General features: G+C 71.2%; 43 protein-coding genes and 2 pseudogenes. 22 read left to right on the top strand and 23 right to left on the bottom strand.

Going from position 1 to position 54,705, the window contains the following annotated elements:
- A partial coding sequence (locus FVS66_RS34525; RefSeq protein WP_149185172.1) for a non-ribosomal peptide synthetase occupies positions 1 to 15,761 on the bottom strand: 15,761 nt, incomplete at its 3' end.
- Between the two features lie 194 nt (positions 15,762 to 15,955).
- Between FVS66_RS34525 and FVS66_RS34520 the strand changes: the two genes are divergently transcribed.
- The gene (locus tag FVS66_RS34520; RefSeq protein ID WP_149185171.1) at positions 15,956 to 16,882 is read left to right on the top strand and encodes an ornithine carbamoyltransferase; all 927 of its coding nucleotides are present in this window, start codon (positions 15,956 to 15,958) and stop codon (positions 16,880 to 16,882) included.
- 520 nt (positions 16,883 to 17,402) lie between these two features.
- On the opposite strand, the gene FVS66_RS35380 is transcribed toward FVS66_RS34520, so the two are convergent.
- Entirely contained in the window at positions 17,403 to 17,552 is a 150-nt protein-coding gene (locus FVS66_RS35380) for a hypothetical protein (protein ID WP_187645830.1), read from the bottom strand.
- 325 nt (positions 17,553 to 17,877) lie between these two features.
- Here FVS66_RS35380 and FVS66_RS34510 point away from each other — a divergent pair, with 325 nt between their 5' ends.
- The gene (locus FVS66_RS34510; protein WP_149185170.1) at positions 17,878 to 19,122 is read left to right on the top strand and encodes an IS110 family transposase; all 1,245 of its coding nucleotides are present in this window, start codon (positions 17,878 to 17,880) and stop codon (positions 19,120 to 19,122) included.
- A gap of 342 nt (positions 19,123 to 19,464) precedes the next feature.
- Here the strand turns inward: FVS66_RS34510 and FVS66_RS34505 are convergent, their stop codons facing one another.
- From FVS66_RS34505 to FVS66_RS34490, 4 genes and pseudogenes are all read right to left on the bottom strand, one after another.
- On the bottom strand, positions 19,465 to 20,031 hold the full coding sequence (locus FVS66_RS34505) for a Uma2 family endonuclease (RefSeq protein WP_262387366.1): 567 nt from the start codon (positions 20,029 to 20,031) through the stop codon (positions 19,465 to 19,467).
- A 219-nt stretch (positions 20,032 to 20,250) separates the two neighbouring features.
- Positions 20,251 to 20,409: pseudogene (locus tag FVS66_RS34500) on the bottom strand (DUF255 domain-containing protein); the annotation flags it as partial.
- A 129-nt stretch (positions 20,410 to 20,538) separates the two neighbouring features.
- Entirely contained in the window at positions 20,539 to 20,904 is a 366-nt protein-coding gene (locus FVS66_RS34495) for a type II toxin-antitoxin system RelE/ParE family toxin (RefSeq protein ID WP_316248252.1), read from the bottom strand.
- A gap of 283 nt (positions 20,905 to 21,187) precedes the next feature.
- Complete coding sequence (locus tag FVS66_RS34490) at positions 21,188 to 22,294, bottom strand: hypothetical protein (protein ID WP_149185168.1); 1,107 nt, start codon at positions 22,292 to 22,294, stop codon at positions 21,188 to 21,190.
- 191 nt (positions 22,295 to 22,485) lie between these two features.
- Here FVS66_RS34490 and FVS66_RS34485 point away from each other — a divergent pair, with 191 nt between their 5' ends.
- Positions 22,486 to 23,718 carry a PQQ-binding-like beta-propeller repeat protein gene (locus FVS66_RS34485; protein WP_149185167.1) on the top strand — a complete coding sequence of 411 codons (1,233 nt, stop codon included), beginning with the start codon at positions 22,486 to 22,488 and terminating at the stop codon, positions 23,716 to 23,718.
- A gap of 110 nt (positions 23,719 to 23,828) precedes the next feature.
- On the opposite strand, the pseudogene FVS66_RS34480 reads toward FVS66_RS34485, so the two are convergent.
- From FVS66_RS34480 to mca, 3 genes and pseudogenes are all read right to left on the bottom strand, one after another.
- Positions 23,829 to 23,987 (bottom strand): annotated as a pseudogene (locus tag FVS66_RS34480) (DUF255 domain-containing protein); the annotation flags it as partial.
- 539 nt (positions 23,988 to 24,526) lie between these two features.
- Positions 24,527 to 24,751, bottom strand: a complete 225-nt coding sequence (locus FVS66_RS34475; protein ID WP_149185165.1) for a hypothetical protein — start codon at positions 24,749 to 24,751, stop codon at positions 24,527 to 24,529.
- Position 24,752: 1 nt separating this feature from the next.
- A complete protein-coding gene (gene mca / locus FVS66_RS34470; protein ID WP_149185164.1) occupies positions 24,753 to 25,634 on the bottom strand; it encodes a mycothiol conjugate amidase Mca in 882 nt (293 codons plus the stop codon).
- 97 nt (positions 25,635 to 25,731) lie between these two features.
- On the opposite strand from mca, the gene FVS66_RS34465 reads away from it, so the two are divergent.
- Positions 25,732 to 26,133, top strand: a complete 402-nt coding sequence (locus tag FVS66_RS34465; RefSeq protein ID WP_149185163.1) for a DUF4307 domain-containing protein — start codon at positions 25,732 to 25,734, stop codon at positions 26,131 to 26,133.
- 224 nt (positions 26,134 to 26,357) lie between these two features.
- Positions 26,358 to 26,855: a transcription elongation factor GreA gene (greA, locus tag FVS66_RS34460; RefSeq protein WP_149185162.1), complete on the top strand. Its 498-nt coding sequence runs from the start codon at positions 26,358 to 26,360 to the stop codon at positions 26,853 to 26,855.
- Between the two features lie 127 nt (positions 26,856 to 26,982).
- Here the strand turns inward: greA and FVS66_RS34455 are convergent, their stop codons facing one another.
- From FVS66_RS34455 to ilvA, 3 genes are all read right to left on the bottom strand, one after another.
- Positions 26,983 to 27,834, bottom strand: a complete 852-nt coding sequence (locus FVS66_RS34455; RefSeq protein WP_149185161.1) for an ABC transporter permease — start codon at positions 27,832 to 27,834, stop codon at positions 26,983 to 26,985.
- Positions 27,831 to 28,853, bottom strand: a complete 1,023-nt coding sequence (locus FVS66_RS34450) for an ATP-binding cassette domain-containing protein (RefSeq protein WP_149185160.1) — start codon at positions 28,851 to 28,853, stop codon at positions 27,831 to 27,833. Before FVS66_RS34450 ends, FVS66_RS34455 begins: the two co-directional genes overlap by 4 nt.
- Positions 28,854 to 29,028: 175 nt before the next feature.
- Entirely contained in the window at positions 29,029 to 30,258 is a 1,230-nt protein-coding gene (gene ilvA / locus FVS66_RS34445) for a threonine ammonia-lyase (protein ID WP_149185159.1), read from the bottom strand.
- 124 nt (positions 30,259 to 30,382) lie between these two features.
- On the opposite strand from ilvA, the gene FVS66_RS34440 reads away from it, so the two are divergent.
- Genes FVS66_RS34440 through FVS66_RS36675 form a run of 3 tightly spaced genes read left to right on the top strand, consistent with a single transcriptional unit; the run spans position 30,383 to position 31,754 of the window.
- On the top strand, positions 30,383 to 30,895 hold the full coding sequence (locus FVS66_RS34440; RefSeq protein WP_187645828.1) for a MarR family transcriptional regulator: 513 nt from the start codon (positions 30,383 to 30,385) through the stop codon (positions 30,893 to 30,895).
- Positions 30,896 to 30,954: 59 nt separating this feature from the next.
- On the top strand, positions 30,955 to 31,395 hold the full coding sequence (locus FVS66_RS34435) for a sigma factor-like helix-turn-helix DNA-binding protein (RefSeq protein WP_262387365.1): 441 nt from the start codon (positions 30,955 to 30,957) through the stop codon (positions 31,393 to 31,395).
- A complete protein-coding gene (locus tag FVS66_RS36675) occupies positions 31,392 to 31,754 on the top strand; it encodes a hypothetical protein (protein ID WP_316248251.1) in 363 nt (120 codons plus the stop codon). The genes FVS66_RS34435 and FVS66_RS36675 overlap by 4 nt, the downstream gene beginning before the upstream one ends.
- Positions 31,755 to 31,773: 19 nt before the next feature.
- Here FVS66_RS36675 and FVS66_RS34425 read toward each other — a convergent pair whose 3' ends face one another.
- Positions 31,774 to 32,928: a cystathionine gamma-synthase gene (locus FVS66_RS34425; RefSeq protein WP_149185156.1), complete on the bottom strand. Its 1,155-nt coding sequence runs from the start codon at positions 32,926 to 32,928 to the stop codon at positions 31,774 to 31,776.
- Positions 32,929 to 33,064: 136 nt separating this feature from the next.
- On the opposite strand from FVS66_RS34425, the gene FVS66_RS34420 reads away from it, so the two are divergent.
- From FVS66_RS34420 to msrA, 5 genes are all read left to right on the top strand, one after another.
- On the top strand, positions 33,065 to 34,168 hold the full coding sequence (locus FVS66_RS34420) for a hypothetical protein (RefSeq protein WP_149185155.1): 1,104 nt from the start codon (positions 33,065 to 33,067) through the stop codon (positions 34,166 to 34,168).
- Between the two features lie 194 nt (positions 34,169 to 34,362).
- Positions 34,363 to 35,961, top strand: a complete 1,599-nt coding sequence (locus FVS66_RS34415; RefSeq protein WP_149185154.1) for a M48 family metallopeptidase — start codon at positions 34,363 to 34,365, stop codon at positions 35,959 to 35,961.
- Positions 35,962 to 35,968: 7 nt separating this feature from the next.
- The gene (locus FVS66_RS34410; protein WP_187645827.1) at positions 35,969 to 37,084 is read left to right on the top strand and encodes a hypothetical protein; all 1,116 of its coding nucleotides are present in this window, start codon (positions 35,969 to 35,971) and stop codon (positions 37,082 to 37,084) included.
- A gap of 2 nt (positions 37,085 to 37,086) precedes the next feature.
- A complete protein-coding gene (locus FVS66_RS34405; RefSeq protein ID WP_316248250.1) occupies positions 37,087 to 38,148 on the top strand; it encodes a hypothetical protein in 1,062 nt (353 codons plus the stop codon).
- 69 nt (positions 38,149 to 38,217) lie between these two features.
- Complete coding sequence (msrA, locus tag FVS66_RS34400) at positions 38,218 to 38,883, top strand: peptide-methionine (S)-S-oxide reductase MsrA (RefSeq protein ID WP_149185153.1); 666 nt, start codon at positions 38,218 to 38,220, stop codon at positions 38,881 to 38,883.
- 7 nt (positions 38,884 to 38,890) lie between these two features.
- Here the strand turns inward: msrA and FVS66_RS34395 are convergent, their stop codons facing one another.
- Positions 38,891 to 39,238: a DUF1330 domain-containing protein gene (locus tag FVS66_RS34395; protein ID WP_149185152.1), complete on the bottom strand. Its 348-nt coding sequence runs from the start codon at positions 39,236 to 39,238 to the stop codon at positions 38,891 to 38,893.
- A 195-nt stretch (positions 39,239 to 39,433) separates the two neighbouring features.
- Here FVS66_RS34395 and FVS66_RS34390 point away from each other — a divergent pair, with 195 nt between their 5' ends.
- Positions 39,434 to 39,964 (top strand): hypothetical protein, encoded by a 531-nt coding sequence (locus FVS66_RS34390; RefSeq protein ID WP_149185151.1) that lies wholly within the window; start codon positions 39,434 to 39,436, stop codon positions 39,962 to 39,964.
- A 73-nt stretch (positions 39,965 to 40,037) separates the two neighbouring features.
- Here the strand turns inward: FVS66_RS34390 and FVS66_RS34385 are convergent, their stop codons facing one another.
- Positions 40,038 to 41,081, bottom strand: a complete 1,044-nt coding sequence (locus FVS66_RS34385) for an NAD(P)-dependent alcohol dehydrogenase (RefSeq protein WP_149185150.1) — start codon at positions 41,079 to 41,081, stop codon at positions 40,038 to 40,040.
- Positions 41,082 to 41,209: 128 nt separating this feature from the next.
- Between FVS66_RS34385 and FVS66_RS34380 the strand changes: the two genes are divergently transcribed.
- Together FVS66_RS34380 and FVS66_RS34375 are read left to right on the top strand one after the other, a co-directional pair.
- Positions 41,210 to 42,088 (top strand): helix-turn-helix transcriptional regulator, encoded by an 879-nt coding sequence (locus FVS66_RS34380; protein ID WP_149185149.1) that lies wholly within the window; start codon positions 41,210 to 41,212, stop codon positions 42,086 to 42,088.
- A 95-nt stretch (positions 42,089 to 42,183) separates the two neighbouring features.
- Positions 42,184 to 42,567, top strand: coding sequence for a hypothetical protein (locus tag FVS66_RS34375; protein ID WP_149185148.1), 384 nt, complete (start codon positions 42,184 to 42,186; stop codon positions 42,565 to 42,567).
- 96 nt (positions 42,568 to 42,663) lie between these two features.
- On the opposite strand, the gene FVS66_RS34370 is transcribed toward FVS66_RS34375, so the two are convergent.
- Complete coding sequence (locus FVS66_RS34370; protein WP_149185147.1) at positions 42,664 to 43,935, bottom strand: Ig-like domain-containing protein; 1,272 nt, start codon at positions 43,933 to 43,935, stop codon at positions 42,664 to 42,666.
- A 190-nt stretch (positions 43,936 to 44,125) separates the two neighbouring features.
- A complete protein-coding gene (locus FVS66_RS34365; protein WP_262387364.1) occupies positions 44,126 to 44,485 on the bottom strand; it encodes a hypothetical protein in 360 nt (119 codons plus the stop codon).
- Between the two features lie 106 nt (positions 44,486 to 44,591).
- Between FVS66_RS34365 and FVS66_RS34360 the strand changes: the two genes are divergently transcribed.
- Entirely contained in the window at positions 44,592 to 44,912 is a 321-nt protein-coding gene (locus FVS66_RS34360) for a hypothetical protein (RefSeq protein ID WP_149185146.1), read from the top strand.
- A gap of 36 nt (positions 44,913 to 44,948) precedes the next feature.
- On the opposite strand, the gene hutH is transcribed toward FVS66_RS34360, so the two are convergent.
- The 5 genes from hutH to FVS66_RS34335 all read right to left on the bottom strand — a co-directional run bounded on the left by hutH (position 44,949) and on the right by FVS66_RS34335 (position 50,956).
- Positions 44,949 to 46,529 (bottom strand): histidine ammonia-lyase, encoded by a 1,581-nt coding sequence (gene hutH / locus FVS66_RS34355; protein WP_149185206.1) that lies wholly within the window; start codon positions 46,527 to 46,529, stop codon positions 44,949 to 44,951.
- A 112-nt stretch (positions 46,530 to 46,641) separates the two neighbouring features.
- A complete protein-coding gene (locus tag FVS66_RS34350; protein WP_149185145.1) occupies positions 46,642 to 47,823 on the bottom strand; it encodes a GGDEF domain-containing protein in 1,182 nt (393 codons plus the stop codon).
- A gap of 104 nt (positions 47,824 to 47,927) precedes the next feature.
- The gene (locus tag FVS66_RS34345; RefSeq protein ID WP_149185144.1) at positions 47,928 to 48,743 is read right to left on the bottom strand and encodes an enoyl-CoA hydratase/isomerase family protein; all 816 of its coding nucleotides are present in this window, start codon (positions 48,741 to 48,743) and stop codon (positions 47,928 to 47,930) included.
- Between the two features lie 35 nt (positions 48,744 to 48,778).
- Positions 48,779 to 49,918, bottom strand: a complete 1,140-nt coding sequence (locus FVS66_RS34340) for an adenylate/guanylate cyclase domain-containing protein (RefSeq protein ID WP_149185143.1) — start codon at positions 49,916 to 49,918, stop codon at positions 48,779 to 48,781.
- Between the two features lie 174 nt (positions 49,919 to 50,092).
- Positions 50,093 to 50,956 carry a biotin--[acetyl-CoA-carboxylase] ligase gene (locus FVS66_RS34335; RefSeq protein ID WP_149185142.1) on the bottom strand — a complete coding sequence of 288 codons (864 nt, stop codon included), beginning with the start codon at positions 50,954 to 50,956 and terminating at the stop codon, positions 50,093 to 50,095.
- A 119-nt stretch (positions 50,957 to 51,075) separates the two neighbouring features.
- Here FVS66_RS34335 and FVS66_RS34330 point away from each other — a divergent pair, with 119 nt between their 5' ends.
- From FVS66_RS34330 to FVS66_RS34320, 4 genes are all read left to right on the top strand, one after another.
- Complete coding sequence (locus tag FVS66_RS34330) at positions 51,076 to 52,665, top strand: acyl-CoA carboxylase subunit beta (RefSeq protein WP_149185141.1); 1,590 nt, start codon at positions 51,076 to 51,078, stop codon at positions 52,663 to 52,665.
- Between the two features lie 9 nt (positions 52,666 to 52,674).
- A complete protein-coding gene (locus FVS66_RS34325) occupies positions 52,675 to 52,884 on the top strand; it encodes an acyl-CoA carboxylase epsilon subunit (RefSeq protein WP_149185140.1) in 210 nt (69 codons plus the stop codon).
- Positions 52,885 to 53,107: 223 nt separating this feature from the next.
- Positions 53,108 to 53,236, top strand: a complete 129-nt coding sequence (gene mmpB / locus FVS66_RS36475; protein WP_262387363.1) for a morphogenic membrane protein MmpB — start codon at positions 53,108 to 53,110, stop codon at positions 53,234 to 53,236.
- Positions 53,237 to 53,255: 19 nt separating this feature from the next.
- A complete protein-coding gene (locus FVS66_RS34320) occupies positions 53,256 to 53,858 on the top strand; it encodes a nucleoside triphosphate pyrophosphatase (RefSeq protein WP_149185139.1) in 603 nt (200 codons plus the stop codon).
- On the opposite strand, the gene FVS66_RS34315 is transcribed toward FVS66_RS34320, so the two are convergent.
- Positions 53,793 to 54,281: a hypothetical protein gene (locus tag FVS66_RS34315; RefSeq protein ID WP_262387362.1), complete on the bottom strand. Its 489-nt coding sequence runs from the start codon at positions 54,279 to 54,281 to the stop codon at positions 53,793 to 53,795. The genes FVS66_RS34320 and FVS66_RS34315 overlap by 66 nt on opposite strands.
- Before the next feature lie 353 nt (positions 54,282 to 54,634).
- Between FVS66_RS34315 and FVS66_RS35375 the strand changes: the two genes are divergently transcribed.
- Positions 54,635 to 54,705: biotin carboxylase N-terminal domain-containing protein (locus FVS66_RS35375; RefSeq protein ID WP_308314144.1), on the top strand; the 71-nt coding region annotated here is incomplete at its 3' end.

Raw genomic sequence — 54,705 nt, 5'->3', positions numbered from 1 at the left:
TGCGGGCTGACGACCTCGACCAGGCGCTCGAAGGGCACGTCCTGGTGCGCGTACGCGGCCAGGTCCGTCTCGCGGACCCGGGCCAGCAGCTCCCGGACCGAGGGGTCGCCCGACACGTCCGTGCGCAGCACCAACGTGTTCACGAAGAACCCGATCAGACCGTCCAACGCCTGATCGGAACGGCCCGCCACAACCGTGCCCAACGGCACATCCGTGCCCGCACCCAACCGCGACAGCAGCACCGCGACAGCGGCCTGCACCACCATGAACGGCGTCACCCCGCACTCACGAGCCACCGCCAGCAGACGACCGTGCAACTCCGCATCCAGAGCCAGATCAACCGCACCACCGCGATAAGAGGCCACCGCCGGACGCGGCCGGTCCGCCGGCAACTCGATCAGCTCAGGCGCACCAGCGAGCGCACTGCGCCAGTACTCGATCTGCCGACCCGCAGCACTCGACGCATCACCCTCGTCACCCAGAACCTCCGCCTGCCACAACGCGTAATCCGCGTACTGCACCGGCAACGGAACCCAACCCGGCGCCCCACCACCGACCCGCGCCGCATACGCAGCCGACAGATCATCCGCCAGCGGAGCCAGCGACCAACCATCACTCACGATGTGATGCATCAACACCACCAGCACCGACGACCGCTCACCCACCCGCAGCAACGTCACCCGCAACGGCAACTCCACGGACAGGTCGAACGCATACCCCGCGGCACCATCCACAGCAGCGGCCAGCCCCTCCTCCGAGACCCCCACCACCTCCAGCACCACACCGGCATCCACCACCGGCAGCACCCGCTGATACGGCACACCATCCACATCCGCGAACACCGTCCGCAGACTCTCGTGCCGGCCCACCACATCACCCAGGGCCAGCTCCAGCGCAGCCGCGTCCAGCTCACCCTCAAGCCTCAGCACCAGCGGAACGTTGTACGTCGCCGACGGCCCCTCCAGCTCATGCAGGAACCACAACCGACGCTGCGCCGCCGACAACGGCACCCGCGCAGGCCGCTCCCCCGCCACCAACGCCCTCCGCGCCACATCAGCACCCACCAGACGCAACGCCAACCCCGCCACCGTCGGCGACTCGAACACCGCACGGATACCGAGCTCCCGCCCGAAGGCGGAGCGGATCCGGCTCACGAGGCGGGTGGCGAGCAGCGAATGCCCCCCGAGTTCGAAGAATCCGTCGTCGATGCCGACATGCTCGACACCGAGAACCTCGGCGAACAGTCCGCGGAGGATCTCCTCCGCAGGAGTGCTGGGGGCGGCGCGATCCGCCCCGGCGCCGGCGCGGCCGGGCGACGGCAGCGCGTCGCTGTCCACCCGGCCGTCCGCGGTCAGCGGCAGCCGGTCCAGGACCACCAAGGAGGCCGGGACCAAATGATCGGGCAGAGCGGCCCGTGCGAAGGCCACAACGGTACCGGGCGTGACGGTGGAGCCGGGGGCCGGGACCAGGTACGCGACGAGAGATCCGTCCCGTACCGCCACGGCGGCTCGGGCGATGTCGTCGTGTTCGGCCAGGACCGCTTCGAGCTGCGTCGGGTAGGCGGTGAAGCCCGGGATCGGCAGCGGCGAACCCACGAACTCGAGCTCGCCGTCGGCGGTCCAGCGAACCAGGTCTCCGGTACGGACCATCCGCGAGCCCGGGGCGCCGAACGGGTCGGCGACCACCGTCGGCGCGGAGCCGAGCAGCGGCCCGCCGACGTAGAGCCGGCCGACGACGCCCGGCGGAACCGGGCACAGGCCGGCGTCGAGCGCGTAAAGGACGGTGCCGGGCAGCGGGGTGCCGAGGGGCACCACGGTGTCCCAGTCGTCCGGGTCGCAGGCACGCTCCGTGACAAGGCCGGCAGCCTCGGTCAGCGAGTAGCCGTGCCACAGCGGCACGTCCACGGTGGCGAACCAGGCTCGCTGCAGCGGCTCGGCCAATGCCTCGCCGGAGCAGAACACCCGCCGCAGACCGGCCTCCGGCAACGCCGGGTCGCCGAGGAGCACGGCCAGCTCGGAGGGCGTGACGTGCAGCGTCGTGGCACCGAGCAGGGAGTCGTGCGGGGCGGCCGTGCGGTCGGCGCGTACGACGGTCGCACCGGCAGTGAGGGGCCAGAGCACCTCGTCGATCTCGCCCATCGTCCCGAGTGCGGCCGCCGATCGGACGCGGTCCGTGCCGTCCAGGCCGTGGACGCTCTGGCGGGCCGCGATGCGGGCCGCGACGACGTCCTGCGGGACGACGACGGGCGTACCGGTGCGGGTGCGCAGGACGAACGGTTCGCCGCTGACGACCGCGGCCAGGATTCCGGCCGGCGGCTGGGCCAGCAGTTGCCCATACGTCGTCTCGACGTCGCCGTCGACGATCGCGACGGCGTCCGCCGGCTGCGCGCCGATCAGTTCGAGCAGGGTGGGCGTGTCCGCCGGAGCCTCCGCGGCGCGGCCGTGCACGGCCTGCGGCAGTGCGAGCCGGTCCACGACGACGTCCGCGTCGGCGCTCACCGTCTCCAGCAGGTGGACGAACTGCGCGGCCATCCGCTGCGCCGTGGCGGCGTCGAAGAGGTCCTCGGCGTACTCCAGGTCGATGCCGATGCCCTCGGCCGCGCCGTCCGCACCGACCGCTTCCTGCACGTGCAGGGTCAGGTCGAAGCGGGCCGCTCCCATGTCGACGTCCTCGTCGAACGCGGCGGTCAGGCCGGCCAGGGCGAAGTCGTCCTCGTCGTCGTTCTCGAGGACGAGCATCACCTGGAACAGCGGGTGGTGGCCCAGCGAGCGCCCGGGGCGTACCACGTCCACCAGTCGTTCGAACGGCACGTCCTGGTGGGCGAACGCGGCCAGGTCCGCCTCGCGGACCCTGCCCAGCAGGTCGCGGAAGGACGGGGATCCGGACACGTCGGTGCGCAGCACGAGTGTGTTGACGAAGAAGCCGACGAGGTCCTGGAGGCTGTCGTCCGTCCGTCCCGCGACCGGGGTGCCGATCGGGATGTCGGTTCCCGCGCCCAGCTTGGACAGCATGAGGGCGAGGGCCGACTGCAGCACCATGAACAGGGTCGTGTTGGTCTCCCGCGCCACCGCCTGGAGGCGGCCGTGCAGCTCGGCGGGGATGCGGATGCCGACCTCGGCGCCGCGGTGGGTCGCCTCGGCGGGCCGCAGCCGGTCGGTCGGCAGGGGCAGCAGCTCGGGCATGCCCTCCAGGGCGCCCTTCCACCACGTCAGCTGCCGGCTGACGAGGCTGTCCGGATCGTCCTCGGCACCGAGCAGCTCGGACTGCCACAGGGTGTAGTCGGCATACTGCACCGGCAGTCCGGGCCAGCGCGGTGCCCGGCCGGCCCGCCGGGCGGCGTACGCGGTCGACAGGTCACGTGCGAGCGCCCCGGTCGACCAGCCGTCACTGGCGATGTGGTGCACGAGCAGGAGCAGCCGGTACTCGTCCGGCCCGTCGTGGAACAGCGTGGCGCGCAGCGGGGGTTCGGTTTCGAGGTCGAAGGTGTGCCGGGCCACCTCTGCGGGGTCCGCGACGCCGGTGGCCAGTACGGGCCTGGCCTCGTCGACTCCGAGCACCCGCTGGTAGGGGGTTCCGTCGGCATCGGACGGGAACACCGTGCGCAGCGCCTCGTGCCGTGCCACGACGTCGCCCAGCGACGCTTCGAGGGCCGCCACGTCGAGCTCGCCGCTGAGCTTGATCAGCATCGGCACGTTGTACGTGGTGCTCGGCCCTTCGAGCCGGTGCAGGAACCACAGGCGCTGCTGGGCGAAGGAGAGCGGCACGTGTGCCGGACGCTCCCTGCGGCCCAGGGCGGGCCGGTCGGCGGACGCGCCGTCGATCCGGGTGGCGAGCCCCGCCACCGTGGGCTCGGCGAACAGCGACCGCACCGACAGCTCCGCCCCGAGCTGCGACCTGATGCGGCTGAGCAGCCGGATCGCGGACAGCGAGTGGCCGCCGAGGTCGAAGAAGTTGTCGTCGATGCCGACCGCGGCGACGCCCAGCGTCTCGGCGAAGAGACCGGCGATGATCTCCTCGGCGAGTGTGCGCGGGCTGCGCCGGACGGCGGCGGTGACGAGGTCCTCGGTCGGAAGTTCGGCGGGGATCTCCGTGACGACGACGAACTTGGCGGGCACGAGGTAGTCGGGCAGCACGGACTCGGCGAGGCGCCGTGCGGCCGTCGCGTCGCCGTCGTGGACGACGTAGGCGACGACCCGGGCGGAGCCGGCGACGACGGCGGCGTCCGCGAAGACCTCGCGCAGCCGGGCCGCGACCTCGGCGGGGTTTACGCGGAAACCGCGCACCAGGCGCACGTCCTCGGGGCGCCCGAGGAGCTCGGTGATGCCGTCGGGGTTGCGGCGTGCCAGCTCTCCTGAGGGGAGCGTGGCCACCACGCCCGGGGGCACGAGGCGTCCTTCGGCGTCCACGAGGGCGGTGTCCCGCTCGTCGTCGGACAGCAGGTCGAGTGCGGCGACCGGCGCGGTCGGGTCGGCGGCGGCCGCGGTGAGCAGCCGGATCAGGCGGTCGCCGAACGCGTTCATCGTCGCCCGGTCGAACAGGTCGGTGGCGTATTCGATCTCGCCGACGATCCCGGCGGGCTCGCCGTCCGGTCCGTACCTCTCCTGCAGACGGACGTCCATGTCGAACTTGGAGGCGTCGCCGACCACGTCTTCGAGCCGGGTTTCGAGGCCGGGTACGGTCAGCTTGACCTCGTCGAAGTTCTCGAACGTCAGCATGACCTGGTAGAGCGGGTGCCGGGCGAGCGACCTCACCGGGTTGACCACTTCGACGAGGCGCTCGAACGGCACGTCCTGGTGGGCGAACGCGGCCAGGTCGGTCTCGCGTACGCGCTCCAGCAGCTCGGTGAACGTGGGGTCGCCCGAGGCATCGGTGCGCAGCACGAGCGTGTTGACGAAGTAGCCGAACAGGTCTTCCAGAGCCTCGTCGGTACGCCCGGCGACCGGGGTTCCGATGGCGATGTCGGTGTCGCCGCTGAGCCTGCTCACGAGGGCGACCAAGCCGGCCTGGATCGTCATGAAGAGGGTGGTGTTGCCCTGTCGGGCGAGACGCAGCAGAGCGTCGTGCAGGGCGGCGTCCAGACGCAGCGGCGCCTCGGCGCCTCCGTACGTGGCCACCGGCGGCCGGGGCCGGTCGGTGGGCAGGTTCACGAGCTCCGGCAGGCCGCGCAGGTTCTCGGTCCAGTAGGCGAGCTGCCGGGAGATCGCGCTGTCGGGGTCGTCCTCGCGTCCGAGCAGGTCACGCTGCCACAGGGTGTAGTCCGCGTAGTGCACCGGAAGCGGCGCCCAGCCGGGGGCACGCCCCTCGGCCCGTGCCGCGTAGGCGACGGAGAGGTCGTCGCCGAGCAGTGTCTCCGACCAGCCGTCGCTGGCGATGTGGTGCATGAGCGGCAGCAGGGCGTGTTCCTCGTCGCTGAGCCGGAACAGGGTGCAGCGGATGGGTAGTTCGGTGACGAGGTCGAAGTGGTACTGCGCGGCCTCGGCGAGAGCCGCCTCCAAGTGCTGCTCGTCGTCGACGTCGGCGATGATCAGGCCCACCACCGCTTCGTCCGCGGGCACGATGTGCTGGTACGGCGTGCCGTCGGCCTCGCGGAACAGGGTGCGCAACCCCTCGTGCCGGGCGACCACGTCGTGCAGGGCGGTCCGCAGCGCCGGAACGTCGAGCGGCCCCGAGAAGCGCATGACGAGCGGCACGTTGTACGTCGAGCTGGGGCCTTCGAGCCGGTTGAGGAACCACAGCCCGCGCTGGCCGAAGGAGAGCGGCACCCGCTCGGGACGTTCCGTGGGCTCCAGGGCGCGCCTGGCCTCGCCCGCCTGGTCCGTCCAGCCGGCGAGCCCGGCGACGGTCGGCGTCTCGAACAGTGCCCGGACGGGAACCTCCACCCCCATCGCGGACCGGATGCGGCTGATCAGCCGGGTGGCGAGCAGCGAGTGCCCGCCCAGCTCGAAGAAGTTGTCGTCGATCCCGACCCGGTCCACGTTCAGCACGTCGGCGAAGAGGACCGCGAGGAGTTCCTCGCGCGGGTCGCGCGGTCGCCGGCCCTCCGCGGCACCGGACAGCGTGGGCGCGGGCAGGGCCTTGCGGTCGAGCTTGCCGTTCGGGGTGAGCGGCAGCCGGTCGAGCGTGACGAAGGAGGCGGGGACCATGTGGGCGGGCAGCACGTCCGCGATGTGCTTGCGGACACGGGCGGTGTCGCCGCCGACCACGTACGCGGTGAGCCGCGGATCGCCCGGCTGGTCCTCACGCACGATCACGGCGGCCTGCGCGACATCCGGCGCGTCGAGGACCGCGGACTCGATCTCGCCCAGCTCGATCCGGAAGCCGCGGATCTTCACCTGATCGTCGGCCCGGCCGAAGTAGGACAGCCTGCCGTCCGCGGCCCGGCGGGCCAGGTCTCCGGTGCGGTACATGCGGGTCCCGGGCGGGCCGTACGGGTCGGCGACGAAGCGCTGTGCGCTGAGGCCGGGGCGGCCGAGGTAGCCGCGGGCCAGGCCGGCGCCGGCGACGTACAGCTCGCCGGTGGTGCCCGCCGGGACGGGCTGCAGGCCCTGATCGAGGACGTACACGTGCAGGTCGGGGATGCCTACGCCGACGACGCTGTTGGCGGTGGCGGCCGCCGAGACGCGGTCGAGCGCCTGGTGGGTGACGTGCACCGTGGTCTCGGTGATGCCGTACATGTTGACCAGTACGGGAGAGTCGTCGGCGTGCCGGTCGTACCAGGACGAGAGCCGTCCCAGGTCGAGCGCCTCACCGCCGAAGACCACGTACCTCAGTGCCAGCTCCGTGCCGGGGTTCTCCTCGTCGGCCTGCATGAGCTGGTAGAAGGCGGACGGGGTCTGGTTGAGCACGGTGACGCGCTCGTCCCCGAGCAGCCGCAGGAAGTCGAGCGGAGAGCGGCTCACGTCCTGGGGAACCACGACGAGCGTGCCGCCGTGCAGCAGCGGTCCCCACAGCTCCCAGACGGAGAAGTCGAACGCGTAGGAGTGGAACAGCGTCCACACGTCGGACTCGTCGAAGCCGAACCACTGGTCCGTCCGCGTGAAGAGCCGCACGACGTTCTGGTGGGGGATCAGGACGCCCTTGGGCCGCCCCGTGGAGCCGGACGTGTAGATGATGTACGCGCCGTTGTCGGGGCGCAGCGTCCGGCGTGCCGGGTCGGTGACGGGACCGTCGGCCAGCTCCTCCATGACGACGCGGGTGCTGCCGTCGGGCAGGGCCACGTCCGCGCGGAGGCTGGTCACGACGACGGCCGGGCGAGCGTCCTCCACGACGAAGGCGATGCGCTCGGCCGGGTAGTTCGGATCCAGCGGCAGGTAGACGCCGCCGGCCTTGAGGACGCCGAGGACGCCCACCACGAGGTCCACGCTGCGCGGCAGGGCGAGCGCGACCACGGACTCCGGGCCCACGCCCTGGGCGATGAGGGTGTGGGCGAGTCGGTTCGCCCGGGCGTTCAGCTGCGCGTAGGTCAGGCGCTCCGTGCCCTCGGCGACGGCGATCGCCTCGGGGTGCACGGCGGCGGCGGCCTCGAACAGCGCGGGGACGGTCGTCCGCTCGGACGGCGGAGCCGGTGCGGTCCACTGCTCCAGCAGTTCCCGGCGTTCCGCCGGGGCCAGGATGTCCGTCTGCCACAGCCTCTGGTCCGGGTCCGCCACGACCGCCCTCAGCAGCCGGGCGAGCCGGTCGACGATGTCCTGCACGGTGGACCGGTCGAACAGGTCGGTGGCGTACTCGACCAGGCCCGACAGGCCGGCGGGCTCGCCGTCGGGGCCGTGGTTCTCCTGCATGTCGAAGTCGAGGTCGAACTTGGCGACCCCGGAACCGACATCCTCCAGACCGGCCCGCAGACCGGGCAGGCTCAGGTCCGCCTCGGCGTTGTTCTGGAACAGGATCATGACTTGGAACAGCGGGTGGTGCGCGAGGGAGCGGGTCGGGTTGAGCACCTCGACCAGGCGCTCGAACGGCACCTCCTGGTGCGCGTACGCGGCCAGGTCCGTCTCGCGGACCCGGGCGAGGAGTTCCCGGAAGGTCGGGTTCCCGGAGGTGTCGGTGCGCAGCACCAGGGTGTTGACGAAGAAGCCGATCAGTTCGTCGAGCGCCTCGTCGGTCCGTCCGGCGATGACGCCGCCGAGCGGGATGTCGTCGCCGGCTCCGAGCCGGGTGAGCAATCCGGCCACTGCCGCCTGGAACACCATGAAGAGGGTGGTGTTCGTGTGGCGGGCGAGTTCGAGCAGCCCGGCGTGCAGGTCGGCGTCGAGCTCGAAGTGGACCTCGTCGCCGCGGAAGCTCGCGGCGGAGGGCCGCGGCCGGTCGGTGGGCAGCTCCAACTGCTCCGGGAGCCCGGCGAGGGTCTTCTGCCAGTAGGCGAGTTGCTGCGACAGCAGGCTCTGCGGGTCGCTCTCGGAACCGAGCAGTTCGCGCTGCCAGAGCGTGTAGTCGGCATATTGGACGGGCAGCGCGGGCCAGGCCGGCGCCCGCCCCTCGGTCCGGGCTGCGTACGCGACGGAGAGGTCCCGCGCGAACGGTGCGTCCGACCAGCCGTCACTGGCGATGTGATGAAGCAGGAAGAGGAGGACGTGCTCGGTCTCCGAAAGCCGGAACAGGGTGATCCGCAGCGGCAGTTCGGTGGCGAGATCGAAACCGTAGCGGGTGGCGACGGCGAGTTGCTCGGCGAGCCCGGCCTCGTCGGTCTCGACCAGGGTGACCTCCGGCTGCTCGGCGTCGATGATCGGCTGGTAGGGCTGCCCGTCCACCTCCGGGAAGCGGGTGCGCAGGCTCTCGTGCCGCGCCACCATGTCGCCGAGAGCGGCTTCGAGGGCCGCCCGGTCGAGGGGTCCAGACATGCGCAGCAGCAGCGGCACGGTGTAGGTGGCGCTGCGGCCTTCGAGCCGATACAGGAACCACAGGCGCCACTGCGCCGCCGAGACGGGAATGTGCTCCGGCCGTGTCATCGGGCCGAGGGCGAGCCTGGACTGCTCGGCGCCCGTCATCCGTTCGGCGAGTTCGGCGACGGTGGGGGCCTCGAAGAGGTGCCGGATGGCGAGTTCCACGTTGAACATCGAGCGGATGCGGCTGAGCAGCCGGATCGCGGTGAGCGAGTGCCCGCCGAGGTCGAAGAAGCTGTCGTCGATGCCGACGGTCGGCACTCCGAGCACGGCGGCGAAGAGACCGCAGAGGATCTCCTGCTCCGGGGTCCGCGGTGCGCGGAAGGAGAGGGGCACGGTGACGCCGCCCTCGTCGGCCGTACCGCTGGTCCGCGCCTCGGCCGGTTCGACGGCCGGTGCGGTGCCCGGTGCGGTCGCGGCCACGGCCGTCCCCGTCCCGACGAGTTCGCCGACGGGCACGGAGGCGTCGTCCACGAGAGCGGTGAACAGGCGGACGAGGTCGGCCGCGAGCGCGTCGATCTGCGAACCGTCCAGCAGGTCCGGCCGGTACTCCAGGCGCAGCTTCAGCCGCGACCCGGGAAGCACCGAGAGGGTCAGCGGGTAGTGGGTGGCGTCGTGGTCCTCCAGCACGCTCGCGCGCAGGCCGGGTGCGGGCTCCCATACGTCGTCGTCATCGTGCGGGTAGTTCTCGACGATGGTCAGCGTGTCGAACAGGTCGCCCAGTCCACGGAGCCGCTGTACGTCGTTGAGTCCGAGGTACTGGTGCGCGATCAGCCGGGACTGCTCGTCCTGTACGCGCTCCAGCAGCTGCAGCAGGGACTCCGTCGCGTCGAGCCGGACGCGGACGGGCAGCGTGTTGATGAACATACCGACCATCGCCTCGCTGCCGGCCAGCTCCGCGGAGCGTCCGGAGTACGTGGAGCCGAACACCACGTCCTCCTGTCCGGTGCGGGCGCGGAGCAGCAGGCTCCACAGGCCCTGGACGGCGGTGTTGAGGGTGATCCCGTACTCGCGCAGCCGCTCCTGGAGCCGCCCGGACACCGTGTCGGGCAGGTCGCAGTAGACCTGGAGGGGGCGGGCGGGCGCCTCCGTGCCCGGCTTGGCGAGGAGGGTCGGTGCGGCGAGCCCGTCGAGCGCGGTCCGCCAGGCGTCGTGCGCCGCCGTACGGTCCTGCCGCGCCATCCAGGCCAGGTGGTCGCGGAACGCGGCCGGCTCAGGCAGGGTCTCGCCCCGGTAGAGCGCGAACAACTCGTCCAGCACCAGCTGCATGGACCAGCCGTCGAAGAGGATGTGGTGGTTGACGAGGACGAGCCGGTGCTCGTCCTCGGCGAGCCTGACCAGGGTGAAACGCAGCAGCGGCGGTCGGCCCAGGTCGAAGCGCTCGGCGCGCGCCTCGGCCACGATCCGGCCGAGGGCGGGCTCGCGCTCGGCCTCGGTGAGTGCCGAGAGGTCGACTTCCCGCCACGGCAGTTCGAGGCCGTCGACAACCACCTGGACGGGCCGGGACAGGCCCTCGTGGTGGAAGCCCGCCCGCAGGTTCGGGTAGCGATCGAGAAGGGAAGCCGCGGCGGTACGCAGGGCGCCCGAGTCCAGCGGGCCGCTCAGCGCGAAGACCTCTTGGACGGCGTAGAGGTCGGCGCCGGAGTCGTACAGAGCGTGGAAGAGCAGGCCCTCCTGGAGCGGGGCGAGCGGCAGCACGTCGGCCAGGTCCGGCAGCGCCCCTTCCAACTCCTCGATGTCGCCTTGCGAGAGGTCCACGAGGGGCAGGTCGGACGGGGTCAGTCCGCCGCCTTCGACGCCCGCGAGATCGGTGAGTGAGGCGAACCAGCCGTGCGCCAGTTCCCGTACGTCGTCCTCGGCCAGCAGGGCCTTCGACCAGGTCCAGGTCGCAACGAGCTGCGCCCCGTGGGCGTGGTCGACGGTCACGGCGTCGAGCTCGATGCCCAGGCCGAGCGGCGCGGCGTCGTCGAAGCCCGCGCCAAGCGCGGGAGCCTCGGGCGCGGGCGCCCAGTCGGCGAGTTCGGGGGCGGCGTAACGGCCCAGGTAGTTGAATCCCAGCTGCGGGCGGTCGTAGGCGGCGAGTTCCTCGTTGGAGCGCGGATTGCGGTGCCGCAACAGCCCGTATCCGATGCCGTTGCCGGGCACCGCGCGCAGCTGTTCCTTGACGAGCTTCAGGGCGCGGACACCGTCGGCGCCTCCCGGGTCGACACGGACGGGGAACGCGCTGGTGAACCAGCCGACAGTACGGCTGAGGTCCAGTCCGGGCACGATGTCCTCACGGCCGTGCCCCTCCAGTTCGAGAAGCAGCGCGGAGGAGTCGACTCCGCGCCGGCCGCGCCACGCGGCGACGGCCAGCGAAAGGCCCGTGACCAGCACGTCCCGCACACCTGCATGCACGGCGACGGGGACCGAGGTGAGCAACGCTTCGGTGACGTCGGTCGGCAGAGTGAGCGTCAACGTCCCGGCACCGGCCCGGACATCGATCGCGGGGTCCAGCGGCCGGTCGCCGAGGAGCGGGTCGGGCGTTTCCAGCACCGAGCGCCAGAAGGTCAGTTCACCGATGCGGCTGTTAGCCTCTTCGCCGAGAAGTGCGCTCCACCGCCGCAACGATGTCCCGACCGGTTCGAGAGCCTCTCCCTCCCAGGCTGCCCGAAGGTCGCCGAGGAGAGGCTGCCACGAAACGCCGTCCACGGCCAGATGATGCACGAGCAGCAGCAGCCGCCCGGGCTCCGCGCCGGCGTCGAACCACACCGCACGCACCATGTCGCCCTTGTAGGGGTCCAGTTCTGCCTGCGCAGCCCTGCTGTGCTCTTCGATCGCCTCCCGCAGCGCGTCGGCGTCGGCAGCGGCGGCGTCCACGCGGCGGACGGTCGCTGTGACGGCGCCCGGTGCGGGGATGGTGAGTCCCCACTCCTCGTCCAGGGTCAGCCGAAGCGCGTCATGCCGGTCGAGGACCGCCTGGAGTGCGGCGGTCAGACGCTCGGCGCCGAGACCGGCCGGCACGACGAGCAGCATCGACTGGTGGTAGCCGTCGACGGGACCGCCGAGGTCGCGCAGGTCCGCCATGACCGGTGTGGGGAGCAGCGGGCCTGTGGCGATGTCCTGGGCGATCGGGGCGGTGGGAGCCGCCATGCGGGCAGCGGCAGCGATGCGGGCGACGGTCTTGTGCTCGAAGACGTCCCGCGGAGTGATTCGCAGTCCTGCCTTGCGGGCGCGGCTGACCAGCTTGATGGAGACGATGCTGTCGCCGCCGAGGTCGAAGAAGCCCTGGCTCGGGCCCACCTCGGGCAGGCCGAGCACCTCGGCGAAGAGTGAGGCCAGCAGTTCTTCCTCGGGAGAGCCCGCCGATTCGAGGTCCCCGACGGCGGGAGTGGGCAGTGCGCCGACGTCGAAGCGGCCGTCCTCGGTGCGCGGCAGCTTGGCGACGGTGACGTACGTCTCCGGCACGAGGAAGTCGGGCAGTACACGGACGAGGTGATCACGAAGGTCGACGGAGCGTACGGAGAGGCCGGGGGCGGTCACGACATAGGCGACGAGACCGTCCGTCACCGTCGCGTCGACGAGTGCGGGGTGTGCGAGCAGAGTCTCGACGGTGCGGGAGGCGTCGACCGGGGCTCCGTCGACGAGGATCGGCATGCACAGACGTTCGAGGCGACCGTCGAGGGTGTACCTGGCCGGGGCGCCGTCGAGGATGCCGACCACGCCGTCGGGCACCGGCTCGCCGTGCTCGTCGACAACCCGGTCGGAACGGCCATGGATCACAGCGCGTTCGTCGTCGGTGAGCAGGTCGATCGTGGAGATCCGGCGTTCCGGGTCGGCCACCGCTGCACGCAGCAGCCGGGCGAGCCGGGCGATGAGTGTGTCGACCGAGGAGCCGTCGAAGAGGTCGGTGGAGTACTCGGCGACCACGTCCACTCCGGCCGGGGTGCCGGTGTCGGAGAAGCGCTCCTGCAGGCGCAGGTCGAGATCGAACTTGGCGACGCCGGTGGAGGCTTCGTCCACCTCGACGGTGAGACCGGGCATGGCGGGTGCGGCCATGCCGAGGTTCTCGAAGGTGAGCATCACCTGGAAGAGAGGGTGGTGCGAGAGGGACCGGGCCGGATTGAGTGCTTCGACCAGCCGGTCGAACGGTACATCCTGGTGCGGGTAGGCGGCTGCGGCCGTGCTGTGCACCCGGTCCAGGAGTTCCCGGAAGGTCGGGTCGCCCGAGGTGTCGGTGCGCAGCACGAGCGTGTTGACGAAATAGCCGACGAGACCGTCGAGTTGCTCGTCGGGGCGCCCTGCGGTCGGGGTGCCGAGAGGGATGTCGGTGCCGGCGCCGAGCCGGGTCATGAGCGCTGCGAGGGCGGCCTGCACCACCATGAAGACGGTGCGGCCGGTGGAGCGGGCGAGCGCGGTCGCCTCCCGGTGCAGCTCGGCGTCGAGGTGCGTGCGCACCTCGTCACCGCGGAAGCTCGCAGCCGGAGGCCGGGGGCGGTCGGTGGGAAGTTCGACGCGCTGCGGCAGCCCGGCGAGCGCGGTCCGCCAGAAGTCGACACCGTCTGCCTCGCCCTGCCAGAGGGTGTAGTCGGCGTAGGTCACCGGCAGTTCGTCCCACGCCGGTTCGTGTCCGATGCAACGGGCGGCGTAGGCCAGGGACAGATCTTCGATCAGCGGGCGCTCGGACCAGCCGTCGCTCGCTATGTGATGCATCAGGAGCAGGAGGGTGTGCTCGTCCGCGCCGGGTCGCGAGAACAGGGTGGCTCGCAGCGGCGCTTCGCTACAAAGGTCGAACGGGTGACGGGCCGCTGCGGACACCGCGCCGTCGATGTCAGGGGTACTGACGACGGTGAGCGTGGCGAGCGTGTCGAGTACGTCCTGGCAGGCGACACCGTCTGTCTCCGGGAACACCGTCCGCAGCGTCTCGTGCCGCCGGGAGACGTCGCGGACGGCGGCACGGAGCGCCTCGGGGTCCACCTCTCCGGTCAGCCGCAGGACGAGGGGGATGTTGTAGGTGGCGCTCGCGCCTTCGAGCTGGTGCAGGAACCACAGCCCACGCTGGGCGTGCGACAGCGGCATGGGGTCGGGGCGCTCAATGCGGGTCAGCGGCGGCCGTGCCACTCCCGCCTCGTCGAGACGGGCGGCCAGGCCGGCGACGGTGGGCGCCTCGAAGAGGGCGCGAACCGACACCTCACGGTCGAGCGCGGTGCGGATGCGGCTGATCAGCCGGGCTGCGAGGAGTGAATCGCCGCCGAGATCGAAGAAGCCGTCGTCCGCACCGACTCGGTCGATGCCCAGGACATCGGCGAAGAGTCCGGCAAGAACCTCTTCGGCGGCCGTTCGGGGCGCGCGACCGGCGCCGACCGTGAGTTCCGGGGCGGGCAGCGCGGCGCGGTCCAGCTTGCCGTTCGGGGCGAGCGGAAGCTCGTCGAGCATCATGTACACCGACGGCACCATGTGCTCGGGCAGCCGGGCGGCCAGCCGGTCCTGCACCGTGGCGGCCTCCACCGCGCCCACGACGTAGGCGACGAGGCGCTGCTGTCCCGGGCGGCCCTCGTGCACGGTCACGGCCGCCTGGGATACCTCGGCCAGTTGGGTGATCGCCGCTTCGATCTCGCCCAGCTCGATCCGGAAGCCGCGGATCTTCACCTGGTCGTCGGCTCGACCTGCGAACTCGATGAGGCCATCGGCATTCCACCTGGCCAGGTCCCCGGTTCTGTACATCCGCTCGCCCTCGGCGAAGGGGGAGGCGACGAACCGCTGTGCGGTCAGGCCGGCCCGGCCCAGGTAGCCGCGGGCGAGCTGGACGCCCGCCACGTAGAGCTCGCCCTCTTCACCGGGTCCCACCGGGCGCAGGGCGCTGTCGAGGATGTGCACCTGGGTGTTGGCGACCGGGGACCCGATGGGCACGTTCCGGTAGCTCTCGCCGGGCCGCACTTCGAACGCTGTCACATCGATCGAGGCTTCGGTCGGGCCGTAGTGGTGGCCGAGTCGCAGGTCCAACTTGGTGACGACCTCGTCCGCCAGGGAGGGCGGCAGCACTTCTCCCGCGACAAAGAGGAGTCGCAGGGCGAGACCGGAGGTGTCCCGGATCGCGGGCAGCGCGACCGCCAGCAGCGACGGCACGAACTGAGCGACTGTGACACCGTGTTCGGCGGCGTACTCGATCAGCAGGTGCGGCAGGCCCACCACGTCGTCGGGCGCCATGCAGATCGTCGCACCGGCGATCAGCGGCAGCCAGATCTCCGAGCCGGACGCGTCGAAGCTGAAGGCGGTCCGGGCGAGCACCACGTCCGACGCGTCGACATCCCACTGACCGGCCTGCCACAGCATGTGGTTCGAGACGCCCAGGTGCGGTACGACCACGCCCTTGGGCAGTCCCGTGGAACCGGACGTGTAGATGACGTAGGCCGCGTTCTCCGCACGGACCGTGATGCCGGGGGCGGTGTCGTCACCCGTCGTCAGGTCGATGTCGTCGAGAAGTACGACAGGGGTCGTGGTGTCGGGCAGCGTGGCACGGGTGGCGCTGGTCGTGAGCACGACTGACGGCCGGGCGTCGGTCAGCATGAACGCGATCCGCTGAGCGGGGTAGCGCGGGTCGATCGGCAGGTATGCCGCCCCGGTCCTCAGTACGGCCAGCATGGCGACCACCGCGTCCGCCGACCTCGGCACGGCCAGTGCCACGACCTGCTCGGGGCCCGTTCCGATACCGATGAGCCGTCGGGCCAGCCTGTTGGCCCTACGGTCGAGTTCGGCATAGCTGAGCACGGTCGAACCGAAGACCACGGCCGGGTGCTCGGGAGCCCGCCGCACCTGCGCCTCCACCAGTGCGGGCAGCGACATCGCCGCCACATCACCGCCCAGGCTCGACCCGATCGGATTGCGCGTCGCACGACGGTCCACGCTGCTGGCTCCTGTACTTCGTCGACAACTCGTAAAGCCGGGGCGTACACGCACGTCCGACACGGTGCCCGACCGTAGGGAGCGGCACTTTCAGCCTGTTATCGCACGCTCATCCGATGCAGAGGCGACGCCGATACCGCCCTGATAAACAGCGCCTCTACATTGCCAAGCCCGATATGCACAGGAGTCGCGCAATGGCCCGTAACCACCTCATCTCGTTGGCCGACATCCCCGACGCCGACCTATACCGAATCGTGGACAGAGGAACCCGGTTCGCCTCCGGCGCGTGGTCGGACGAGACCCTGCACGGCGCCGTCGTGGGCATCTACTTCCGGGCGACGTCGACGCGTACGCGTACGGCGTTCTCCTCCGCGGCCCTCCGACTCGGCGCGCGCCTCATCACCTACGGTCCGCACGATCTCCAGGTCAACACGGGCGAGACCACCGCGGACACCGGCCGGGTGCTGGGCGGCATGCTGGACGCCTTGGTCGCGCGCACGGTGGGCAGCGTCGAGGAACTGCGCGCACTGGCTTCCCAGGACCGGATGGCGGTGGTGAACGCCATGGCGGCGCAGGAGCATCCGACGCAGGCATTGACCGATCTGACCGCCATGGCAGGACACTTCGGAGATCTGGCCGGGCGGCGGGTGCTCTACATGGGCGAAGGCAATAACACCGCCGCCGCTCTGGCTCTCGCCCTTCCGCGTTACCCCGGCGCCGAGTTGCACCTGCGGACCCCGAGGCGCTACGCCCTCGATCCGGAGATCCTGAGGCAGGCCAAGGACCTCGCGGCCCGGCATGGCTCCACCATCACCGAGCAGCACGACACCATCGACATGCCCAAGGACGTCGACGTTGTCTACACGACCCGGTGGCAGACCACCGGCACTTCGAAGGACTCCCCGGACTGGCGCGAGGAATTCGTTCCCTTCCGGGTTGACGAAACCATCATGGAAGCCAGCCCGGACGCGGTCTTCATGCACGATCTGCCCGCACACCGAGGCGACGAAGTCACCGCCGCGGTACTGGACGGACCACGCTCGATCGCATTCACCCAAGCCGAGGCGAAGATGCACAGTGCCGCAGCGGTCCTGGAGTGGAGCCTCGGAGTCCTCCCCTGACAGGCGTCCAGCAGGTTCGGCGCCCGTCTCCAGGCCGAGTGGCTGGCTCGCCGGAAGGACCCGGGAAGCCCGCTGGCTGATCTCCGCGGCCGTGCCGAACAATCGCGCGCCATCGCAGCCGCGATCCGCGCCGGCCAGGAACGCGGGGAAGGTGAGCCTGAAGTAGTCGCGCAAATCAGGGCGGCTATCGCGGCCGGTAGGCCGCTGAGCCTGTGGTGACATCGCACTCCGCCACTGCACCACAGGGGCATGTCACCCCTGTCCGTTGCCCGTCGAGGTATCGCGCCGCAGATCACAGGCGTGTACGTGTCAGAGGAGTGACCTCGTGCCCGATGTGCGCGCGCGAACCGACGCACGTACTGATGAGGGCTGGACGCAGGTCGCCGCCACGTTGTGGACGGCGCCCTGCCACCCCGCTGCCTGATCACGGCAGACACATTCTCGATGCCGCACGCACGGACCTCTCCGTCCTGGCGTGCGGCATCACTCCTGAGTGGGGCCGGCGGCCGAAGCGGCGCGCTTACGCGCCCGCTTCCCGGGGCGGGGCGTCGCCCTCAAGGTGCTGTCTGATGGTGATGTACTGCTCGGGCTCCCACTCCGGCGAAGCCGTCAGTTGCTCCCGGACCCAAGCGTCTATCTTGTGGTGCAGGCCCTCATCATACGTGTCCATACTGGTGCTCCCTGTGAACACACCAGGTCAGCAGCGCAGCGCGCCTTCGGCGCGCGCCGGGGGCGTGGTAAATGTCGTGGCGCGCGCCGGGGGTGCTTCCGTCTGCCCTGACGTGGGCTGCTGCGTGTCCGGGACGCTGGAGGGGTTCGTTCCGGCCGAAACCGAGGTCTCTGTGATGCCGGTGAGCTCGCAGGTCAGCATGGTGCCGAGGGCCGTCCACGGGAACCGTGGAGTGTTGCTGTGAGCACGTGCGTCAGAATTCCTGATCCACCCTGGCCCTCCCGGAACGGCGTACCGCTCGGCCGTTGAGGGAGGGGCTCTGGAGATGGACGTACTGCACGAACGCTGCGCCGGTGTGGACGTCAGCAAGAAGGACGCCAAGGCGTGCATCCGCACCCCGAGTACGAAACGGCGCGGTTCGTTCACCACCGAGACCACGACCTGGGGCGCGACGACGAACGCCGTGCTCGCCCTGCGGGATCACCTGCTCGCCGCCCAGGTCACCCTGGTGGTGATCGAGGCGACCTCGGACTACTGGAAGCCCTTCTACTACCTGCTGGCCGACGAGTTGAACGTGATCCTGGTCAACGCGCGGCAGGTCAAGAACCTGCCCGGCCGAAAGACCGACGTCTCCGACGCAGCCTGGCTGGCCCAGCTCGGCGCCCACGGCCTGGTCCGTGCCTCGTTCGTCCCGCCGCAGCCGGTGCGCGAACTGCGGGACCTGACCCGGGCCCGCACCCAGATGACCCGCGAGCGCGGCCAGATCGTCCAGCGCCTGGAGAAGATGCTGGAGGACACCGGGATCAAACTCGCCGCGGTCGCCTCCGACATCATGGGCGTCTCCGGCCGGGCCATGCTCGAAGCCCTCATCGCCGGGGAACGCGACCCGCAGGCCCTCGCTGAGCTGGCCAAACGCAAGCTCCGCAACAAGATCCCCGAGCTCACCGAGGCCCTGACCGGACGTTTCCGCGAGCATCACGCGTTCCTGACCCGGTTGCACCTGGACCACTACGACCAGCTCACCGACGCGATCCGGCAGCTGGATGAGCGGATCGAGGAGGCGATGGACCCCTTTCGAGGCGCCCTCGACCTCCTGGACACCATCCCCGGGATCAACCGGGCCGTCGCCGAAGTGATCGTCGCGGAGACCGGCGGCGACATGGCCCGGTTCGCCTCCGCCAAACACCTCGCCTCCTGGGCCGGGGTCTGCCCCGGCCACCATGAGTCCGCCGGCCGCACCAAGAACGCCAGGGTCCGGCCCGGCAACCCGTACCTCAAGGGCGCCCTCGGCCTGGCCGCCTTCGGCGCGGTGCGAACCAAGGACACCTACCTGCAGGCCCGCTACAAACGGCTGACCTCACGCCGCGGCCCGCTCCGGGCCCTGGTCGCCGTCGAACACTCGATCATCACCGCGATCTGGCACATGCTCACCGACCACGTCCCCTACCACGAGCTCGGCGGCACCTACTTCACCCAACGCGACCCCGAACGCGCCACCCGCCGCGCGATCAACCAGCTCAACCAACTCGGCTACACCGTCACCCTCAACCCGAGGGAGCACGCAGCCTGACCGACAACCCCGGACACCCGGCGACCCCACGGCCACCGGGCATCCAGTCCTGCCCACACCCGCACTGAACTGCTGCTATTTACGCGTCAGAACTACCTGGTTATCTAAGACGCCATCCGCTTTCCGAGCGTGATCGTTTAGTTCGGGTGGGTTGTATGGTGGCTTGCTGGCGGGTCCCCAGGTACGCGATCGGACAGCGCGAGTGGACGCTACGCAAACCGCCCGGCCCGCCGGACGGAGGAGCATCGGATACGTAGCACCGGCGCGGTGCCGGGGCCGGCGGCCCTGGCCGACCAGCAGGACCGGGGAACCGCACCCCATGAAGGCCGGGAAGAGACAGCCTCAGCGGATCTTCTTGAAATCGGTGCGCACCGTCACCGCGACTCCCGCGAGGGAGAACCCGATCTCCTCACCGAACCGATAGGGCACCGCCGAGGTGTACTCGTCGCCCTTCGGTGCCTGGTAGAGCACACACTCCCCGGTCAACACGTCCACGATCAGATACGTCGGGATCCCTCGCGCCGCGTACTGATTGAGCTTGCGCCCGTAGTCCTGCCCGACTGTCGAGCGGGACACGCTCTCGGCTACGAAGTGGACATGCTTCTGGTCGACGAAGGCATCCCCCGGACCAAGCGCGCCCGCGTCTACCACCAGCACATCGGGCTCGGGCGTGTAACCGTCCCTCTCCGGCAGCACGCCCTTGTCCCGCGTGACGTGCAGACCGGACTCCCCTCCCAGCTGCTCCGCCAGCTGCAACCGGATCGAATCATCCGCCTCGCTGTGCGCCTCCGTCACCGGCGACATGTACAGGCGCCCCTGATCGAACAGCAACTTGACGGCCTTGGGCAGCTTCATCGAGCTGCGCACCTGGCGCAGCCACTGCGCATACTCCGGATACATCGCGGTCATCGCGCCTCCCTGCCCGTCCCGAGATACCGCCATCGTACGGGCCGAGCCCACGAACCCGGCGGATGTTGACAGAGGACTCCGGGCCGCACTGGGAGCGGCGGTCAACTGATCGTCAACCCAGACGCTCATCTCCCCGACCAGCTCCTCATCGTACGTGTCCACACCGACACCCTTTGGAAACGCCCCAGGTCACAACCACCTGGCTGTGTTCACCCACTGGCACCAATGACACGAAGAGCAACCAACTGACAACAGTACGGGCGCATTGCGCCGCTTCGCCTCATCGAACGCCGCCTGCCCCCAGGGCCACCAATCCACCGGGTTGGAGGCGTGCTGGAGCAGGGACGGGGATGCCTCGTCGGCGAGGCGGTTGCCCATACCCTCATCCTGCCCGATCCGGGCGCCGGGCCCGGCCCCCGCCACCCTCGGACCAGTGACGGCGCGGCGGACGATGCGCGGAACGCGCCCAGCCGGCTCAGGCAGCGTCGGTGCGATGCGCCGTGAGAGTCACTGATGACACGGATGAACTCCTCGTGGGCCGGCCAGTGCTCGGCCTCGCAGACCTTCTGCGCGAGCTTTGGCACGCCTGACCTCGGCATCCTCCCGCATCCGCGTCTTACGGAAGACGGTCAGCAGGACGGCGGTGCGGTTCGGGGTGAGCCAGTACGTGATGCGTATGGCGGCACCGTCGAGGGTCGGCCGCAGCTCCCGGACTCCGTCGCCGAGGTAGCGGGCGTATGGCTCGCCGAGCGCGGCGGCGTGCTCCGCGAGCAGTCCGACATATTCGTCGACCTTGAGGAAGTGCTTGGCCGGCAGTGCTTCCAGCCAGTCCCGCACTTCGGGCTCGAGCTCGACGGTGAAGAGCGCATCCACCCGCACAACGCATATGTCGTCTACAACATGTACAAGGCGGCGTGACAGTCACCCATCGCCCCCGAGGGGCCTGCCGCGGGCCGCCTCACCGCGGCTGGACGTCTGCGCGTGGCAATCCCTTCGTACAGAAAGCCGAGTCGTCCGCGGATCCAGCCCACGTCCGAGGTCACGGGGAAACTTCACGGACAGCATGCTCGCGGCACGGGACGACTTCCGTCGCCGCGCGGAGGCTGGCCTGAGCCTCGCGGCTGATCCGGCGAGGCGGCAACGTCCGCTTCGGAGGTCATGTCCTTGGCGGCACGTAGGGGAGGGCGCCCTGTGGCTGTGGCCACAGGGCGCCCAGAATCCACGGCACCTGGTCGCGGTCCGCCGCGATGAGTACTTCGCGGTCGCCGTCGCGGCACTCCACCAGCAGCGGGCGGGAGACACCGTCGATGCGGCCGACCGCGTCCCCGCGGTGCAGGCGGACAAAGGTCAGGGACACAGGCAGGGGAACGCGCCAGCTCATGCCCTGCGCGTCGGGGGTGACGGCCAGGCCGGCCGGACCGAGGACCAGGTGGTCGCAGTCGGTACGGCTGTACGGGACATCGCCTGACACCCGCGCGGGGATCACCGCCTCCGCCACCGGGGCACAGACTCCGGTGGCGGCCAGCAGCCTGGCCGCTCTCGGCCCGGCTTTGTTCCGCTGCCCGCGCCAGGCCAGGGCACTGAGCGGGACGGCGCCGACGGCTACCCCGCCCGCGGCGGCCGCCGCGACCGTGGCGCTCGGCGCTACCGCGATCGCGACCATCGCCGCGAAGCCGTACAGCATGGCCGTCACGAACGGGACCGACGTGTGCCACCGGCCGGTGGACGCGAGGCTGCGGCCGGTGCGTCGCAGCTGCCGCAGCCAGTGGGCCATCCACAGCAACGACGCGCCCAGGGGCGTCGCCATCACGGCCACCAGCATCAGCGGGATGTACGAGCCGACCGGATAGGCCCGGGTGGTCAGGCGCTCGTCGTCGCGGGTGGTGATCTCGCGTACCTCGTGGCGCCAGGAGACGACGGTGACCGGCTCGCCTGTCTCGACTTTCTTCTGGCTGTTCTTCCCGAGTTGTGCCCGCTGCTGGGTGCCGTCCGGGAAGCCGAGGACGAGGAAGTACTTCTTGTTGTCGCCGCTGCCGGTGATGTTCTTGCCGGTCACAGCGGCCCGCTGCGTCAGCAGGCAGTCCGCCGTCGTGTCCGCCTGGGCCGCTCCCCCGGGGCACGGCGCGGCGGCGGCGTAGGCCCGCTCGTCCGCCAACGCCGACGGCAGCATGACGGCGGGCACACCCACCCCCAGCCCGACCAGTGGCAGCCCCAGGAGCACCAACTGCCAGGGGCTGATGCCCCCGTTGCGATACATCGGCATACTCGCCCATCCCCCGTAGGTCCTCACGCACCGCGGTGATCAACGTACCGATCAGTTCACGACGTTGTCCCTGTCGGGTCCCGGCGCCACCGCGACCGCCCGGCAGCGGCTAACGTACCCGACCGCCGGGACCGCGCACCGATGCGAGAGCGCGGCCTGCTGCTCACACGACTCCACGGGGGGACAACGACATGTCGAAGGACCAGAACTCATCGGACGGCAGGCCCAACCGGCGCCTGGTGCTGCGGCTGGCCGGGGGCGGTCTCACGCTTGCGGTGCTGGGGGCCGGAGCCACTGGCTGCCGTGAGGACGACACAGCCGACGACGGGGGCTCCGGAACCCCTGGCGGCGGCACACCGTCCGAGGGCGCCGCCGCCGAGGCCGGACAGGCCCCCAAGCCGCTGTGGACGAAGTCGACCTCGGCGCAGACGTACGGGGACAACGACGAGCTCGTGGCCGCGGCGGGCGTGGTGATCGCGGCGGGCAATCCGCTTGCCGCCCTCGACGCGGCGACCGGCGAGGAGCGGTGGTCGCTGGAGGGCGGCGCGGTGCCCGGTGCGCCGCTCCTGCTCGGCAACGGCACCCTGTACCTGGCCAGCGGCAAGTACGACGGCACCGTCGGCGGGTACGACCCGGCTTCGGGCAAGGAGACCTGGCGCAGCCACCTGGGCAGGGAGTACCGGCAGCCGAGGCCGATCGCGGTGGATGAGAAGCAGGTGTACGTCATCGCCGAGATCCTTGAGGACGACGGCTCGTCCCGCACCAACGTGATCGCCGCGCTGAACAGCAGTACGGGCAAGGTGGCATGGAAGGAGCAGCGGGACGTCGGCACCAAGCAGAACGGCGTTCACGCCGCCGTACAGGGCCGCTACCTCGCCTACACCGACTTCAAGAAGAACCTCACGGTTCGCGACACCGCCACCGGCAAGCAGGTGTGGACCCATAAGACGACAAAGACGAACTACGGCTTCTTCGCCGTCCACCAGGACCTGGTGATCATCCCGCAGGGACAGAAGCTCCAGGCCTTCAACCTCTCTGACGGCGCCGAGAAGTGGTCCGTGCAGACCGGGAAGTTCAACGCCTTCAAGGAGCCGACCGTCCTGGAGGACGTGCTCTACGTCGCGGACAGCGGGAGAACGCTCTGGGCCATCGAGCCGCAGACCGGCAGGAAGATCTGGCAGTCCAAGGCCCTCGCGGACGCGGGGGCCCATGTGCCCCGGCAGTTCGTCACGGCGGGCGGCACCCTCTACGGAGCTACCGACCTCGACAAGCAGGGCGGCGTGCACGCCTTCGACGCGAAGACCGGTGACCTGCGCTGGACGTTCAACGACAAGTCCGGCGACTACCACGCATGGCTGGTGGCCACCGACGGTAAGCACGTCTTCGCCCTGCACGGCAAGAAGCTGCACGCCCTGCCCGCCTAGCCGGCGGTGCCGTGGTGTGTCGACGACGGTAGGTGACGCTGGTGGTGATCGAAGCGACCTCCGACTACTGGAAGCCCTTCTACTACGCTGGCCGAGGGTTTCGTCTACTGGCACCAGTGGCAGGCGCTGTAGCCGACGCTCAAGAGCACGGGGACGCCGCGCCGCCGGGCTTCTTCGAACGCGTCGGTCTCCCATGGCCACCAGTCGACGGGGTTGTCCGCGTGCTGGAGGAGGTACGGGGACGTGGCCTGCGCGAGTCGATTGGGCATACCCCCATCCCTGCGCACCCTCTGCCCGCCCCGCCCGTGCGCCACAGGTGGCAGCACACAGACGGGGCGGAGGGCCAGTGCTCGCGCGGCGTCCGTGTCGGTGTCCACACGGCAGAGGCGGGAACCTGTGTGGCCACACTTCGGGCCGAGGAATCGGCCGACGTCTCCAGGACGAGACGGTGGCCGACAGGGCCGAGCCTGGACGAGGCTCACGTGTGTCGTCGACAACGAGCCGCCAGCTCCGCCTACCCGCGTCGGGCTACGAAGTGATCGGCCGTATCAAGCGTGCCGGAGTCCCCCGTCTACGACGCGATGATCCTGCCGCCGCAGCGTCCGGGTGCTGCGGCGTCCAGGCGGCGTGGATGCCGTGACCGACACGCCTCGCCGACCGGGCCGCCCAGTCCTGCCGGACGGGGCACGCAGGGGCCGAGCCCGACTCGCGCCGCGGGCACGCGGGGGCCGAGCCCGACTCGCGCCGCGGACGTGGCACGCGCTCGGGGCGGCGGGCGATGCGGGACGCCCCGCCGCCGCCCCGGCGGTCACTCCTGGGCGGCGGGCGCCTTGCCGGGGGTGGTGCCCCGGGCGGGGGTCTCCTCGAAGTTCACCCGGTTCATGTGCCGGTTCATCGACTTCATCAGCGCCCACACGGCCAGGGCCATGACGGCGAAGACGATGAAGCCGAGGACTCCGGGGGTCACCTTGTTCTCGTCCAGCTCCTTGGCGGCGAGCGGGACGAGATGGGTCAGTGCCTGGTGTGCGCTCATGTCAGGCATTGTCGCGGATGCCCGCGAAGAGGTCGCTCTCGGGGAGGGAGGTGTCCACCAGTGACGTGGCCAGCTCGTACTCCTCGGTCGGCCAGACCTCCTTCTGGATCTCCATGGGCACGCGGAACCAGCCGCCGTCCGGGTCGATCTGCGTACGGTGCGCGATCAGCGCCTTGTCGCGGGTCTCGAAGAAGTCCGCGCACGGGACGTACGTGGTCAGGGTGCGCTCGGCGCGCTGGAACTCCTCCCAGCGCTTGAGCCACTCCCCGTACGGGGACTCCATGCCGCGGTCCAGGAGCGCCTCGTGCAGGGCGACCGTGCGGGGACGGTTGAAGCCCTGGTTGTAGTAGAGCTTCAGCGGCTGCCAGACCGGGCCGAACTCGGACTCCGGGTACTTCTCGGCGTCGGCCGCGCCCTCGAAGGCCACCATCGTGATCTTGTGGGTCATGATGTGGTCGGGGTGCGGGTAACCGCCGTTCTCGTCGTAGGTGGTGATCACCTGCGGGCGGAAGGCGCGGATGGACCGCACCAGGCTGCCGGCCGCCTTGTCGACGTCCTCCAGCGCGAAGCAGCCCTGCGGCAGCGGGGGCAGCGGGTCGCCCTCCGGAAGCCCGGAGTCGACGAACCCCAGCCACTCCTGCTCGACGCCCAGGATCTCCCGGGCCTCGTCCATCTCCCTGCGGCGCACCTCGTGGATGTTCTCCTCGATGTACGGGTCACCCTGGAGCTTCGGGTTGAGGATGGAGCCGCGTTCGCCTCCCGTGCACGTCACGACGAGCACGTCCACCCCCTCGGACACGTACTTGGCCATCGTGGCTGCGCCCTTGCTCGACTCGTCGTCGGGGTGGGCGTGAACTGCCATCAGTCGCAGCTGCTCAGTCAAGACTGGATCCTCAATGATTGGTCAGGTCGCTCGGCTTCTATAGTGACGGAATCGGCGCAGCGGATATTCCGTCGTTCGGTGTACGAGAGGAACGATCATGAGCGTGACGGGCGAACGGCTCCCCGAGGGTCGGTACGGCCGCGCGGCGGAGGAGCGTACCGACCGCAGGCTCAAGATCGTCGGCTCGGTGCTCGGGGTGGGCCTTGTCGCGCTGGTCGGGTGGTTCGGCTACGACTACATCGCAGGTCAGAAGGTCAGCGCCGAGTTGATCAAGTTCGATGTGGCGGCCGAGGACCGGGTGGACGTACACCTGGAGGTGCGCAAGCAGGACGACGCGAAGGGGTACTGCACGGTGCGGGCCCTCGCGGAGAGCGGGGCGGAGGTGGGCCGTAAGGAGGTCCGCTTCGACCAGGCGTCGCAGCGGGTCGACCAGGTCGTGGCCGTCCGCACGACGGCCCGGGCGACGGCCGCGGAACTCCTGGGCTGCACCGCGGACTGACCGGACCGACTCCCGTCACACCCGCCCCCTGGGGGCGGGGCGCTGCGACCGCCGGTGTCGCGGCACGCGCACGGCGGCGTGACCTGCGGAGTCGTGGATTCCATGACATTCGTCCTCCCCCTTTGCCCCCGGAATTGTTAGGCTCGTGGTTTCGCCCTCCCAGTAAGGCCGCATGCTTCTGGTAGGGCGATGCTTTGTATTCCCAGCACCGACGAGGAGCACCTGTGACCCAGACCAGCGACAACGTCACCTGGCTCACCCAGGAGGCGTACAACCAGCTCAAGGCCGAGCTGGAGTACCTGTCTGGTCCCGCGCGAACCGAGATCGCTGCCAAGATCGCGGCGGCGCGCGAGGAGGGGGACCTCCGCGAGAACGGCGGGTACCACGCGGCCAAGGAGGAGCAGGGCAAGCAGGAGCTGCGAGTCCGCCAGCTCACCCAGCTCCTGGAGCACGCGAAGGTCGGCGAGGCCCCCGCGACCAGTGGTGTGGTCGCCCCCGGCACGGTCGTGACGATCGCCTTCGACGGCGACGAGGACGACACCGTGACCTTCCTGCTCGCCTCGCGCGAGTACGCGAGCTCCGACATCGAGACGTACTCCCCGCAGTCCCCGCTGGGCTCGGGTGTGAACGGCAAGAAGGTCGGCGAGGACGCCGAGTACGAGCTGCCGAACGGCAGGACCGCCTCGGTGCGCATTCTGGACGCCAAGCCCTACCAGGGCTGAGCCCGGGCAGCCGTACGGAGAAGGACCGGGACCGCGTCGCTACACGCGCGGTCACCGGTCCTTCTCCGTTTCAGGCCCGCCTCAGGCCTCGCCTCAGGCCCGCCTCGGCCCCGCCTCAGGCCCCGTCTCAGGACGCGGCCGACCTGTACTTCCGTACCGCGAGCGTGCGGAACACGGTGATGATGATCAGCGACCAGATGATCGACGCCCACACCGGGTGCTGCATCGGCCACGCGTCCGACTGCGAGACCCCCGGGTTGCCGAACAGCTCGCGGGCCGCCTGCACGGTCGCGCTGAACGGGTTCCACTCGGCGATGTGCTGCAGCCAGGGCGTCATCCGCTCGGAGTCCACGAACGCGTTCGAGATGAACGTGACCGGGAAGAGCCAGATGAGCCCGCCGGACGTGGCCGCCTCCGGTGTCCGTACGGAAAGGCCGATCAGCGCGCCGATCCACGAGAAGGCGTAGCCGAGCAGAAGCAGCAGCGCGAACGCGCCGAGCGCCTTCGGGATGCCTTCGTGGATGCGCCAGCCGACCAGCAGGGCGACCACGGTCAGGACGACGACGGTCAGCGCCGTCTGGACGAGGTCGGCGAGCGTACGGCCCGTGAGCACCGCGCCGCGTGCCATGGGCAGCGACCGGAACCGGTCGACCAGGCCCTTGTGCATGTCGTCGGCGATGCCCGCGCCCGCACCCGCCGTGGCGAAGGTGACGGTCTGGGCGAAGATGCCGGCCATCAGGAAGTTGCGGTAGACGGACGGGTCGGTCGTACCGCCGATGTTCATCGAGCCGCCGAACACATAGCTGAACAGCACCACGAACATGATCGGCTGGACCAGGCCGAAGACGACCACCTCGGGGATCCGCAGCATGCGGATCAGATTGCGGTGGGCCACGACCAGCGAGTCGGTGATCGACTGAGTGATCCCGCCGCGCGGCCGGGGCGCGGCGATCCGTTCGGTCTCGGTGACTGCGGTCACTTGACGGCCTCCTCAGTGGTGGCGGCCGCCTGGCCGGCGCCGCTCTTGTCACCCTCGCCCTCGCCCTCGTCCCGCCGCTCCGCCGCGTGGCCGGTGAGCGAGATGAACACATCGTCGAGGGTCGGACGGCGCAGCCCGATGTCGTCGATCTCGACGCCGCGCGCGTCCAGCTCGCGGATGACCTCGGCGAGGAGCTTCGCGCCGCCGGTGACCGGCACGGTCAGCCTGCGGGTGTGCTCCTCGACGGCCACGTCGCCGCCCCTGCCGAAGGCGGTGAGGACGTCCCGCCCGGTGGCGATCTGGTCGGGCGTGTGCACGACGACCTCCACGCGCTCGCCGCCCGTACGGGCCTTGAGCTGGTCGGACGTACCACGGGCGATGACCCGGCCGTGGTCGACGACGCAGATCTCGTGGGCGAGGTGGTCGGCCTCCTCCAGGTACTGCGTGGTGAGCAGCAGGGTCGTACCGCCCGCGACCAGCTCCTGGATGACCTCCCAGAGGCTCTGGCGGTTACGCGGGTCGAGCCCCGTCGTCGGCTCGTCCATGAACATGACGGGCGGGGAGACGACGAGTGCGGCGGCGAGGTCGAGGCGGCGCCGCATACCGCCGGAGTACGTCTTGGCGGGACGGTCGGCGGCGTCGGCGAGGTTGAACCGCTCGAGGAGCTCTCCCGCCCGGACCTTCGCGGCCTTGCCGGACATCTGGTAGAGCCGGCCGACCATCTGGAGGTTCTCGCGGCCGGTGAGGTACTCGTCGACGGCGGCGAACTGGCCGGACAGACCTATCGACCGGCGCACCTCGTTGGGGTGCTTGAGGACGTCGATGCCCGCGACGACGGCGCGACCGCTGTCGGGCCGGAGCAGCGTGGTGAGCACGCGCACCGCGGTGGTCTTCCCGGCGCCGTTCGGACCGAGAAGCCCCAGGACGGTGCCTTCCGGGACGTCGAGGTCCACGCCGTCCAGTGCTCGTACGTCGCCGAAGGTCTTCACCAGACCTTCGGCGTGAATGGCGCCTGGCATGTGATTTCTCTGTTATGGCTCACTCTGGGACGATTCGCCAACCAAAACTTATGGACGCCGGGGGGTGGCCGACCCGGCGATCGTATGATCTGCACCACAGACTAACGCGATATATCGCGATCCTCAAGGGGTTTCGGCGGGGAAGACCCCACCGCGGCCGACACTCGGCCGACACTCACCCCATGACCGTGTAGCCCGCCTCGTGCAGCGCCGACTGGACCTCCGCGCAGTGCTCCGGGCCCTTCGTCTCCAGGTGCAGCTCCACCTCGACCTCCGTCAGCCCCAGCCGCGGGTCCGTACGGACATGGCCCACGTCCAGGACGTTCGCGTCGACCACGGTCAGTACGCCCAGCAGGTTCGCCAGGACCCCCGGGCGGTCCGGGAGGCGGAGGCGCAGGCTCAGGTAGCGGCCGGCCGCGGCCATGCCGTGCCGCAGGATCCGCTGGAGGACCAACGGATCCACGTTGCCGCCCGACAGCAGGGCCACCACCGGGCCGTCGAACGACTCCGGCGCGCTCAGCAGCGCCGCGACCGGGCTCGCACCCGCCGGTTCGACGACCAGCTTGGCCCGCTCCAGGCAGAGCAGCAGCGCCGACGACAGAGCGTCCTCCGACACCGTACGGACCTCGTCGACCACCTCCTGGACGATGCCGAACGGCACGTCGCCGGGGCGACCCACCATGATCCCGTCCGCCATGGTCGGCGCGCACTCCACGGACACCGGTCGGCCCGCCGCCAGCGACCTCGGGTACGCGGCGGCCGCCTGCGCCTGCACGCCGATCACCCTCACGTCGGGCCGCAGCGCCTTCACCGCCACGCCGATGCCCGCCGCGAGGCCGCCTCCGCCCATGCCGACGATGATCGTCCGTACCTCCGGGCACTGTTCGAGGATCTCCAGGCCGACCGTGCCCTGGCCCGCGATGATGTCCGGGTGGTCGAAGGGGTGGATGAACACCGCGCCCGTGTCCCGTGCGTACTGCTGCGCCGCGGCGAGCGTCTCGTCCACCACCTGCCCCCGCAGCCGCACCTCGGCGCCGTACTCGCGCGTCGCGGCGACCTTCGGCAGCGGGGCGCCGACCGGCATGAAGACCGTGGACCGCACACCGAGCAGCGAGGAGGCCAGCGCGACGCCCTGCGCGTGGTTGCCCGCTGACGCGGCGACCACCCCGGCCGCCCGCTCCTCCTGCCGCAGCCCGGAGATCCGCACGTAAGCGCCGCGCAGCTTGAACGAACCGGTCCGCTGCAGGTTCTCGCACTTGAAGTGGACAGGAGCGCCGACCAGCCGCGACAGATACCTGCTGCCCTCCATCGCGGTCACCCGGGCGACCCCGGACAGCATCTTCTGGGCACCCCTGACGTCGTCCAGCATGACGGGGTGCAAGGGGCGCGGCGTGCGGTAGCTCATGACAGCAAGTCTCGCAGCTCGGGAAGTGCTTCATCTCGATTGCGCAGCGCCGGTACGGAGGGGCGGCAGTCCGCGTACTCTTTCCCCCACCAAACCGACCGCCGCACGAGAGAGCCCTCCAGGCATGCCCACTTCACAGGACATGACGACTGATCTTGACCCCGGTCTCCTCGATGCCCTCCAGCACCAGGTGGCCGTCTTCGCCCGGCGGGCCGAGCAGACCCGCCTCGGCGGGACCGGCCAGCTCCGCAACTCGATGGACCGGGCCGCGTACCTGCTGCTCAACCGGCTCGACCAGGAAGGTCCGATGGGCGTCAAGGCGCTGGCGGCCGGGATGGGCATCGACTCGTCGACCGTGACCCGGCAGGTCGCGCCGCTCGTCGACACCGGCCTGGTGAAGCGGACTTCACACCCGGAGGACGGCCGTGCCGTGGTGCTCCAGCTGTCGCCGCGCGGCCAGGCCCGCCTCGAGGAGGTGCGCAGCTCGCGGCGCGATCTGATGGCCCGGGTGACCGAGGGCTGGACGGCGACGGAGCGGGAGGCGTTCTGCACGCTGCTCACCCGCTTCAACTCCGCGCTCTCCGCCCGCCAGCTGGGACTGCCGCCCCGCGATCCGGAGGCGGGGCAGCCCTCTTGACGCACGGCTCCTGACGCACGGCTCTTGACCCGGCCGGGCGGCTGTCCTCAGATGAGGACGTGGCCGCAGAGGACTTCGGGTTCGGGGCGTTCGTCGCGGGGACGGCGAGCCGACTGCTGCACGTCGCGACGCTCCTGACGGGAGAGCCCGCGGAGCCGCCCGGCGCCAACCCGCACGCGCAGCGACTGGTGGCGGCCGCGCTCGGCACGGCGTACGCCCGCTGGGACCGGCTGCGCGGGGAGGACCCGTACGCGTACACGCGCCGCGAGCTGACCGTACGGTTCGCCCGCACGGCCTGGCGGTTCCACCGGGGCCGGGGCGGGCTGCTGTGCCGGCTCACCCCGCAGGAGCGGCTCGCCGTGGTGCTGCGGCTCTACGAGGGTCTGTACGAGGAGCAGGTCGCCGCGCTGATGGGGCTGCCCCACGAGCGGGTGCGGGCGCTGTGCCGGCACGCCGTCGGGACGCTGCGCAGCACGCCGCGGCGGGCGGCGGCGTCATGAGCACGGGGGGCGCGGGGAGCACGGGCGGCGCGGGGAGCACGGGCGGCGCGGGGGCCGCGAGAGATGCGGGGGGCGCAAAGGATGCGGGGAGTGCCGCAGGTACCGGGCCGCCCCAGGACCGCAAGGAGCTGGAGGTCCGCCGTCTGCTGGCCGGTGCGGCCCGTCCTCAGGTGCCGCCCGACCTGCTCTCCCGCGCCCTGGCCCTCGGCGGCCGCGCCCGGCGCCGCGAGCGCGTGCGGCAGATGCTGCTGTGGCTGCTGCTGACCGCCGCGGCGGTGGCGTTCGCGGTCTGGGCGTACGTCGTGGAGCCGTGGTCGGCGCCGCCCATGGGGACGACGCCGCCACTCGAACCCTGGTGAGCCGCGGCGGGGCGGTGGCTCAGCCCAGCGCCTGGCGCAGGTCCGCGAGCAGGTCGTCGACGTTCTCGATGCCGACCGACAGCCGCACCAGGTCCGCCGGGACCTCCAGCAGCGAACCGGCCACGCTCGCGTGGGTCATCCGGCCCGGGTGCTCGATCAGCGACTCGACACCGCCCAGCGACTCGCCCAGCGTGAACAGCTTCGCGCGGTCGCACACCGCGACCGCCGCCTCCTCACCGCCCTCGACCCGGAACGACACCATGCCGCCGAAGCTCCGCATCTGCTTGGCGGCGACCTCGTGGCCCGGGTGCTCGGGCAGGCCCGGGTAGAGGACCCGCGTCACCTTCGGGTGCTTGGTCAGCATCTCGGCGACCCGCGTGGCGTTCTCGCTGTGCCGGTCCATGCGGACGGCGAGGGTCTTGATGCCGCGCAGCACGATCCACGAGTCGAAGGGCCCGGCCACGGCGCCCATCGCGTTCTGGTGGTAGGCCAGCTCCTCGCCGAGCGCCTCGTCGGCGGTGACCAGTGCGCCGCCCACGACGTCGGAGTGGCCGCCCATGTACTTGGTCAGCGAGTGCACGACGACATCCGCGCCGAGCGCCAGCGGCTGCTGGAGGTACGGCGACGCGAAGGTGTTGTCGACGACGAGCTTGACGCCCGCCGTCCGGGCCACGTCCGCGAGGGCCGCGATGTCGGTGATGCCGAGCAGCGGGTTCGACGGCGTCTCGACCCAGATGGCCTTCGTACGGTCGGTGAGCGCGGCCCGGACCGCCGCCGGGTCGGAGGTGTCGGCGACCGACCACTCCACGCCCCACCGCGCCACGACCTTCGCGAACAGCCGGAACGTGCCGCCGTACGCGTCGTTCGGGATGACCACATGGTCGCCGGGCGCCAGCAGCGCGCGCAGCAGGCAGTCCTCGGCGGCGAGCCCCGACGCGAAGGCCAGGCCGCGGCGGCCGCCCTCCAGCGCGGCGAGGTTCTCCTCCAGCGCCGTACGGGTCGGGTTGGCGCTGCGGCTGTACTCGTAGCCGCCGCGCAGCCCGCCCACACCGTCCTGCTTGTAGGTGGACACCTGGTAGATGGGCGGGACGACCGCGCCGGTCAGCGGGTCGGCGGTGTTGCCCGCGTGGATGGCGCGGGTCTCGAAGTTCTGGTGGGTGTGCTCGTCACTCATGGGGCGAGCGTAGTCCGGTCGGCGGGCGCCGGCCCGGTTCCGCGGGCGGCCGGTCCGGTTCCGCGCGCGGCCGGTCCGGTTCCGCGCGCACGGTCCGGTCCGAAGGCTCCGCCGGGCGTCCGGGACAATGGGCGCTATGGAGATTCTCTGGTTCCTGTTCGCCGTGGGCCTGCTCGGTGCCGTCGTCGCGCCCTGGATGCTGCGCCGCCGCTCCGGTATCCGGCTGACCTCGCCCGGTGCGCCCGACGCCGCCGACCCGCTCGCCTACGGCTTCGTGCGGCAGGAACTCCTCGACGTCCGGATGCCCGGACCGGACCAGGACCTCGTCGACGTCCTCGACGTCGTACAACGCACCCAGGACTGGCGAGCCGCCGCGCAGCTCCTCGCCGGCACGCCCAAGGAGGGCGAGGTGCGCTGGCAGCGCGTGCAGGCGTTCGCGGGCGCCGCGTCGCTGGAGCTCCAGCAGCAGCCGGGCGTCGGGGGCGCGTGGCTGCGGGCCTGGCGGGCGGAGGCGCCGAAGGACGCGGGTGGAGCTGCCGTCCACGCCGAGTTCCTGGTGCAGCAGGCGTGGCGGTCGGCCGCCGTCGGGACCGACGAGTTCCGGATCATCCTGGAGGAGGCCCGGAACGTGTGCGGCGAGGCCGCACTGCTGGCGCCGGGCGACCCCGTCCCGTACATCGTCGAACTGGCCGTCGCCCGCGGGCTGGGCTATTCGCACGAGCAGTTCGACCAGGTGTGGCTGAAGGTCATCGACCGGGACGCCGGGCACATGGGCGCGCACATCGCGGCCCTGCACTACTGGTGCGAGAAGTGGCACGGCTCGCGGGAGGACGCCGACCGGTTCGCGACGGCCGCGGCGGCGCGCGCGCCGCAGGGTTCGCTGCTGTCCGCGCTGCCGCTGTTCGCGGTGTGGGAGCACCTGCCCGACCTGACGCTGGTACGGGACTTCTACGGCACTCAGGTCGTGTCGCGGGCCATGGAGGGCGCGCTGTTCGCGGTGCAGACGGCCCGCCCGGACGACCCGATGCTGGCGCACGTACGGCACCTGCTCATCCACTTCCTGGTGGGCGCGCAGCGCTGGAGCGAGGCCATGGGGCAGATCGTGCACGTGGACGGGCATGTCGGGGCGCTGCCCTGGACGATGAGCGAGGACCCGGCGGCGGAGTACGCGGTGTACCGGGCGCTGGCGGTGGCCGGGTACGAGGCGAACGGCGGCTCCCCGGCGACGCTTCCGGGCTGACGCGCGGGTCGCGGCGCCGTACCGGTGCGGGGTGCTCACCCCGCACCGGTGCTGGGCCCGCTTCCGTAGCGGCGTGGGAACACGCTTGCGATGCGACGCACCGGTAGGTGATACTCCGCTTCCCCCCACGTCGCTTCGTCATGTCCATTTCCGTCTTTGCGGAAGCTGTCCTTCCCGTGGGGGGAATCTGCCCGATGGGCGCTTTTCTGCGCGCGCTGCGCGCCTTCGTGCTGCTCGCCGGCTTCTATCTGCTCGGCCTCGTCATGCTCGCCGCTCTGCTCGGCATGGACTGGGCCGCCGCCGTCTGGGCGCCCAGCAGCCTCGCCGTCAAGCTGTACATCGTCAGCGCCGTCCTGGCCGTGCCGATCATCCGCGGCATGTTCATGCTCCGTACGCCCAAGGACGACGGCGGCCAGGGCCTGCCCGTCACCGAGGCGCGGGAACCGCGCCTGTGGCGGACCGTGCGGGAGCTCGCCGAGCAGGTGGGCACCCGCGCGCCCGACGAGATCCGGCTGACCGCCGACATGAACGCGGCCGTCAGCGAGGACGCCAGGTTCCTCGGCCTGCTCGGCGGCACCCGCCGCCTCTACCTCGGCCTGCCGCTGATGACCGGCCTGACCGAGGCCCAGCTGCGCGCCGTGCTCGCCCACGAGATGGGCCACTACGGCAACTCCGACACCCGGGTCTCCGCGATCACCGTCCGCGGCCGCGTCCAGGTCGCCCGCACCATCGCGCACTTCCAGGAGCGGGCCGGCGACAAGGCCGCCAAGGAGCGGGCCAAGCAGGAGAAGAAGAACGAGAAGAAGCTCGCCAAGGGGAAGAAGGCCAAGGAGGTCGACACCACCGGCGTGGGCCTCACGTACCGCGCGATGGCGAAGGTCTACCAGGCGTACGGCCACTTCTATCTGCGGGCCACCCTCGCCGGCTCACGCCGCCAGGAGCTCGCCGCCGACCTGGCCGCCGCCCGGATCGTGGGCCGCGACGCGACCGCATCGGCGCTCCGCGAGATCCCGGTCCTGGACGCCGCCCACGGCTTCTATCTGAACTCGTACGCGACCCTCGGCGTGAGCGCCGGCCTCCTGCCCCGCCCGGGCGAGGTGTTCGGCGGCGTCCGCCACCTGCTGGCCGCGCGCACCGCCGAACTGGACGAGCTCCGCCGCGAACTGCCGACCGAGCCCACCTCCCCGTACGACTCCCACCCGCCGATCGCCGAGCGCGTCGCCCGCCTGGAGGCCCTCCCCGACGACGGCCGCGCGTCCGAGCCCGCGGGCCCCGCGCTCGGGCTGCTCGCCGACGCCGACGCGGCGCTGGTCGCCGTCGAGAACGTCTCCCTCACTCCGGACGCACTGCGGCTGCGCCGCGTGGACTGGCCGGAGCTCGTCCACGAGTCGATGACGGCGTACTTCGCGGAGGAGGCCGAGCCGCTGCGGCAGGCCACCGCGGACGTGACGCACGGCGAGGGCTCGCTGCCCGCGCTGCTGAACGCGCTCGACCTCGGCGCGGGCTGGGAGATCGCCGACCGCCTGCCCAAGTCGGAGGAGGCACGGGCGGCCCAGGGCAGGGCGGCCCGCGAGTTCGCCCGCCCGGCGCTGCGCCGCGGCCTGTCCCGCCTGGTCGCCGGCGAGCTGATCGCCCGGGGCGTGGCCCGCTGGGAGCTCTCCTGGTCCCAGTCCGCGGCGCTGCGACTCCCCCAGGGGTACGAGGACGAGCTGCCGGCCGCTCTCGACGCAGCCGTCGCCGACCGCCCCGACACCGAGCCGCTGCGCAAGCTGCTGGCCGCCGCGCAGAACTGAGGTATCCGTGAAAATCCTGCTCTGGGTCGTCCTGACCCCCATCGCCCTCGTCGTTCTGGCGGCCGGCGTCTACTTCCTGAAGGCGATCATCGAGGGGCTGATCGAAGGCTGGCGCTCCGACCCCGGCGCCGAGGAGTCCGCGGAGAAAACCGCCGCGCTGGGCCTCCTGCCGCCGGAGCGGCAGCACACCAAGCTGACCTCGCCGGAGCCGCGGGCGCTCACCGTGGCGATCGCCGCCGCGCGGGCCGGCGACTGGGAGCCGGCCGCCGCACTGCTCGACGAGACGGCGGCGGCGCGCGACTGGGAGCGCCGTACCTCGTACTGCGGGAAGCTGGCCGACGTGGGCGCCGACGACGACGCCTGGCTGCTGGCCTGGGAGTCCGCCCGCCCCGACGACCCGGGCGCGGCGCTCGTACGGGCGCGCAGCTCGGTGATCCTGGCGTGGAAGATCCGCGGCGCGAAGCGCGCCAAGCACACGACGTCGGAGCAGTTCGAGGGCTTCCACCGCACCCTCGCCCGCACCCGCCACGAGCACGCGCGGGCGGCGGAGCTGGCCCCGGAGGACGACCCGTCCCCGTATGTGGGCGAGATCTCGACGGCGATCGGCCTCGGCTACCCGCACGAGGAGATGCGCCGCATCTGGAAGGACATCACCAGCCGGGCCCCCCACCACTACGAGGCGCACTTCACGGCGCTCCAGTACTGGTGCGGGAAGTGGTGCGGTTCGGAGGAGCTGGCGCGGGCGTTCGCGGTGAAGGCTGCGGCCGGGGCACCTCCGGGCACCCTGATGAAGGCGTTCCCGCTGATCGCGCACTTCGAGCACGACGAGTCGGACTCGGCGGACGTGGACCGTACGCCCGAGATGTATGCGGCGGTCGACGCCGCCCTCGCCGACGTGGCCGCCGCCGACCCGGACCACCCGCGCCTGGCGGAGGTGAGGCACCTGCTGGCGTACTACCTGTACCTCCAGGAGCGATGGGAGCCGGCCCTGGAGCAGTTCCGCCTGGTGGACGGCTATGTGGACGCGCTGCCGTGGCGGTACAGGGGGGACCCGGCGGGCGAGTTCTGCCGGATGCGAGACGAGAGCGCGGCCAACGCGGCCGCCGGGCAGACGGGTTCCTGACCATGGAGATCGCACGCGTCGTCGTCATCGCGGCGGCGATCGCGGTGGGCATCGTGGTGTACCGCCGTGTGATGGGCCCGTCGGAACGGACGTCCTCCCGGGACGCCGAAGCGCTGGGCTTCCTGCCGGTGTCGCGCCAGAACACGCTGCTGGCGGGGCCCGCGCCCGAGCTGGAACGGGCACTCGCGGCGGTGGCGCGGGGCAGCTGGGAGCAGGCCGCCCGGCTGATGGCCGCGACACGGGAGAGCCGTGACTGGGAGCGGCGCTCCGACTACGCCTCCGCGTTCGGCGCGGCCGCCGCCGAGGGCGACGGGGCGTGGCTGCGGACATGGACGGAGGCGGCCGGGCCCTACGACCCGGACCTGGCGCTCGTACGGGCCGACGCGACGGTGTCGCTGGCGTGGCGCCTGCGCGGCGGGGCGTACGCCAAGCACACGAGCCAGGAGCAGTTCGCGGGCTTCCACCGCACGCTGGCGCAGGCGCCCGGCGAGATCGAGCGGGCCGCCGATCTCAACCCGGACGACCCCACGCCGTACATCGCCGGGATCTGGGTCGCGCTGGGCCTGGGCCACTCGCACGAGGAGATGCGCGACCTCTGGGCGGAGCTCACGGCCCGGTCGCCGCACCACTTCGACGCCCACTACGCGGCGCTGCAGTACTGGTGCGCGAAGTGGCGCGGCTCGGCGGAGCTGGCCGAGTCCTTCGCGCGCGGGGCGGCGGCCACGGCGCCGCCCGGCAGCCTGCTGACTGCGCTGCCGCTGATCGCGTGGTTCGAGCACCGGGACGACGGCGCGAAGGCCGCGGACTACCGCTCCCCGCAGGTCATGGCGATGGTCGACGCGGCCCTCACGGACCTGGCGACGGCTCCGCCCGGACACCCGTCGGCGGCGGAGGTACGGCACCTCCTGGCGTACTTCCTGACCCGGCAGGGCCGGTACGAGGCGGCGCTGGAGCAGTTCCGGCTGGTCGACGGCTATGTGGACGCCCTGCCGTGGACGTACTACAACGACCGGGCGGCGGCGTACTGCCGCTGGCGGGCGAAGGCGGTGAAGGGCGCGCGCTGAGGAAGCCGGGGAGGAATCCTCCCCGGCGCCCGAACGTTCTCCGGAGGAAGCCCTCAGGAGGAGACCGCCATGTTCCTGTACCGCCGTACGCCCGAGATGCCGACGCCCGAGGAGGCCCTGAAGGGCCGGCCGGACCCGGAGTTCACCGTCCCGGAACGCCACACGGTCCTGGGCAACCCTCTGGAGGGCCCCTACCCCGCCGGCCTGGAGGTGGCGGACTTCGCCCTGGGCTGCTTCTGGGGCGCGGAGCGCACCTTCTGGCAGACGCCCGGCGTGTGGACGACCCTGGTCGGCTACCAGGGCGGCTACACGGAGAACCCCGCGTACGAGGAGGTCTGCTCGGGCCTGACCGGCCACACGGAGGTCGTCCGCGTGGTCTACGACCCGCGGAAGGTCTCGTACGAAACGCTCCTCAAGCTCTTCTGGGAGTCCCACGACCCGACCCAGGGCCACCGCCAGGGCAACGACGTGGGCACCCAGTACCGCTCGGCGATCTACACCCACACCGCTGCCCAGGCGGAGGCCGCGGCAGCGTCCCGCGCGGCCTATCAGCAGGTCCTGACGTCGTCCGGCCACGGCCGGATCACCACTGAAATCCGCCCCGCGGCCGACCACCCCTTCCACCCGGCGGAGCCGTACCACCAGCAGTACCTGGACAAGAACCCCGGCGGATACTGCGGCATCGGCGGCACGGGTGTGAGCTGCCCGGTGGGCGTGGCCAAGGCGGAGGGCTGAAGGCCGGTCAGCCCTGAGCCGCCCGTAGCGCCGCGGCGGTGACCGCCGGGTCGTAGTCGGCGGTCACTCCGTCGACCAGGAGGACGTCGCCGTCCAGGTGGCGGGTGCGGAGGGGCAGTAGGGCCTGGTACGGCTCGGAGTCGTACCAGGCCCTGGCGTGGTCCAGGGACGGGAAGGCGATGATGACCAGGCTGTTGGGCCAGGTGCCTTCGCGGACGTCGCGCTCCGGCGCCCCGTGGACGAGGAAGCGGCCTTCGAACGGGTCCAGAGTCCCCTGGACGCGCTCCATGTAGGTGAGGACCTCCTCGTGGAGTGTCTCGGCGGGGCGCAGGTTTCCTATGGCGTACGCGGGCATGGGGTTCCCCTTGTCGTGGTAACTACCCTCGTCGGCGGGTCGGTTGTCCTACAGTCGTACGTGATCGAACCACTTGGGTGACGTCAAGCTCAATTCATGCTCAACTTCATGGCGCGTCTCGCTCCCCCCTGGCATCTTTGACGCCGACCGGTCAAGCCCTGACCACGGCTGACCAAGAACGAGGGGAACACGCGCATGAGACGCGCTTTCAGCGTTGCGCTCACCACCGCCGTCCTGAGCGGCGGCATCGTCGTCGGCACGGCCGCGCCCGCTTCGGCGAGGTGCATCGACACCGGCACGTACTACTCCATCATCAACAAGAAGACGGTGTGGAAGCCCACCAACGTCCACAGCGACTGGGCCAAGCCGGGCGTCACCATCAGCTACGCGAAGAACAAGACCGGCACCTGGAGCGCCACCGGCACCGCCACCGTGGGCGCCGACGCCGGGGTCGTCTTCGCCAAGGCTTCCACGTCGTTCAGCGTCGCCGTCGGCAAGAGCTGGTCGCAGTCCGACACCTGGACCTACGCGGCCACCGTGCAGAAGAAGAAGGGCAAGACCCGCGGCCGGCTGATGATGTACCACGAGTCGAAGAGCTTCACGGCGCACAAGTACCGCGTGGTCACCGGCGCGGGCGGCGCCTGCAAGACCAAGACGGTCTACAAGGCGAACATCACCGCCCCGGTGAAGAAGAACAGCAACCTCTGGGGCATCCAGTACAAGTGACCCAGTGCCGGGAACGGTGAGGACGTCGGCCCCCGAGCGGAATCCGCTCGGGGGCCGGTCGTTTCCCCGTACGTCAGATCGTCGCCGTGTCGATCACGAAGCGGTAGCGGACGTCGCTCGCGAGGACCCGCTCGTACGCCTCGTTGATCTGGTCCGCGCGGATGACCTCGATCTCGGCACCGAGGCCGTGCTCCGCGCAGAAGTCGAGCATCTCCTGGGTCTCGGCGATGCCGCCGATCATCGAGCCGGCCAGGGTGCGGCGGCCGGTGATGAGGGAGAAGAGGTTGAAGGAGATGGGCTCCTCCGGCGCGCCGACGTTCACCAGGGCGCCGTCCGTCTTCAGCAGGCCCAGGTAGGCGCCGAAGTCGAGTGGGGCCGAGACCGTGGAGACGATCAGGTCGAAGGTGCCGGCCAGCTTCTCGAAGGTGGCCGGGTCGCCGGTCGCGTGGAAGTGGTCGGCGCCGAGTTTGCGGCCGTCGGCCTCCTTGCGGAGGGTCTGGCTGAGCACCGTCACCTCGGCACCCATCGCGTGGGCGATCTTGACGCCCATGTGGCCGAGCCCGCCCAGGCCGACGATCGCGACCTTCTTGCCCGGGCCCGCCTTCCAGTGGGACAGCGGGGAGTAGAGGGTGATGCCGGCGCAGAGGAGCGGGGCCGCCACGTCCAGGGGCAGGGCGTCGGGGACGCGGACGGTGTAGTTCTCGTCGACGACGATGTGCGTCGAGTAGCCGCCGTGGGTGGGGTCGCCGTTCTTGTCGCGGTCGTTGTACGTGCCGGTCATGCCGCGCGTGCAGTACTGCTCCAGGCCCTGGGCGCAGTACGCGCACTCCCGGCAGGAGTCGACGAAGCAGCCGACGCCGACGCGGTCGCCGGCCCGGAACCTCGTGACCGACGTACCGACCTCCGTCACCACGCCGGCGATCTCGTGGCCCGGCACCATCGGGTAGATGCCCTCGCCCCAGCCGTCGCGCACCTGGTGGATGTCCGAGTGGCAGATGCCCGCGTACTTGATCTCGATGAGGACGTCGTGCGCGCCCACCGCGCGGCGCGGCACGGTGGTGCGCTCCAGCGGGGCCTTGGCGGCGGGGGCTGCGTATGCGGGAACGTTCGTGGTCATGGCGTCGAGCCTGCCCGCTGCCCCGTACGTCTCCCAGCCCTCTGTCGTTCCTACGTCCGCCGGTCCTACCACTGGCGGGGTCAGGGACGGTCCGCGGCGGGTGCGTACGACCCGGGATACTGGAGCGCATGGATCAGCGTGCCGAACTCAGCGAGTTCCTCCGTTCCCGGCGGGCCCGGCTGAAGCCCGAGGACGTCGGGCTGCCCGACCTGGGGCGGCACCGGCGCGTCCCGGGGCTGCGGCGCGAGGAACTGGCGTTGCTGGCCGGGGTGTCCGTCGCGTACTACACGCGCCTGGAGCAGGGCAACGGCCGGAACGTCTCCACAGAGGTCCTGGACGCCATCGCCCGGGCTCTGCGGCTCACCGACGCCGAGCGCGACCATCTGGTGCATCTGGCGAAGCCCGCGTACAAGAAGCGGAAGCGGGCCCGCACCTTCCGGCAGCAGACGGTACGGCCCGCCCTGCGCCATCTGCTCGACTCGATGGACTCGGTGCCCGCGTTCGTCATGGGCCAGCGGCTGGACATCCTCGTGTGGAACCGGCTGGCGCGGGCGCTGTTCGGGGACTTCTCCGCGCTGGAGCCGGAGGAGCGGAACATGGCCCGGCACGTGTTCCTCGCACCGGCCGCCCGGGATCTGTACGTCGACTGGGAGGCCAAGGCGTCGGAGGTGGTGAGCGTGCTGCGGATGTACGCGGGGTGCTCGCCCGACGACCCGCGGCTGGCGACCCTCGTGGGCGACCTGTCGGTCCGCAGCCCGGAGTTCCGGTCGCTGTGGGCGGCGTACGACGTGCAGGAGAAGGGTCACGGCGCGAAGCGGCTGCGGCATCCGCTCGTGGGTGAGCTGACCCTGTCGTACGAGACGCTGAAGCTCCCCGACGACCACGACCTGAGCCTGGTCACGTACACGGCGGAGCCGGACTCCCCGGCGGCGGAGTCGCTGCGGCTGCTGGCCAACTGGGGCGCGGACGCGGCCGCCCACACGACATCCGCGTCCCGGGACTCCTGAGGGCCACTGAGGGCCGCTGAGGGCTGCTGAAGGCTGCTGAGGCTCTCGTTCCGCGCCTATCGTGGCGAGGAACGTCACCACAGGGGGGTTCTGTCATGGCTGTCACACGCGCGCGGACCGTCGCGCTCGCCACGTCGCTGCTGCTCGCCGGGGGGATGTACGGCGCCACGTCGGCGCACGCGGCCGTCGACGGCTGCTCCGCCGTCACCGGCGCCTCGGCCTGCTGGAGCAGCGCGCGGGACACGTTCACGGTCCGCGACACGGCGCTGGACGGCGCGACCGTACGCGTCGACTATCTGGTGGACCTGGCGGACGAGGACGTCGTCGGGCGGTGCGGGAGCGGGCGCGACGGGCGGCACCGGGTCGTACGCTGCCACCTCGGCGGGCTGCCGGCGGGCAAGGCGGTCGTGTGGTCGGTGTCCACGTGGCGGGACGGGCGGCTCGTCGAGCAGGGGCCCATGCGGTACCACACCAGCTGACCGGGCCCGGATACGCGGAGGCGGCGGTGCCCCTGGGGTGCACCGCCGCCTCCGTCCTGCGTGCCGTCCTGCGTACCGACCCGCGTCAGCGAGTGATCACAGCGCCGAGCCGGCCTTCCAGTCGGCCCAGCTCATGTTCCAGCCGTTGAGGCCGTTGTCCGGCTGGATGGTCTTGTCCTTGGAGTTCTTGACGATGACCACGTCGCCGATGAGCGAGTTGTCGTAGAACCAGGCGGCCGCCTGGTTCGGGTCGCCCGCGCCCTTCACGTCGTTGAGGCCCACGCAGCCGTGGCTGGTGTTGACGTTGCCGAAGACGGAGTCGGCGCCCCAGTAGTTGCCGTGGATGAACGTGCCCGACGTGGACAGCCGCATGGCGTGCGGCACGTCCTTGATGTCGTACTCGCCCTTGCCGTCGTCGTCCGTGAAGCCGACGGTCGCGCCGTTCATCCGGGTCTCCTTGAACTTCTCGGAGATCACCATCTGACCGTTGTAGGTCGGGGTCTCCGGGGAGCCGGCGGAGATCGGGATCGTCTTGATCGTCTTGCCGTTGCGCTCGACCTTCATGGTCTTGGCGTTGACGTCGACGGTCGAGACCTGATTGCGGCCGACCTTGAAGGTGACGGTCTTCTGCTGGACGCCGAAGACGCCGTCGGAGCCCTCGACGCCGTCGAGCTTCAGGTTCAGCGTGACCGTGGAGCCCTCGGCCCAGTACGTGTCGGGGCGGAAGTCGATGCGCTGGGAGTTGAACCAGTGGCCGACGACCTCCTGGCCGCTGGACGAGGACACCTCGATGCCGGCCTGGACGGCCTTCCTGTCGGTGATCGGCTTGTTGAAGTTGATCGACACCGGCATGCCGACGCCGACCGTGGAGCCGTTCTCGGGCGTGAAGTTGCCGATGAAGCTGTTGTCCTTGGACACCGTCGTGAAGGAGGTGTTCTCGTGGGCCTGGCGGCCGTCGGAGTCCTCCGCGGTGGCGGCGATCTTGTAGGTGGTCGCGCGCTCCAGCTGTTCGCCGGGCTGCCAGCTCTTGCCGTCGGCGGAGATCTCCCCCTTGACCTCCGTGCCGTCGCCGGAGGTCATGGTGACCGAGGTGAGCTTGCCGTCCTCGACGGTGACCTTGGCGTCCTTGTTGATGGACGCGTTGATGGCGCCGTTCTTGGGCGTGATCGTTATTCGGGCCTGCGAGGTCTTCTTCGCCGCCGCCTCGTCGACCTGCGCCTGTGAGTTCGGACTCTCGGTGCTGCCGTTGGCGGCGTCAGCGGTGTCGCCGTCGTTGCAGGCCGTGAGCACCAGCACGCCGCTGAGCAGTGCGGACGCGGCCATCAGACCTCTGCGCCGCTTACTGTCCGTCATCACACGCTTCTCCATCGTCGCGGATCCCTGCCAACTCTTCCAACAACCCCCATGACACCCCGTCCGGTTCCGGATACGTCCGTGTTGTGGGGAACAACACTGATCGACGCAACGGCGAGCGGTCTGGTTCCCGGATGACGGATGTGACCCCGGACACGCGCGCGTACGCGTGCGCCCGGGGCCTGAAGCGTGTCACACATCCCCGTCAGACGTCGCCGGCCCGCGCACCCTCCTCGCTCTCCTCGTCGCCGTCGATGTCCTCGTCGTCCAGGTGCCAGGCGTCCACGTCCGGGTCGTACGCGGACTGCTCGCTGCTCCAGGACGCCTGGACGAGTTCGACGCCGGACACCTCTCCGATCAGCTGGAAGGGCTCGACGAGGTACGCGAGTGCTTCCGCTTCGTCCTCGCGGACGGCCGAGCGGGCGTGCGCGCGCTCCTCCTCGGGCATGAACTCGTCGTCGTCGATCCGTCGCAGAGCGGCGTCGGTCAGCGCGTCCTGTTCGGTCACCTCCAGTACCAGATCCACCCGAAGTCGTACATACCGTGAGGTCTCAGAAGGGCTCATATGACGGAGCGTAGGCTCCTCACGGCTATGGCTTTTCTGCGACCCGCTGTGTTCACTAGCATCGGTGCAACCACCAATTCTCGGTTCCGCAAGGGGATCTGAATCTGTGTCCGTCGCACGCCGACCTCTGCTGACCGCCACCGCCGCCGGGACGCTGCTCGGCGCCCTGTGGTTCGTGCCCTCGGCGAACGCCACCGGTGAACAGCCGGCGGCCCAGGACTCCCGGCAGCGGTCGTCGGCCGGAGACACGGCCGACGCCCCGGCCGACGCGCGGCCGCACGGGCAGACCGGGCCGGGGCTGCGGCTCGCCGACACGGGCGGCGGCGTCGACACCACGCCGTATCTGCTCGGCGGCTCGGCGTTCCTCGCCGTCGGCGTGGGCCTGGTGAGCTTCGCCGTACGACGAGGGGCGTACGCGGCACTCTGACGCGTACGCCCCGGCGGGCGGCCGTGGCGGCGGCGCCTACGCGAGCGGCCCCGTGACCGGCTCGACGGCGGCGACGACCCCGCCCGCCCGCACGAAGCCGTCGGCCGCGTCCAGGTCGGGCGCGAGGAACCGGTCAGGGCCGGGCCCCTGGACGCCCGCCGCACGCAGGGCGTCGACGACGGCCCGGGACGCGGGGGCCGGAGTGAGCCCGGCGCGCAGTTCGATGGCTCGGGTGGCGGCGTACAGCTCGACGGCGAGGATCCGGTTGAGGTTGCCGATGGCGGTGCGCAGCTTGCGGGCCGCCGACCAGCCCATGGAGACATGGTCCTCCTGCATCGCGGAGGACGGGATGGAGTCCGCGGAGGCCGGTACGGCGAGCCGCTTCATCTCGCTGACCAGCGCGGCCTGCGTGTACTGGGCGATCATCAGGCCCGAGTCGACGCCCGCGTCGTCGGCGAGGAACGGCGGCAGGCCATGGCTCCGGTTCTTGTCGAGGAGCCGGTCGGTGCGGCGCTCGGCGATGGAGCCGAGGTCGGCGGCGGCGACGGCGAGGAAGTCCAGGACGTACGCGACCGGGGCGCCGTGGAAGTTGCCGTTCGACTCGACGCGCCCGTCGGGCAGGACGACCGGGTTGTCGACGGCGGAGGCGAGCTCGCGCTCGGCGACGAGGCGGGCGTGCGCCATGGTGTCGCGGCCTGCTCCGGCGACCTGCGGGGCGCAGCGCACCGAGTAGGCGTCCTGGACTCGGGTCGCCGCGTCGGCCTGGTTCGGGGCATCCCCTGCTCGAACGGAGTCGAGAGCGTGGGGATGGCCGACGAGCCCGGAGCCTTTCAGGACGGCGAGCATGTTCGCGGCGGCGGCGCCCTGGCCGGGGTGCGGGCGGATGGCGTGCAGCTCGGGGCGGAGGACCTTGTCGGTGCCGAGCAGGGCCTCCAGGGAGAGCGCGGCGGTGACGTCGGCCGTCTTGTACAGCTTTTCCAGGTCGGCCAGGGCCATGATCAGCATGCCGAGCATGCCGTCGGTGCCGTTGAGCAGGGCGAGGCCCTCCTTCTCGCGCAGCTCGACGGGGGCGATGCCGTGCGCGGCGAGCAGTTCGCCGGCGGGGCGCACCGTGCCGTCGGGGCCTTCCGCGTCACCCTCGCCCATGAGGGTGAGCGCGCAGTGGGAGAGCGGCGCGAGGTCGCCGGAACAGCCGAGGGAGCCGTACTCGTGGACGACGGGGGTGATGCCCGCGTTCAGTACGTCGGCCATGGTCCGCGCGACATGCGGGCGGACACCGGTGTGGCCGGACGCGACGGTCTTCAGTCGGAGGAACATCAGGGCGCGTACGACCTCGCGTTCGACGCGCGGGCCCATGCCCGCGGCGTGCGAGCGGACGATGTTGCGCTGGAGCTGCGCCCGCAGTTCCTGGCCGATGTGCCGCGTGGCGAGCGCCCCGAACCCGGTCGACACGCCGTACACCGGATCCGGCTTGGCGGCGAGGGCGTCCACGATCTCCCGGGCGCGGGCGAGGGCGTCGAGGGCCTCCTGCGACAGCTCGACGCGGGCGTTGCCGCGGGCGACGGCGATGACGTCGGCGGCGGTGGTACCGGACGTCCCCACCACGACAGTGTGCATATCCATATTCAGCACCCTACGGATTGAATCGCAACGTGTCACTACCCGGTCTGGAGGCCGCCCCTTACCACTGTGCCGCCTGCGCGGGGGCGCCGGCGTCCGGAGGGCCCGCCTACGCCTCCGGGCGCGCGTCCCGGAAGCGGCGCCGGTCGCGCGCCGCGGTCGGCGGGGCGTCCGCGAGCCGGACGACGGACCCGTCCCGCCCGGCGACCACCGGCTTCTCCGACCGGGCGGCCTTCGCCCGGTACTGCGCCGCGTCCGCGAGCCGGAACAGCCGGCGGGCGGACCGTACCGGGCCGATCGGGTCCCCGGTCGACGCGACCCCGCACGCCACGCCCTCGCCGAACTCCAGGTCCCCGGCCCGTACGCACAGCTCCTCGGCGACGGCGACCACCTCGTCGGACTCCGGGCCGACCGACACCAGGCAGAACTCGTCGCCGCCGAGCCGCGCCGCCAGCGCCCCCGGCAGCCGCGCCCCGCTGCACGAGAGCACCGACCCGAACCGCTCCAGGAGCCGGTCGCCGACCGCGTGCCCGTGTGTGTCGTTGACGTGCTTGAGGCCGTTCAGGTCGCACACCACGAGACTCACGACCGAACCGTCCGCCAGGAAACGTTCGACGGCCTCGTCCAGCCGGGTGTCGACGGCCCTGCGGTTGGCGAGTCCGGTCAGCGGATCGGTGAAGGCCAGCTTTCTGACCTCCTCCAGCCGTTCGGTCTGCGCGATCCCGGCGGCCACCACCGACGCCAGCACGGCCGCGAAGTCCGCGTCGTCCCGGCCGAAGGGCAGCGCCCCGGCCGGGCGGGCGACGTACAGCTCGCCCCACGCCCGCCCGTGCAGCACGATCGGCGCGACCACACAGCAGCCCCGCCCCCGCCGCCGCAGCGCCGCAGCCCTCCCCCAGCCTCTCGGCTCCGCTCGGCCAGGGGGGACCCCCAGGTGACCGTAGCCGCGCTCTCCGGACTCCGGCCCGCCCTCGGCGGTCTCCACCCAGGCGTTGGGCTCCCCGCCGCCCGCCCACCGCTCGTGCAGGAACTCGGTGATCTCGGAGAACTGGTGCACGGGATACGTCTCGGAGTCCGGGAACTCCTCCTCGTCCGGCGCCCGCGCGCCCGCGTTCACCAGGACCTTCAGCCGGCCAAGGTCCCGCTGCCAGACCGAGAGCGCCGCGAACGTACCCCCCAGCGCCTCACACGCGCCGAGCGCCGCGGCCCGCCAGCACTCACGCGGAGTGTGCGCCGCGGCCATCGCCTGCGCCAGCTCCACCACGGCCCGCAGCCGGACATCCTCACCCATTCCTCAAGCTTAGGGAGGTGCCCGTACTTTTTACCCGGGGGCCCGCTCCGGTCTGCCCACTCTGGTTACTCCAAGTGACGCCATACCCAGCCCTGCCGCCCGGGCTACTCCCCGGGCCACTCCGGCGACCGCTTCTCGTTGAAGGCGGCGACGCCCTCCTTCCGGTCGCCGGAGAAAGCGACCGTACGCCAGGCCGCGTCCTCGACCTCGAGGCCGGCCCGCAGGTCGAGCCCGTGCCCGAGACGGAGCGCCCGCTTGGCGGCGCGCAGCCCCACGGGCGAGTTCCCGGCGATCCGGCCGCCCAGCTCCAGGGCGGCCCCGCGCGCGTCGTCCTCGACCAGCTCGTCGATCAGTCCGAGCCCGGCGGCCTCGGCGGCGGCCACCCGGCGGGCCGTGAAGACCAGCTCCGCCGCACGCGCCGCCCCGACCCGGCGCGGCAGCAGCTGCGTACCGCCGCCGCCGGGGATGACGCCCACGGACACCTCGGGCAGCCCGACGACCGCGGTCGCGTCGGCGATGATCAGGTCGCAGGCCAGCGCCAGCTCGAACCCGCCACCCAGCGCGAACCCGTGCACGGCGGCGATGGAGGGCATCGGGAGCTCCAGCACGCCGGTGTACGCGGCGCGCGCGGTGGGCCGCTGGCGGAGCAGCTCGGCGTCCGTGAAGGTGTTCCGCTCCTTGAGGTCGGCGCCCACGCAGAAGGCCCGGTCGTGCGAGGAGGTCAGCACGGTGACCCGTACGGAGAGGTCGGCTCCGAGCGCGTCGCAGGCGGCGCCGATGGACCGGGCCATGTCCGTGGAGACGGCGTTCATGGCCTTGGGCCGGTCGAGGACGAGCTCCGCCACATACCCGTGCCGGCGCACGGCGACGAACTCCCCGTACCGCTCCTCGGACTGCTCCGCGGACTGCTGCTGGGACATGACGCCCACCCTCCCGGTTAACGACCGTTATCTCGTTACCCGGGGATCTTAGGCTCCCGCCGTGACAGCAGCCAGGGCTCGATGACACCGAGACCGCGGACCGGACGCTGCCACATGGGCTGGAGCGCGAAACGGTACGAGGGCGGCGTCTCGCCCTCCTTCTCCGCCCGGGCCGTCTCCTCCGCCGCCTGCGCCTCCGACTCGGGCGCCTCGCCCGTGCGGGACAGCTCCTCGGCGAAGGCCCCGTCGACGAGGACGGCGTCCTTGGGCGCTATCGAGGTGAGGCGGCTCGCCAGGTTCACCGTCGTACCGAACACATCGCCCATGCGGGTGGTGACGGTCCCGAAGGAGATACCGACGCGGAGCGCGGGCATGGTCTCGTCGTGCTTCAGCGTCTCGATCAGCCGCAGCGAGATCTCGGCGGCGGTCCCGGCGTCGTCGGCGGCGAAGAGCACCTCGTCGCCCAGCGTCTTGATCAGCCGTCCGCCGTGGGCCGCGACGAGATCCGCGCAGGTCGTCTCGAACGCCTCGACCAGCTCGCCCAGCTCCTCCTCCTCGAGGCGGCGGGTGAGCCGGGTGAAGCCGACGAGGTCGGCGAAGCCCACGGCGAGCCGCCGGTCCACCATCTCCTCGTCGTCCCCGGCCTGCACGACCCGGCCGGTGGCGGCGGCGAGCTGCCGCCGCCACACGTACACCAGGAACTCCTGGAGCTCCGGCAGCAGCAGCTCGACCAGCGGATATGTGACCTCGGTGCGGGTCATCCCCGGCTCGGGCGGCTCGGTGAGGCCCTCCAGGAACGAGTCGATCTGCCACTCGGCGAGCCGCGCGGTGGTCTGCCCGGTCGACCGGGCCACCTGCACGGCCATCGGCTCGCTGAGCAGCCCGGCCTCCACCAGACCGGCGAGCCGCCGCAGGGCCAGCACGTCGGCCTCGGTCAGCGCCTTGGCCTGGCCGATGTCCGCGAAGCCCATGGCGCGCCAGAAGCGGGACGCGAGGTCCATGGAGACCCCGGCGGTGCGGGCGGCCTGAAAGGGGGTGTAGCGCCGTTCGGCGCCGAGGATCAGCTGCTCCAGGCGGATGGCCAGGGGATTGTCGGTCGGTTCCGCCGTGTGGTCGACGACATGGTGGGGGGTGGGGTGTTCCGTTCCGCCCGCGTTCTCGTCGTCGACGGTCACCGGCCGCCTCCTGCCCGTTCCGTACGCACTGCCCTGCCTGCCGTTCTGTCGCCGACCCGCCGCTCCGACCCTCGGTGAACCCCGTCGGCGAATCACGCCGACGGATCCCGCCGACGAATCGCCTCAACGATACGGCAGGTGTGCCCTGGCTCACGTCCCCGAAGGCGAGCGCGTTCAGTCCACCGGGCGCAGATGGACGATGTCGCCGGCCCCCACCGCCTCGCGGCGGCCGTCGTCCGTGGCCACCACCAGCCGCCCGTCGCCGTCGACCGCGACGGCCTCGCCGGTCAGGGTCCGGTCGCCGGGCAGCTCGGCGCGAACGGTGCGGCCGAGGGTGGCGCACCCGGCGGCGTAGGCCGCCTGGAGCCCGGAGGCGGCCGGGTCGCCGTCGGCGGCGGTCCACTTCGCGTACCACTCCTCCAGCGACCGGAGAACGGCCCGCAGCAGCGGGTCGCGGTCGGTGCAGACCGCGTTCGCGAGGGCGAGCGACCCGGCGGCGGGCACGGGCAGCTCGTCGGCGCGGAGGGTGACGTTGAGACCGAGCCCGACGACGATCCCGTGCTCTCCGGCGCGCTCGGCGAGGATGCCGCCGGTCTTCCGCTCCTCGCCGCCGACCGTGACGAGCAGGTCGTTGGGCCACTTCAGGGCCATGTCCACGCCGGCGGCGCGGGCCAGACCGGTGGCCGCGGCGACCCCGGCGAGCAGCGGCAGCCACGCCAGCCGCCGGGCCGGCACGGCAGGCTTGAGGAGTACGGAGAGGAAGAGCCCGGACCTGGCGGGCGCCGACCAGGTGCGGTCGAGCCGGCCGCGCCCCGCGGTCTGCTCCTCGGCGACGAGGACCGCGCCCTCGGGCAGCTCGGCGGCCCGGGCCGCCAGATCGGAGTTGGTGGAGCCGGTGGCGGACACGACGTCGAGAGAGGTCCAGAGCGACCCGGGCCGCAGGAGGGCCCTGCGGAGCGCCGAGCTGTTGAGCGGGGGCCGTTCGAGGTCGCTCCAGCGGCCGGCGGGACCTGTTCCTGGACCAAGTGAGGGCGTCATGCAACCCAGCCTAGGTGTGGCAAACACCGCACTGCCGAACCCCATCCCCGCCGATACGCTACGGGCCAGTAGCCAACGAACCCGTGACCACACGTGACCAGGCAGGGAGCCGCATCCCGATGTCCGAGCGTCAAGAGATCGACATTCACACGACCGCGGGGAAGCTCGCGGATCTGCAGCGCCGAATCGAGGAGGCGACGCACGCGGGTTCCGAGCGTGCCGTCGAGAAGCAGCACGCGAAAGGGAAGTTGACGGCGAGGGAGCGCATCGCGCTGCTCCTCGACGAGGACTCCTTCGTGGAGCTGGACGAGTTCGCCCGGCACCGCTCCACGAACTTCGGCCTGGAGAAGAACCGCCCGTACGGCGACGGCGTCGTGACCGGCTACGGCACGGTCGACGGCCGTCCGGTCGCGGTCTTCTCCCAGGACTTCACCGTCTTCGGCGGGGCGCTGGGCGAGACCTTCGGCCAGAAGATCATCAAGGTGATGGACTTCGCGCTGAAGACCGGCTGCCCGGTCGTCGGCATCAACGACTCCGGCGGCGCCCGCATCCAGGAGGGCGTCAGCGCGCTCGGCATGTACGGCGAGATCTTCCGCCGCAACACCCACGCGTCGGGCGTCATCCCCCAGATCAGCCTGGTCGTCGGCCCCTGCGCGGGCGGCGCGGTGTACTCCCCCGCGATCACCGACTTCACGGTGATGGTCGACCAGACCTCGCACATGTTCATCACGGGCCCGGACGTCATCAAGACGGTGACCGGCGAGGACGTCGGCTTCGAGGAGCTGGGCGGGGCGCGCACCCACAACACGACGTCGGGTGTGGCGCACCACATGGCGGGCGACGAGAAGGACGCCATCGAGTATGTGAAGTCGCTGCTGTCGTACCTGCCGTCCAACAACCTGTCGGAGCCGCCCGCCTTCCCGGAGGAGGCCGATCTGGACGTGACGGACGAGGACCGTGAGCTGGACGTCATCGTGCCGGACTCGGCGAACCAGCCGTACGACATCCACGCGGTCATCGAGCACGTCCTGGACGACGGGGAGTTCCTGGAGACGCAGGGCATGTTCGCCCCGAACATCGTCACGGGTTACGGCCGTGTCGAGGGCTTCCCGGTGGGCGTGGTCGCGAACCAGCCGATGCAGTTCGCGGGCTGTCTGGACATCGACGCCTCGGAGAAGGCCGCGCGCTTCGTCCGCACGTGCGACGCCTTCAACATCCCGGTCCTGACCTTCGTGGACGTCCCGGGCTTCCTGCCGGGCGTGGACCAGGAGTACGGCGGCATCATCCGGCGCGGCGCGAAGCTGATCTACGCGTACGCCGAGGCGACCGTGCCGCTGATCACGGTCATCACGCGCAAGGCGTTCGGCGGCGCGTACGACGTGATGGGCTCCAAGCACCTGGGCGCGGACCTGAACCTCGCCTGGCCGACCTCCCAGATCGCGGTCATGGGCGCCCAGGGCGCGGTCAACATCCTGCACCGCCGCGCCATCGCCGCGGCCCCGGAGGACGAGCGGGAGGAGTTGCGGGCCCGTCTCATCCAGGAGTACGAGGACACCCTCCTCAACCCCTACACGGCGGCGGAGCGCGGCTACATCGACGGCGTGATAATGCCGTCGGAGACTCGGGCGCAGATTGTGAAGGGCCTGCGTCAGCTGCGTACGAAGCGGGAAAACCTGCCTCCGAAGAAGCACGGCAACATCCCCCTCTGAGGAGCCTCGATGATCAAGGTCGTACGGGGCAACCCGACCCCCGAGGAGCTGGCCGCCGCCCTGGCGGTGGTCCGGGCCCGCGCCGCGGCGACGGCAGCCGCCGGAGCCGAAGGCGCGCCCGCGATCCCGGAAGCCTGGTCCGCCCCCTCCCGCATAGCCCACGCCCGGCACCCGGCCCCCGGCCCGCGGTCCTGGGCCCGCACGTACTGGCCGGCGTAGCCCGGTCCGTCTCCGCCCGCCTTCCCCGTGCACTCGGCTCCGCCGGGCGGCGGGAGGGCGGGCGGACAGCTCCACGGCGGGCTCCGCGAGCGCCGTTCAGGCGCGATACGGGGGGTCCGGGGCGGAGACCCGGGCTTCGGGGCCCCGGACTAGTCCGTTCGTACGGGAGCGCTTGAGTACGCGTACTCAGGCGCCCCGCCCGCCCGATCCGCAGGATCGAAGGATGCTGTGGTCCGACCCCGACGACGAACCGCCCGAGGAGATGCGGGCCATGCAGGCAATGCTCCGCCGCGCAGGCGTCCTGCTGGCCCTCGCCATGCTCGTGGCGATGTTGGCAGCCGGGCTGCGCTGAAGCTGAATACGATGGCGCCATGACAGCTCAGCGCCGCCTCGTCCTCGCCTCCGCGTCCCCCGCCCGCCTCGGACTGCTGCGCCAGGCGGGGCTCACCCCGGAAGTCATCGTCAGCGGCTTCGACGAGAGCAGGATCACCGCCCCCACCCCCGCCGAGCTCGCCCTGGCCCTCGCCGAGGCGAAGGCGTCCCTGGTGGCTGCCCGCCCCGAGGCTTCGGGCGCGCTGGTGATCGGCTGCGACTCGGTTCTGGAGCTGGACGGCCATGCCCTGGGCAAGCCCGCCGACGCCGAGGAGGCCACCGCCCGCTGGAAGTCCATGCGCGGCCGCGTCGGCGTCCTTCAGACCGGCCACTGCGTCCACGACACGGCGGCGAAGCGGTACGCGTCGGCCACCGCGTCGACGCTGGTCCGCTTCGGCGACCCGACGGACGAGGAGATCGCCGCGTACGTCGCCAGCGGGGAACCGCTCGAGGTCGCCGGCGCGTTCACCCTCGACGGCCGCTCGGCCCCCTTCATCGACGGCATCGACGGCGACCCGGGCAATGTCATCGGCCTCTCACTGCCCCTGCTGCGCCGTCTCCTGGCCCAGCTGGGCGTCTCGGTGACCGAACTCTGGGCCTAGGCCGTCCTCCGGGCCCTGGCCGTCCTCCGCGGCCCCGGGCCCGTACGCGATCAGCGACAGCACCACCAGCCCGAGCACCACCATCAGCACCGCGAACGCGCCCCAGCCCACCAGCCCCACCACCACCGCGCCCAGCACCCCATGGGTGATGGCGCAGGTGATGAGGAGGACGCGGGTCCACCGGCCGGGCGGGACGTCCCGTGCGCCCACCCGGACGAGCACGCCGCCGCACACCGCCAGGTACACGCCGAAGGCCCCGCCCATCGCCCACGTACCGGCGATCATCGCGTCCGGGTCGAGGCCCGCGAGGGACATCCGCTGGTTCTCCAGGACCGCCGCGAGCACGCTGTGCAGCAGTACGACGCCCACCGCCTCGGTGAGCAGCACGGCCGCCGTCGTCAGCGCTATCGGTCTGCGGGTCACCACGGGTACCACCCCTGCCTGTTACCAGCAGTACGGACAACAACGCGCAGGCTACTCACGAGTAAACCCTTGGGCAAGGGTCGGGACCGAGCGGCAAAGAATCATTCGCCCATTCGTAGGGACTCCACAAAGAATCAGGACGCCCCGCTGGCCCCCAGGACAGAGACCTTGGCCACACCGGAGGGTTACTGTGCAGTGAAGAAACCCTGCGTACCGAGGCGGGACAAGGGGTTTCGGGGTCTGAGCGGACCCGTATCACGCTCCGTGTGGGCAACCTCACGAGTGGGGAACAGTCGAAACGTCGTGTCGGCAGTCCCTAAACTCAGCGTGTTTTGGGAATGGAGGGAGCCATCGTGCGCAAGGTGCTCATCGCCAACCGTGGCGAAATCGCTGTCCGTGTCGCCCGTGCCTGCCGGGACGCCGG

It is taken from the genome of Streptomyces sp. TRM49041 (assembly GCF_008271805.1).
In the GTDB taxonomy this organism is placed as follows: Bacteria; Actinomycetota; Actinomycetes; order Streptomycetales; family Streptomycetaceae; genus Streptomyces.
Note: the sequence above shows the minus strand (reverse complement) of the source record. Positions and strands in the feature narration are given on the sequence as shown.

Coding starts and splice junctions, on each gene's coding strand:
- FVS66_RS34330 (WP_149185141.1), top strand. CDS start 51,076: ATGTCCGAGCGTCAAGAGATCGACATTCACACGACCGCGGGGAAGCTC.
- FVS66_RS34395 (WP_149185152.1), bottom strand. CDS start 39,238: ATGCCCGCGTACGCCATAGGAAACCTGCGCCCCGCCGAGACACTCCAC.
- FVS66_RS35380 (WP_187645830.1), bottom strand. CDS start 17,552: ATGGACACGTATGATGAGGGCCTGCACCACAAGATAGACGCTTGGGTC.
- FVS66_RS34345 (WP_149185144.1), bottom strand. CDS start 48,743: ATGTCCCAGCAGCAGTCCGCGGAGCAGTCCGAGGAGCGGTACGGGGAG.
- FVS66_RS34350 (WP_149185145.1), bottom strand. CDS start 47,823: ATGGGTGAGGATGTCCGGCTGCGGGCCGTGGTGGAGCTGGCGCAGGCG.
- FVS66_RS34425 (WP_149185156.1), bottom strand. CDS start 32,928: ATGAGTGACGAGCACACCCACCAGAACTTCGAGACCCGCGCCATCCAC.
- FVS66_RS34505 (WP_262387366.1), bottom strand. CDS start 20,031: ATGACCGCGATGTATCCGGAGTATGCGCAGTGGCTGCGCCAGGTGCGC.
- FVS66_RS34380 (WP_149185149.1), top strand. CDS start 41,210: ATGGATCAGCGTGCCGAACTCAGCGAGTTCCTCCGTTCCCGGCGGGCC.
- FVS66_RS34405 (WP_316248250.1), top strand. CDS start 37,087: ATGGAGATCGCACGCGTCGTCGTCATCGCGGCGGCGATCGCGGTGGGC.
- FVS66_RS34440 (WP_187645828.1), top strand. CDS start 30,383: ATGCCCACTTCACAGGACATGACGACTGATCTTGACCCCGGTCTCCTC.
- hutH (WP_149185206.1), bottom strand. CDS start 46,529: ATGCACACTGTCGTGGTGGGGACGTCCGGTACCACCGCCGCCGACGTC.
- FVS66_RS36675 (WP_316248251.1), top strand. CDS start 31,392: ATGAGCACGGGGGGCGCGGGGAGCACGGGCGGCGCGGGGAGCACGGGC.
- FVS66_RS34385 (WP_149185150.1), bottom strand. CDS start 41,081: ATGACCACGAACGTTCCCGCATACGCAGCCCCCGCCGCCAAGGCCCCG.
- FVS66_RS34475 (WP_149185165.1), bottom strand. CDS start 24,751: ATGAGCGCACACCAGGCACTGACCCATCTCGTCCCGCTCGCCGCCAAG.
- FVS66_RS34370 (WP_149185147.1), bottom strand. CDS start 43,935: ATGGAGAAGCGTGTGATGACGGACAGTAAGCGGCGCAGAGGTCTGATG.
- FVS66_RS34465 (WP_149185163.1), top strand. CDS start 25,732: ATGAGCGTGACGGGCGAACGGCTCCCCGAGGGTCGGTACGGCCGCGCG.
- FVS66_RS34320 (WP_149185139.1), top strand. CDS start 53,256: ATGACAGCTCAGCGCCGCCTCGTCCTCGCCTCCGCGTCCCCCGCCCGC.
- FVS66_RS34375 (WP_149185148.1), top strand. CDS start 42,184: ATGGCTGTCACACGCGCGCGGACCGTCGCGCTCGCCACGTCGCTGCTG.
- FVS66_RS34325 (WP_149185140.1), top strand. CDS start 52,675: ATGATCAAGGTCGTACGGGGCAACCCGACCCCCGAGGAGCTGGCCGCC.
- FVS66_RS34420 (WP_149185155.1), top strand. CDS start 33,065: ATGGAGATTCTCTGGTTCCTGTTCGCCGTGGGCCTGCTCGGTGCCGTC.
- FVS66_RS34390 (WP_149185151.1), top strand. CDS start 39,434: ATGAGACGCGCTTTCAGCGTTGCGCTCACCACCGCCGTCCTGAGCGGC.
- FVS66_RS34485 (WP_149185167.1), top strand. CDS start 22,486: ATGTCGAAGGACCAGAACTCATCGGACGGCAGGCCCAACCGGCGCCTG.
- FVS66_RS34415 (WP_149185154.1), top strand. CDS start 34,363: ATGGGCGCTTTTCTGCGCGCGCTGCGCGCCTTCGTGCTGCTCGCCGGC.
- FVS66_RS34335 (WP_149185142.1), bottom strand. CDS start 50,956: ATGACGCCCTCACTTGGTCCAGGAACAGGTCCCGCCGGCCGCTGGAGC.
- mmpB (WP_262387363.1), top strand. CDS start 53,108: ATGCTGTGGTCCGACCCCGACGACGAACCGCCCGAGGAGATGCGGGCC.
- FVS66_RS34520 (WP_149185171.1), top strand. CDS start 15,956: ATGGCCCGTAACCACCTCATCTCGTTGGCCGACATCCCCGACGCCGAC.
- ilvA (WP_149185159.1), bottom strand. CDS start 30,258: ATGAGCTACCGCACGCCGCGCCCCTTGCACCCCGTCATGCTGGACGAC.
- FVS66_RS34510 (WP_149185170.1), top strand. CDS start 17,878: ATGGACGTACTGCACGAACGCTGCGCCGGTGTGGACGTCAGCAAGAAG.
- FVS66_RS34365 (WP_262387364.1), bottom strand. CDS start 44,485: ATGAGCCCTTCTGAGACCTCACGGTATGTACGACTTCGGGTGGATCTG.
- FVS66_RS34490 (WP_149185168.1), bottom strand. CDS start 22,294: ATGCCGATGTATCGCAACGGGGGCATCAGCCCCTGGCAGTTGGTGCTC.
- msrA (WP_149185153.1), top strand. CDS start 38,218: ATGTTCCTGTACCGCCGTACGCCCGAGATGCCGACGCCCGAGGAGGCC.
- FVS66_RS34450 (WP_149185160.1), bottom strand. CDS start 28,853: ATGCCAGGCGCCATTCACGCCGAAGGTCTGGTGAAGACCTTCGGCGAC.